This is a genomic window from Okeania sp. KiyG1 (genome assembly GCF_014132355.1).
In the GTDB taxonomy this organism is placed as follows: Bacteria; Cyanobacteriota; Cyanobacteriia; order Cyanobacteriales; family Microcoleaceae; genus Okeania.
The window spans coordinates 1-57,671 of the sequence record NZ_BLZO01000088.1 but is presented as its reverse complement, the minus strand read 5'-3'; the positions used below and the strand labels follow the sequence as shown (position 1 = coordinate 57,671).

The 57,671-nt window shown below is 33.9% G+C and carries 33 protein-coding genes and 1 pseudogene (1 of these 34 running past the window's edge); 22 read left to right on the top strand and 12 right to left on the bottom strand.

The genetic code is table 11. From position 1 onward, the window contains the following. The 16 genes from SAGCYANO_RS19950 to SAGCYANO_RS19870 form a co-directional block, all read left to right on the top strand. Positions 1-595, top strand: partial view of an ABC transporter permease gene (locus SAGCYANO_RS19950; RefSeq protein ID WP_202221660.1) — the 3' portion only. Its footprint begins 257 nt before the window's first position; the window shows 595 of its 852 coding nt (coding positions 258-852); its start codon lies beyond the left edge, outside the window; its stop codon occupies positions 593-595. A gap of 681 nt (positions 596-1,276) precedes the next feature. Then, positions 1,277-2,656: an ABC transporter ATP-binding protein gene (locus tag SAGCYANO_RS19945; RefSeq protein ID WP_202221659.1), complete on the top strand. Its 1,380-nt coding sequence runs from the start codon at positions 1,277-1,279 to the stop codon at positions 2,654-2,656. 1,525 nt (positions 2,657-4,181) lie between these two features. Next, positions 4,182-5,099, top strand: coding sequence for a class I SAM-dependent methyltransferase (locus tag SAGCYANO_RS19940; protein ID WP_202221658.1), 918 nt, complete (start codon positions 4,182-4,184; stop codon positions 5,097-5,099). 459 nt (positions 5,100-5,558) lie between these two features. Continuing rightward, positions 5,559-5,756 carry a hypothetical protein gene (locus SAGCYANO_RS19935; protein WP_202221657.1) on the top strand — a complete coding sequence of 66 codons (198 nt, stop codon included), beginning with the start codon at positions 5,559-5,561 and terminating at the stop codon, positions 5,754-5,756. 335 nt (positions 5,757-6,091) lie between these two features. Further along, complete coding sequence (locus tag SAGCYANO_RS19930) at positions 6,092-7,696, top strand: class I SAM-dependent methyltransferase (RefSeq protein WP_202221656.1); 1,605 nt, start codon at positions 6,092-6,094, stop codon at positions 7,694-7,696. Between the two features lie 643 nt (positions 7,697-8,339). Beyond that, positions 8,340-8,498 carry a hypothetical protein gene (locus tag SAGCYANO_RS19925; RefSeq protein ID WP_202221655.1) on the top strand — a complete coding sequence of 53 codons (159 nt, stop codon included), beginning with the start codon at positions 8,340-8,342 and terminating at the stop codon, positions 8,496-8,498. A gap of 370 nt (positions 8,499-8,868) precedes the next feature. Beyond that, a complete protein-coding gene (locus SAGCYANO_RS50510) occupies positions 8,869-17,964 on the top strand; it encodes a glycosyltransferase (protein ID WP_375339962.1) in 9,096 nt (3,031 codons plus the stop codon). Positions 17,965-18,363: 399 nt separating this feature from the next. Then, a complete protein-coding gene (locus SAGCYANO_RS19905) occupies positions 18,364-18,519 on the top strand; it encodes a hypothetical protein (RefSeq protein ID WP_202221654.1) in 156 nt (51 codons plus the stop codon). A 280-nt stretch (positions 18,520-18,799) separates the two neighbouring features. Further along, positions 18,800-19,039: an Rpn family recombination-promoting nuclease/putative transposase gene (locus SAGCYANO_RS50505; RefSeq protein ID WP_375339963.1), complete on the top strand. Its 240-nt coding sequence runs from the start codon at positions 18,800-18,802 to the stop codon at positions 19,037-19,039. Between the two features lie 75 nt (positions 19,040-19,114). Next, positions 19,115-19,258: a hypothetical protein gene (locus SAGCYANO_RS50500; RefSeq protein ID WP_375339961.1), complete on the top strand. Its 144-nt coding sequence runs from the start codon at positions 19,115-19,117 to the stop codon at positions 19,256-19,258. Between the two features lie 521 nt (positions 19,259-19,779). Further along, positions 19,780-20,142, top strand: a complete 363-nt coding sequence (locus tag SAGCYANO_RS19895; protein WP_202221653.1) for a hypothetical protein — start codon at positions 19,780-19,782, stop codon at positions 20,140-20,142. Positions 20,143-20,237: 95 nt separating this feature from the next. Further along, on the top strand, positions 20,238-20,924 hold the full coding sequence (locus SAGCYANO_RS19890) for a class I SAM-dependent methyltransferase (protein WP_202221652.1): 687 nt from the start codon (positions 20,238-20,240) through the stop codon (positions 20,922-20,924). Positions 20,925-22,157: 1,233 nt separating this feature from the next. Further along, complete coding sequence (locus SAGCYANO_RS19885) at positions 22,158-23,204, top strand: bifunctional 2-polyprenyl-6-hydroxyphenol methylase/3-demethylubiquinol 3-O-methyltransferase UbiG (protein ID WP_202221651.1); 1,047 nt, start codon at positions 22,158-22,160, stop codon at positions 23,202-23,204. A gap of 41 nt (positions 23,205-23,245) precedes the next feature. Then, the gene (locus SAGCYANO_RS19880; RefSeq protein WP_202221650.1) at positions 23,246-24,580 is read left to right on the top strand and encodes a sulfotransferase; all 1,335 of its coding nucleotides are present in this window, start codon (positions 23,246-23,248) and stop codon (positions 24,578-24,580) included. Between the two features lie 316 nt (positions 24,581-24,896). After that, positions 24,897-25,373 carry a sulfotransferase domain-containing protein gene (locus SAGCYANO_RS19875; RefSeq protein ID WP_202221649.1) on the top strand — a complete coding sequence of 159 codons (477 nt, stop codon included), beginning with the start codon at positions 24,897-24,899 and terminating at the stop codon, positions 25,371-25,373. A 201-nt stretch (positions 25,374-25,574) separates the two neighbouring features. Then, positions 25,575-26,162 carry a sulfotransferase domain-containing protein gene (locus tag SAGCYANO_RS19870; protein WP_202221648.1) on the top strand — a complete coding sequence of 196 codons (588 nt, stop codon included), beginning with the start codon at positions 25,575-25,577 and terminating at the stop codon, positions 26,160-26,162. 260 nt (positions 26,163-26,422) lie between these two features. On the opposite strand, the gene SAGCYANO_RS19865 is transcribed toward SAGCYANO_RS19870, so the two are convergent. Next, positions 26,423-27,076 (bottom strand): PEP-CTERM sorting domain-containing protein, encoded by a 654-nt coding sequence (locus SAGCYANO_RS19865; RefSeq protein ID WP_202221647.1) that lies wholly within the window; start codon positions 27,074-27,076, stop codon positions 26,423-26,425. Between the two features lie 570 nt (positions 27,077-27,646). On the opposite strand from SAGCYANO_RS19865, the gene SAGCYANO_RS19860 reads away from it, so the two are divergent. The 3 genes from SAGCYANO_RS19860 (at position 27,647) to SAGCYANO_RS19850 (ending at position 32,829) form a co-directional block, all read left to right on the top strand. Further along, on the top strand, positions 27,647-28,345 hold the full coding sequence (locus SAGCYANO_RS19860; protein ID WP_202221646.1) for a bifunctional 2-polyprenyl-6-hydroxyphenol methylase/3-demethylubiquinol 3-O-methyltransferase UbiG: 699 nt from the start codon (positions 27,647-27,649) through the stop codon (positions 28,343-28,345). Between the two features lie 804 nt (positions 28,346-29,149). Next, on the top strand, positions 29,150-30,424 hold the full coding sequence (locus SAGCYANO_RS19855; RefSeq protein WP_202221645.1) for a glycosyltransferase family 4 protein: 1,275 nt from the start codon (positions 29,150-29,152) through the stop codon (positions 30,422-30,424). A gap of 413 nt (positions 30,425-30,837) precedes the next feature. After that, the gene (locus tag SAGCYANO_RS19850) at positions 30,838-32,829 is read left to right on the top strand and encodes a calcium-binding protein (RefSeq protein ID WP_202221644.1); all 1,992 of its coding nucleotides are present in this window, start codon (positions 30,838-30,840) and stop codon (positions 32,827-32,829) included. A 51-nt stretch (positions 32,830-32,880) separates the two neighbouring features. Here the strand turns inward: SAGCYANO_RS19850 and SAGCYANO_RS19845 are convergent, their stop codons facing one another. Continuing rightward, a complete protein-coding gene (locus SAGCYANO_RS19845) occupies positions 32,881-33,834 on the bottom strand; it encodes a calcium-binding protein (protein ID WP_202221643.1) in 954 nt (317 codons plus the stop codon). 2,024 nt (positions 33,835-35,858) lie between these two features. Next, on the bottom strand, positions 35,859-37,556 hold the full coding sequence (locus SAGCYANO_RS19840; RefSeq protein ID WP_202221642.1) for a methyltransferase domain-containing protein: 1,698 nt from the start codon (positions 37,554-37,556) through the stop codon (positions 35,859-35,861). A 3,933-nt stretch (positions 37,557-41,489) separates the two neighbouring features. On the opposite strand from SAGCYANO_RS19840, the gene SAGCYANO_RS19835 reads away from it, so the two are divergent. After that, complete coding sequence (locus SAGCYANO_RS19835) at positions 41,490-45,755, top strand: class I SAM-dependent methyltransferase (protein ID WP_237396399.1); 4,266 nt, start codon at positions 41,490-41,492, stop codon at positions 45,753-45,755. Next, the gene (locus tag SAGCYANO_RS19830) at positions 45,715-47,691 is read left to right on the top strand and encodes a glycosyltransferase (RefSeq protein ID WP_255502622.1); all 1,977 of its coding nucleotides are present in this window, start codon (positions 45,715-45,717) and stop codon (positions 47,689-47,691) included. Before SAGCYANO_RS19835 ends, SAGCYANO_RS19830 begins: the two co-directional genes overlap by 41 nt. Before the next feature lie 1,840 nt (positions 47,692-49,531). Here the strand turns inward: SAGCYANO_RS19830 and SAGCYANO_RS19825 are convergent. From SAGCYANO_RS19825 to SAGCYANO_RS19810, 7 genes are all read right to left on the bottom strand, one after another. After that, complete coding sequence (locus SAGCYANO_RS19825) at positions 49,532-50,098, bottom strand: hypothetical protein (RefSeq protein WP_202221640.1); 567 nt, start codon at positions 50,096-50,098, stop codon at positions 49,532-49,534. A 523-nt stretch (positions 50,099-50,621) separates the two neighbouring features. After that, positions 50,622-50,930, bottom strand: a complete 309-nt coding sequence (locus SAGCYANO_RS19820; protein WP_202221639.1) for a hypothetical protein — start codon at positions 50,928-50,930, stop codon at positions 50,622-50,624. Between the two features lie 261 nt (positions 50,931-51,191). Next, a complete protein-coding gene (locus SAGCYANO_RS47825; RefSeq protein WP_255502620.1) occupies positions 51,192-51,314 on the bottom strand; it encodes a hypothetical protein in 123 nt (40 codons plus the stop codon). Positions 51,315-51,575: 261 nt separating this feature from the next. After that, entirely contained in the window at positions 51,576-51,698 is a 123-nt protein-coding gene (locus SAGCYANO_RS47820; protein WP_255502621.1) for a hypothetical protein, read from the bottom strand. Positions 51,699-51,960: 262 nt separating this feature from the next. Further along, positions 51,961-52,083: a hypothetical protein gene (locus tag SAGCYANO_RS47815; RefSeq protein ID WP_255502620.1), complete on the bottom strand. Its 123-nt coding sequence runs from the start codon at positions 52,081-52,083 to the stop codon at positions 51,961-51,963. 559 nt (positions 52,084-52,642) lie between these two features. Then, positions 52,643-52,987 carry a hypothetical protein gene (locus SAGCYANO_RS19815; protein ID WP_202221638.1) on the bottom strand — a complete coding sequence of 115 codons (345 nt, stop codon included), beginning with the start codon at positions 52,985-52,987 and terminating at the stop codon, positions 52,643-52,645. A 1,101-nt stretch (positions 52,988-54,088) separates the two neighbouring features. Continuing rightward, entirely contained in the window at positions 54,089-54,349 is a 261-nt protein-coding gene (locus SAGCYANO_RS19810) for a hypothetical protein (RefSeq protein WP_202221637.1), read from the bottom strand. Between the two features lie 636 nt (positions 54,350-54,985). Here SAGCYANO_RS19810 and ltrA point away from each other — a divergent pair. After that, positions 54,986-56,999 (top strand): annotated as a pseudogene (gene ltrA / locus SAGCYANO_RS19805) (group II intron reverse transcriptase/maturase). Here the strand turns inward: ltrA and SAGCYANO_RS19800 are convergent. Beyond that, a complete protein-coding gene (locus SAGCYANO_RS19800) occupies positions 56,991-57,344 on the bottom strand; it encodes a dynamin family protein (protein WP_202221636.1) in 354 nt (117 codons plus the stop codon). The pseudogene ltrA and the gene SAGCYANO_RS19800 overlap by 9 nt on opposite strands. A gap of 102 nt (positions 57,345-57,446) precedes the next feature. Next, on the bottom strand, positions 57,447-57,671 hold a 225-nt coding region (locus SAGCYANO_RS45055; RefSeq protein ID WP_237396398.1), incomplete at its 5' end, for a transposase.

Sequence of the window (57,671 nt, the reverse complement as noted above, 5' to 3'; positions counted from 1 at the left end):
ATTTGGATTATGGTTATTTGCTGGGTTGATTCCTTGGCTGGCTTTTACTAATGGATTAACTCAAGCTTCTGGATGTGTGATTGGGCAGCCCAACTTAGTCAAAAAAGTAGTATTTCCCCTTAGTTTATTACCCTTAGTTCCGGTTTTTTCAACTTTTATAGAAAGTACATTTGGATTAATAGTTTTAACAGGAATGGTATGTATATCATCTGGGGTACTCCATCAAACATTATGGCTATTACCGATAGTATTTTTACCGCAGCTTTTATTGACGGCAGGTTTAGGTTATTTCACCGCAGGATTAACAGTATTTTTACGGGATATTCCTCAGACTTTAGGAGTAATTTTAAATCTTTGGTTTTACGTTACACCAATAGTATATCCGGCATCTGTAATTCCTGAAAATTGGCGAATATGGGTATTTTGGTGTAATCCTTTAACAGCGATCGCTGAAGTATATCGAGACCTGGTTTTAGTAGGAGAAATTAAACACTGGGGAGAATTAGGAATTGCTGCTTTTATGTCTGTATTAATATTTTATTTTGGCTTGTGGGTGTACATAAAATTACGTCCGGCTTTTGCAGATGTTTTATAAATAAAAATACCTTCTTATATCAAATAGATAGTATAGTAATGGTCACAAATACTTACTTTTTCAATAATCAAAGCTCTCTGAAAATTTTGCCTTGTGGTTTTACATAAAATTACGTCCTGCTTTTGCAGATGTTTTATAAATAAAAATACTTTCTTTTATCAAATAGATAGTATAGTAATGGTCACAAATACTTACTTTTTCAATAATCAAAGCTCTCTGAAAATCGAATAATTAAGTTTGAAAGTCTCTGATTTAAATAGGCAATAAATCAAAAAAATCCTGTTTGTCAATACTCTGAATTTGGTAGTCGTGTATAGTAATGGTATATAGAAAAAAGGAATACCAGGAATAGGAGCAAGATTCTCCGACTGTTCTTGTAACAAACATTGTCGGATAATGCAAGACAATTACAATGCACAAACACCCTTAATTTTAAGGATAGTTCAATAATTGATAATTAATAATTACCTCTCCCTAAAAGGAAGAGGATTGAATAAAAGGAAAATTTTTTCTTGTTTCTCCTTGAAAGGAGAAGCTTTAAACCTTAATTATTAGGTAATAATTAATAATTAATTATTAATTGTTAACTACCAGTCTTACCTGTTATATAAAAGATGAAAAAGTGTTTCCTGACGGAAATGCTGAAATTCTAATAGCTAGTTAATATTTCCCAGAAAATTCATGGCTGAAACTGTAATTTCACTGCAAAATGTTTCTAAATGCTTTAAACGATATGCGCATCCGGTAGACCGTTTAAAAGAAATTCTATTCCCAGGAAAAAGTCGTGCTGATGAATTTTGGGCAGTGCAAAATATAAGTATAGAAATAGAAAGAGGGCATACTTTAGGAATTGTCGGGCGGAATGGTTCGGGGAAAAGTACTCTTCTACAAATAATTGTTGGTACTCTTACACCAACAACTGGAACGGTAAAAGTTCAAGGTAGAGTTTCTGCACTTTTGGAGCTTGGGAGTGGATTTAATCCAGAGTTTACAGGTAGGCAAAACGTTTTTTTTAATGGTCAATTATTAGGATTAAAACCATCAGAAATAGAAGAAAAATTTGATAAAATTGCTGATTTTGCCGACATTGGAGATTTTATTGACGAGCCTGTAAAAACTTATTCTAGTGGAATGTTTATTAGGTTGGGATTTGCTGTGGCGACAAGTGTTGACCCAGATATTTTAGTAGTTGATGAGGCACTTTCGGTGGGAGATGAAGCATTTCAGAGAAAGTGTTTTGCTCGTATTCAAGACATTCAAGAAAGGGGAGGAACAATTTTATTTGTATCTCATGCTGCTTCGACAGTTGTACAACTTTGTGATTCAGCAATTTTGATGGATCATGGTGACATGTTGCTTTATCATGCTCCTAAATATGTGGTATCTAAATATCAGAAATTAATTTATGCTTTTCCTGATAAAATTCCATCAATTAGGGAAGAAATTCGTCAGATTCCTAATTTAACAGTTAAGGATTTCTTGGATGATGAAGAAACAGATGAAAAATCATCTCAATCAGAACAAAGTAGTGAAAATAAAATTTCAGAATCAACAGAATATGAAGAAATTTATGACCCGGAAATGATACCTTCAAATACGATACATTATCCTAATAAAGGGTCGGAAATTATTGACCCTCATATTATTACTTTGGATGGTAAGAGGGTAAATCATTTAATTAATCGTCGAGAATATTACTATACTTATACAGTAAAATTTATTAACTCTACATCTAAAGTTAGGTTTGGAATGTTGATTAAAACTCTGAGTGGATTTGACTTAGGTGGAGCATCGTTACATGGTTATACTAAATCATTAGAATATGTAGAAGCACAGCAGAAGGTTATAGTGAAATTTAAGTTTAAATGTTTGCTAAATCCTGGGGTATATTTTTTAAATGCTGGAGTTGTTGGTATGGCAGGTGACCATCTAACTTATTTATCCCGTTGCATTGATATTGCTATGTTTAGAGTGCAACATTGTAGTGATTCATGTGGTACGGGAGTAGTTGACTTTTTAATAGAACCTAGTTTAAGTATTAGAAATATGACATTTATATAGCAATTACCATGGTGGTGAAGTACAAAATTCGTTTGTTTTTGGCAACAGGCAATAGGCAATAGTCAATAAGCAATAGTGAAGTAAAGATAAAAGTGTACCTCACGCTTATTGAGAAATGCTATATAACTTTGAAGAAAAGGAGTTAGGTAGAGTTTATGTCTATAAGTAAGTAGACAAAATTATTTGTATATAAATTTGTCGTTTATCCTTTGATAGATATATGACATAGCAATCAAAAATACACAATTAATTCTGTCTAGGTACTTAGAGCAACCCACAGGAGTTTGGAGTTACCAGAAATACAAGTATATTAATGCTAATAGTTGTGGGAAAAATTTTACCGAATAATTAAGGTTTAAAGTCTCTCCTTTAAAGTAGAAACAAGCGGTCGAGGGATGGATGGGTTTCCTAGTCATATCCAATCGACCAAGAGAGAAAAAATTTTCATAATTAGTCAAGCCTCTTCTTTTCAAGGATAGGTAATTATTAATTATTAATTGTTAAATTTAGCTATTTAAGGAGAAAGAAATAAAATTAATTTTAAAGTAGATATAAATACTTTTAATTACAGCCGTAAATTATAGCAGTTTCCTTAACATAAAATTCAGATATTTTGGCTTAAAGGTAAAAGGCAGAGGTTTTGTAGTCTACCTTTTACTTATGTATAACGGAAGAAAGGAGAAAGAAGGAAAAGTTTTACTTTGTCTGAGTTTTAATTTTTTGAACTGTTTTAACCTTTCCTTCGACTGCTATAAAATTAATGCAGTAAAATAAGGTTCAGTTAATAATTTTTTTGGCAAATATCTAATGTAAAAAGCTAATTTTAACCCTCTCTATCAGATGAATTTTTGTCTGCTCTGAAGCGGATTGAATTACAGTAAAATTATTAAAAACTTTTATTTTTCTTTTGCAGATTTAATACTCCACCGTCATTTCAGTTATCAGTTAACAGTAGCTTCTACTGTTTGTGCAGCATTACCTAGGAAAGCAGAAGGCTTAAAATACAGAATTTTCTTTTTTATCCTCTATACAAGAGGAAGCTTGAAATCTAATTTTTTGGTCAAAGGGAGTGCTTAAAATTGTTTGAGGTTTGTAGAAACGAAGTAGTCCCTCGTTGACTATTCCCATACAATTTTCACTTTTGATTTTTGCCTTCTTCAATAAAAACTTTTATTTGTACTTCTCTTAAAATCTAATATCAAGCATGAAAAAAAATGTTACGAATAGTAAGAGGAATAAAAAGACAAATGCAGAATATGTTCTTTGACAAAAAAAATGATTTTTGACCTGAAAAATGGTATTGAAGCTATTAATTCTGACTCCTGACTCCTGACGCCTGACTCCTAACTCCTAAGAAATATCCTAGCTATTTGTAGCAAATATTGATCAATTTGGTATAACACCTATTTAAAAATATGAATCCTAAAAAAATGAAGTAGATAATCAGTTAATTATAGATACATTTATTCAAGACCAAACTAGAAAACCTGAAAAAGTAAAAGTAAATATTCATCCACAGGATGAAATGTATCTCTATGCTTTGAAAAATACTGAAGGAAAGATTTATGAAGCACTACTACGATATTTTTCTAATGGCAAAAGAATATTAGATGCAGTTAAACAAATTGTAGAATGGCATTTTGATGGCTTTGAAAATATCTCTTCTTTTCTAGATTTTGCTAGTGGTTATGGGCGTTTTAGTAGATTTTTAGTTCAGGAAATACCAGCTCATAAAATTTGGATTTCTGATATTTATTCTCAAGCAGTAGAGTTTCAAAAAAAATTGCTTGGAGTAGAGGGTATAGTTTCAACTAATCATCCTGAAGATTATCAACTCAATGAAAAATTTGACTGCATTTTTGCCTGTTCATTTTTTAGTCACACTCCTAAAAAAACTTTCAGTGGTTGGTTAGAAAAGTTATATAGTTTGTTGAGAGAAAACGGCATATTAATTTTCAGTACTCATGATTTATCTTTAATGACTATAGAGACAGAAATAGATGCAGAAGAAATTTACTTTACTCCAGAAAGTGAAAGTCTTTTTCTCAAAACTGAAGATTATGGAGTTACTTATGTGGGAGAAAAATGGGTAGGTAAAATTATTCACCAAGCAACTAAGGGAAAAGCAAAATGGCATCGGATTAAAAAAGGTCTTTGTGGATATCACGATCTATATATTCTTTGGAATAAAGAAGGAAGAAGGAAGAAGGAAGAAGGAAGAAGTTATAAAATCAAAAGTCAAAATTCAAAAGTTATAAAGGAAGAAGTTTTTATCAATTCAAAAGTCAAAAGTCAAAATTCAGAAGTTGGAAAGGAAGAAGTTGGAAAGGAGAAGCTATCAATTCAAAAGTCAAAAGTCAAAATTCAGAAGTTGGAAAGGAAGAAGTTGGAAAGGGAGAAGCTATCAATTCAAAAGTCAAAAGTCAAAAGTCAAAAGTTATAAATGAAGAAGTTGGAAAGGGAGAAGCTATCAATTCAAAAGTCAAAAGTCAAAATTCAGAAGTTATAAATGAAGAAGTTGGAAAGGAGAAGCTATCAATTCAAAAGTCAAAAGTCAAAAGTCAAAAGTTATAAATGAAGAAGTTGGAAAGGGAGAAGCTATCAATTCAAAAGTCAAAAGTCAAAATTCAAAAGTTATAAATGAAGAAGTTGGAAAGGGAGAAGCTATCAATTCAAAAGTCAAAAGTCAAAAGTCAAAAGTTATAAATGAAGAAGTTGGAAAGGAGAAGCTATAAATTCAAAAGTCAAAAGTCAAAAGTCAAAAGTTATAAATGAAGAAGTTGGAAAGGAGAAGCTATAAATTCAAAAGTCAAAAGTCAAAAGTCAAAAGTTATAAATGAAGAAGTTGGAAAGGGAGAAGCTATCAATTCAAAAGTCAAAAGTCAAAAGTCAAAAGTTATAAATGAAGAAGTTGGAAAGGGAGAAGCTATCAATTCAAAAGTCAAAAGTCAAAATTCAGAAGTTGGAAAGGAAGAAGTTGGAAAGGGAGAAGCTATCAATTCAAAAGTCAAAAGTCAAAATTCAGAAGTTGGAAAGGGAGAAGTTGGAAAGGGAGAAGCTATCAATTCAAAAGTCAAAAGTCAAAAGTCAAAAGTTATAAATGAAGAAGTTGGAAAGGGAGAAGCTATCAATTCAAAAGTCAAAAGTCAAAAGTCAAAAGTTATAAATGAAGAAGTTGGAAAGGGAGAAGCTATCAATTCAAAAGTCAAAAGTCAAAAGTCAAAAGTTATAAATGAAGAAGTTGGAAAGGGAGAAATTGAGGAACAAATAGATAAATTATTAAACTTTTATTGTCATCCTGATGGTGGTTGTAGAAGTATTGAAGTTACATCCACAGGAGACATTTATATAGAAGGATGGGCAGCAGATATTAATCCTGAAGAAAAAGTAGAAGAAGTAGCTGTTTTAGCAAATGGAATAAAAGTAAAAAGCTGTTTGCCAAAATACGAAAGTCAAACCCAAAAATATCAATGGTCATGCACCATTAACAGTGAATATTTATCCCCAAATGGCACGATATTGGTCAAAATTATTAATAATTTCCATTTAGAGCGAGTCGTTAATATTTTTCCAGTTAATTCCATTGTCTTATTACCACCAAACCATCTGTTACTTAGAATTAGTGGCAACTCCAGTGTGAAAGCTTTTCTTAGTTCATTTGATGACCTCAAATATACAGTAAAAAATTATCTGCAAAAAGCAGGATTTAATTTTCATCAATTTGAGAATATTCTAGATTTTGGCTGTGGAGTAGGGCGTTATTTAATGGCATTTAAACCAGAACTTTTCCCCAATCAAAAACTATTTGGTTGTGACGTTTTTCCTGAATGTGCTAAATGGTGTCAAGAAAATCTCAAATTTGCCACAGTTAAACATAACGATATTCAACCTCCATTACCTTTTGAAAATAATCAATTTGACCTAGTTAATGCTGTCTCAGTATTCACACACCTACGTTTAGATTTACAACATCTTTGGGCCTGGGATATTTATCGGGTATTACGTCCTGGTGGAATATTATTTATGACACTTCACGGACCTCAATTTTTTCCGATAGTTTATGATATTTTTCGCACTGGAAATACTCATCAAGCTGAAATGTACAGTATTGGAGAAGAGGGATTATTTTTGTATCTAGACCATCAAGGAGAAACGGACGGTCAAGGTCAACATACTGTTGCAGCATTACATACACCAGCAGCTTATCAGGAAATATTTTCTATGTTCAAACATATTAAAAGATTTCCTCAAAGTAATATGGCAAATGGGCAAGATTTATATATTTTACAAAAGCCAATTTCTGGTGGTTTAGTTGCTCAACCTTTAAGAAGGAAGAAGGAAGAAGGAAGAAGGAAGAAGGAAGAAGTTTTTATAAAGTCAGAAGTCAGAAGTCAGAAGTCTTTAAGTAGGAAGGAAGAAGGAATAAGGAAGAAGGAAGAAGTTTTTATAAAGTCAGAAGTCAGAAGTCAGAAGTTAGAAGTTAAGAATTTTGGGAAGAAGGAAGAAGTTGGAAATGCAAAGGAAGAAGTAATAGGAAAAAGGATAGAAGTGGAAAAAATACTCATATCTGATAATGAAGAAACTAAAAATTTGTCGGATAAAATATTGTCTGATAGCCAAACAAATAGGCAAGTAAAAACAGAAGTTGAGGAACTACCTTTATTTGATGGTGGAGAAACTTGGAAATTTGCTGAGAAAATTTTACCGGGTAGTCATAAGTGTCAGACTGAAATTAAATTTCAAATTGAAGGTCAAAAAAGATTTCGAGTTTATCCACAAATAGAACCTATTGCTGCTTATTCAATAGAATGTGAAATTGAGATTATTAAAAGTGAGGATGGAAAAATATTAGTACAAAAAACTATTCCTTTTAATCACAATCATATATTTGGCAAAACTAATTATGCGGTAGTAGAGATAGAAATTCCTCGGTATTTTGGGGAAGTGGTTGTCAGATTAACTACTGTAATTACAGACAGAATATCTCTAGCACTAGAGCAGGAGGTAATGGTATCTTGGAATTTTGCAAATTTTGCTTAATATCAGGAGAAAAATTAGATGAAATTATATGGGGTAGTACAGGTAAAAATTCTTCAGTATTTTGGGGAATTAGTTGTGAGATAAAATGCTGTAATGACAGACATAATATCTCTAGTATCAGAACATATAGTAGGGGTTAACGACCGTTAACCCAGTATCTTGAAATTTTGCAAATTTTGCTTAATATCAGGAGAAAAATTCAATCAAATTATATGCAGTAGTAGAAATTTATCTGATACGTTTTTTCTTCTTCTGTGTTCCCTGTTCCCTGTTCCCTAAAAGTTTCCAATATCTCATAACTTAAATCATATTTCTATAGTTGTCAGATTAACTGCTGTAATTGCTGATTAATTATTAATTAGGGTTTGCTGAAAAAGTCTTTTAGTAGGGGTAGGAGACAGGAGAAATGGGAATGAGCGAGGAGGTAGGAGTCAGAATTGTCCCTTTATTTTTCTGCCCAAATCTTGACCAAAATCCTAAATTTTTGAACCATTGCCACTTAAAAACTCGCACTTTTTGATACTTAAAAAGGCTAAAACCTTTATCTATAAATACTTTTAGATTTAATCAGCAAGCCCTAATTATTAATTATTTAGTATCTTGAAATTTTGCAAATTTTGCTGAACATCAGGATAAAAATTAGATGGAGTTATATGAGGTAGTAGAAGTAGAAATTCCTCAGTATTCTGGAGAAGTATTTGTCAAATTAAATGCTGTAATTACAGACAGAATATCCCTAGTGCACGATGGCGGAAATAACTGGTTACAAAATCCTAAAAAATTACAAATCAAAAATTATTGACTTTTAAATGCTAGACTTTTAACTTCCGATTTCTTTCGGTGTCAAATGTGTAATACCAATTCCCATGCATTATTGCTACACTTGGGCAGTACTTCAGTTGTCAATTGTTAGGTACAAGCAAAAAAGTAATTTTGCTAATTTTAGCTTGCGTTAATGTTAATTATTCTTATGTTTGCTTCTCCCCCACTCCTCCACTCCCCTACTCCCCTGCTCAACAAAATGTAGAAAAGTTTTTGAGAAATTGTATAAGTCCTGATAACTTTGAATTCTCTTTGGAGACTAATTCGGACTTTGGTGCGATAATAACTTAATAACTCATAGCTGATAGCTGATAGCTGACTGCTGAATGCTTACAAAGGAGAAAAATTAGATGAAATCAACAGTTTTTATTATTACGGGAATGCACCGTTCGGGAACTTCATTAACAGCTTCTTTATTTCAGAGTGTAGGGGTAAATATTGGAGAGAAATTAGTGGGGCCGGAATATGGAAATGTTAGGGGGCATTTTGAAGATATCGAATTTGTGGAACTGCAAAAAGGAATATTAGGTTCCCAAGGTTTGGATGATTTAGGAAGTAATGTTGAAATTACAGAAATTCCCGTCAAAAAACAATATTTAAAAGCGGCTAAACGATTAATTAAAAACCGTCAAGAAACTCAAGAATTGTGGGGATGGAAAGACCCGAGAACTACTTTATTTTTAAACTTTTGGTTAGATTTATTACCAGATGCTAAGTTTATTTTTGTCTATCGTTCGCCGTGGGAAGTAGCAGACTCTCTTTATCGACGAGCTACGGATGAAAAATTATCGGAACAGCCAGAAATACCTGTGAAAATGTGGCTAAATTTTAATGAAAGAATTTTAGATTTTTATCGAAGTTTTTCTGGGCAATGTTTAATAGCAAGGGTTGATAGTATTGGCAAAAATCCTGAAGGTTTTATTCAAGCAGTTAACGATAAATTTGAAATAGATTTACCAACACCTCCCCCAGGAAATTTTGAAGAATCCTTATTAGTAAAGGATATTATTAAAACCAGTAGACCTAATCTCATAGAAAAATATTTCCCAGAAACGTTAGAGGTTTATCAACAACTAGAAAATATTGGTTTAGGTGGTGATTCAGGAGCAGAATTAATCGCAAATATTCAGTATGATTGCCAATTCTGGGAATTTCAGGATTGGTTGAATATTCGAGGTTTAGAAAAACAAATTAATCTGTTAGAAACGGATGTTGAAAAAAGGCAAGAATTTTTTCGAGAAGCACAGCAAAAGGTGGATAGTCTAGAAAAAGAGTTGGGTGAAACTCAGCAACAACTTGATAGTAGAGAAATTAAGCTGAAAGAATCTGCTAAAAAATTAGAAGCATTAGAAACAGAAATAGGAGAAACCCAAGCACTACTCGATGGCAAAGCAACAAAATTACAAGAATCTCAAACGAAAGTTGCTACATTAGAGAGAAAACTAGGACAGACTCAAGCTCAATTTGAAGGTGCCAAGATTAAACTAGATGATTCTCAAAAGAAAGTCATTAGATTAGAAATAGATCTAGGACAAACTCAAGCACAACTCGATAACTCAGCAACAAGATTTCAAGAAGCTTTAGCCAAAATATTAAGTCTAGAAACAGAACTAGGCAAAACTTTAGTTCAACTGGATGGTACTCAGATAAAACTAACTGAATCTCAGAAAAAGTTATTAGAGCTGGAAACAGAATTAGGGCAAAGTTTAGTTGAACTAGATAGAAACAAAATTAGGTTACAAGAATCTCATCAAAAAATAGGAATATTAGAAACAGAATTAGGTCAAACTCAACAACAACTAGACGGTAATCTAGTTAAATTACAAGCATCTCAAACCAAACTTCAACAGTTAGAGACAGAATTCGGGCAAACTCAACAAAAATTAGATGGCACTCAAGTAAAGTTAGTCGAGTCTCAAACCAAAATTCAACTGTTAGAAACAGAATTTGGGCAAACTCAACAAAAATTAGATGCTACTCAAATCAAATTAGGAGAATCTCAGAACAAAATTCAACTGTTAGAAACAGAATTTGGGCAAACTCAACAAAAATTAGATGCTACTCAAATCAAATTAGGAGAGTCTCAAACCAAAATTCAACTGTTAGAAACAGAATTTGGGCAAACTCAACAAAAATTAGATGGCACTCAAATAAAATTAACCGAGTCTCAGAACAAAATAGGAATATTAGAAACAGATTTAGGGCAAACTCAAACTACCCTCGAACAAACTCAAGCTGAATTGGGAAAAACTCAAACTACCCTCGAACAAACTCAAGCTGAATTGGGAAAAACTCAGACAATCTTGGGGGAAACTCAGACAATTTTGGGGGAAACTCAGACAATTTTGGGACAAACCGAATTTAATCTAGGGCAAACCCAAGCTCAACTCATAACCCAGCACTACGAAAATGAAACACTCAAGGCAGAAATTTCGGCGATGAAATCTTCTAAGTTCTGGAAGTTGCGAGAAAAATGGTCTGGGTTAAAACGGAAATTGAGTGGGTTGCAAATGCGCCTCATTTTCTCTATCGACTCTCCGGGCGATTGGCCAATCGCCCCTACGAATTTTGCTAATTCTCAAATAGAAATAGTAGGTTGGTGTTTTCGCAATACTGGTCTGGACATTGAAGCTATTCGTGCGAGAGTGGGAGAAGATTTTTTTGCAGGGAATTACCATATCGAACGACTAGATGTTGCCCAAAAGTTTCCAGATATTTCTGCTGCGAAAAATTCTGGTTTCCAAATCCCCCTACAACTATCCCCAGGAAATTATCAATTAATTCTGGAAGCTCAAGATAAAAAAGGAAAGTGGCATAAATTTGCCTCCTATCCAATATCGGTATCTACTGTGGAGGCAAATTTTGATGCTCCTACAAATTGGCAACTACGGGAGGGGGTAATTTTATTTGCTGGTTGGTGTTGCCATCCAGAACAGAAAATTACAAAGTTAGTTCTCAAATGTGGGGATATTTCGGTGGACTGTGCTTATGGTTTGCGTCGAAAGGATGTGGGTGAGGTTTTTCCAGACTTAGTCGGAAGTTCAGATAGTGGGTTTGAGGCAACGGTGGAACTTCCACCCGGAAAATGGGAGGTTAGTTTAGAAGCACATTTGGAAAATGGGGAAATAGTCGGTTTCCCTTGTTCGGAAGTTTTAAAACTAAGACGTTATAGTTTCTGGGAAAAAGCTAAGGATAAATTGGAGAAATTATCTAAGTTTGCTAAAGCTATTGGGAAACGGACTGCGGAAAGGAAGCAAAGGTTGGGTCGCATCATCCCCCTACCTTCAGAGTTACCTGGTATTGCCAGACAAATATTACAGATATATCGACAGCAACAATGGCAAGAAGGAGAATTATTAGCGCCTCCAGGATTTGTGATGCCAGAAACTGTGGATGTTTATGATGCTTGGTTGGCGGTGAATAATTGGGGCGATCGCTCGGTTCAATATTTAATTTCTCGGTTAGAGAGTTGCCAGGTAATTTTACCTAAAATTTCTGTGGTTATGCCAGTTTATAACCCACCCGTGGAATTTTTAGACAAGGCAATCGCCAGTGTACTAAACCAAGTGTACCAAAATTGGGAATTTTGTATAGCGGATGATTGTAGTAATTCAAATATTCGGGAATTTCTGACGGAAATAGCTGAGACGGACTCCCGGATTAAGTTAATATTTCGTTCTGAGAATGGAAATATTAGTGCTGCGACGAATTCTGCTGCTGAACTTGCGACGGGAGATTTTATTCTCTTTTTAGATAATGATGATGAACTTACTCCGGATGCTTTGGGAGAAGTGGCTTTATATTTAAGTCAAAATCCAGAGACGGACTTTCTCTATTCGGACGATGACAAAATTAATGTGGAAGGGAAAAGATTCGACCCTCAATTTAAGCCGGAATATTCTCCAGAGTTGTTACTTTCTTATATGTATATGGGTCATTTGTGTGTAGTTAGAAGGGAGATTTTTGAGAGGGTTGGAGGTTTAAGAATTGGTTTTGAAGGTTCTCAAGATTATGATTTTGCTTTAAGAGCAACGGAAATTTCTCGTGAAGTTGGGCATTTACCTTTGGTGTTATATCATTGGCGAACTTCTCCGGGTTCGACTGCTATTTCTGGTGGGGAAAAACCGAAAAGTTTTCTAGCAGGTCAAACAGCAGTTCAAGAAAGTTTAAAACGTCGTGGTGTGAAGGGAGATGTTTATCAACCAGATTGGGCAATGCGAGAAAATTTAGGAATTTTTCAGGCTATTTTTCCGGACGAAGGTGGGTTGGTGAGTATTATTATTCCGACTAAAAATCAAGTGAAGTTATTGAAGGGTTGTATTGAGTCTTTGAAAAAGACAACTTATCAGAATTATCAAGTATTTCTGATTGATAATGAAAGTGATGAGTCTGAGACTTTAGAATATTTGGCAAGTCTGAAAGGTTCATTTTCTGGTTCGGCAAATATATCGGTTCTTTCTATTCCTAATAGTGGGGGTAAGTTTAATTTTGCTGCAATTAATAATCGAGCTGTAGAACAGGTTGATAGTGAATATATTCTATTTTTAAATAATGATACGGAGGTTATTTCTCCTCATTGGTTAAGTCAAATGATTGGTTATGCACAATTCCCTAATGTTGGTGCGGTAGGAGCTAAATTAATTTATCCCGATAAAAGGATTCAACACGCAGGTGTAATTCATGGTTTACATCATGGTTTAGCAGGTCATGCTTTTAAATTATTACACAGTGAAAATAGGGGTTATCTTTCTCAAGCTTCTGTATCAAGAAATTATTCTGCGGTAACTGCTGCTTGTATGTTAACTTCTCGGCAATTATTTTTAGATTTGGGTGGTTTTGATGAGTCAAATTTTGCCGTTGCTTATAATGATGCTGATTATGGTTATCGACTTTTGGAAAAAGGTTATCGTTCAGTTTATTGTCCTGATGCTGAATTAATTCATAAGGAAGGAACCAGTCGTGGTTATTCTGATAATCCCCAGGAAGAAGCAAATTATCGTCAGAAATATTCTCAGATGGTAGATAGGTTTTATAGTCCTCATTTTTCTCTAGAAAGTGAATTATTTGAAATTCAACCAAAACGATGTTTTATTAAAAGTCAAAAGTCAAAAGTAAAAAGTAAAAATTTAGAAAGTGAACAGCTTTCAAGTCAAAATTCAAAAGTCAAAAGTCAAAAATTAGGAGCTAGGAATCAGGAGTCAGAGGTTAGGAGTCAGGAGTTAGAATCTCATAATTCTCAGCAAGAATTGCAAATAAATAATCCGGCAAAAGTTGGAAATTTCCCAAATAAACCACCAATAAATAATCCGAAACTAGAGGCAAATTCTCCAAATCAATCAGAAATAAATAGTCAGGCAAAATTTGATGATTCTCAGCAAGAATCACAAATAAATAATCCGGCACTAGAGGCAAATTCTCCAAATCAACCGCCAATAAATAGTCAGGCAAAAGTTGATGAGTCTCAGCAAGAATCACAAATAAATAATCCGGCACTAGAGGCAAATTCTCCAAATCAACCAGAAATAAATAATCCGGCAAAAGTTGGAAATTTCCCAAATCAACCACCAATAAATAATCCGAAACTAGAGGCAAATTCTCCAAATCAATCAGAAATAAATAGTCAGGCAAAAGTTAATGATTCTCAGCAAAAATCACAGATAAATAATCCGGCAAAAGTTGGAAATTTCCCAAATCAACCACAAATAAATAGTCCGACAAAAGTTGATGATTCTCAGCAAGAATCACAAATAAATAATCCAGCGCTAGAGGCAAATTCTCCAAATCAACCACAAATAAATAGTCAGGCAAAAGTTGATGAGTCTCAGCCAGAATCACAAATAAATAATCCGAAACTAGAGGCAAATTCTCCAAATCAACCAGAAATAAATAGTCAGGCAAAAGTTGATGAGTCTCAGTCAGAATCACAAATAAATAATCCAGCAAAAGTGGGAAGTTATCCAAATCAACCACCAATAAATAGTCAGTCAAAAGTGGATGAGTCTCAGCCAGAATCACAAATAAATAATCCGGCAAAAGTGGGAAATTTCCCAAATCAACCACAAATAAATAGTCAGGCAAAAGTTGATGATTCTCAGCAAAAATCACAGATAAATAATCCGGCAAAAGTTGGAAATTTCCCAAATCAACCACAAATAAATAGTCCGACAAAAGTTGATGATTCTCAGCAAGAATCACAAATAAATAATCCAGCGCTAGAGGCAAATTCTCCAAATCAACCACAAATAAATAATCCGGCAAAAGTTGATGATTCTCAGCAAGAATCACAAATAAATAATCCGGCAAAAGTTGGAAATTTCCCAAATCAACCACAAATAAATAGTCCGACAAAAGTTGATGATTCTCAGCAAGAATCACAAATAAATAATCCAGCACTAGAAGCAAATTCTCCAAATCAACCACAAATAAATAATCGGGCAAAAGTTGATGATTCTCAGCAAGAATCACAAATAAATAATCCAGCGCTAGAGGCAAATTCTCCAAATCAACCACAAATAAATAGTCCGACAAAAGTTGATGATTCTCAGCAAGAATCACAAATAAATAATCCAGCGCTAGAGGCAAATTCTCCAAATCAACCACAAATAAATAGTCAGGCAAAAGTTAATGATTCTCAGCAAAAATCACAGATAAATAATCCGGCAAAAGTTGGAAATTTCCCAAATCAACCACAAATAAATAGTCCGACAAAAGTTGATGATTCTCAGCAAGAATCACAAATAAATAATCCAGCACTAGAAGCAAATTCTCCAAATCAACCACAAATAAATAATCGGGCAAAAGTTGATGATTCTCAGCAAGAATCACAAATAAATAATCCAGCGCTAGAGGCAAATTCTCCAAATCAACCACAAATAAATAGTCCGACAAAAGTTGATGATTCTCAGCAAGAATCACAAATAAATAATCCAGCGCTAGAGGCAAATTCTCCAAATCAACCACAAATAAATAGTCAGGCAAAAGTTAATGATTCTCAGCAAAAATCACAGATAAATAATCCGGCAAAAGTTGGAAATTTCCCAAATCAACCACAAATAAATAGTCCGACAAAAGTTGATGATTCTCAGCAAGAATCACAAATAAATAATCCAGCACTAGAAGCAAATTCTCCAAATCAACCACAAATAAATAATCGGGCAAAAGTTGATGATTCTCAGCAAGAATCACAAATAAATAATCCAGCGCTAGAGGCAAATTCTCCAAATCAACCACAAATAAATAGTCCGACAAAAGTTGATGATTCTCAGCAAGAATCACAAATAAATAATCCAGCGCTAGAGGCAAATTCTCCAAATCAACCACAAATAAATAGTCAGGCAAAAGTTAATGATTCTCAGCAAAAATCACAGATAAATAATCCGGCAAAAGTTGGAAATTTCCCAAATCAACCACAAATAAATAGTCCGACAAAAGTTGATGATTCTCAGCAAGAATCACAAATAAATAATCCAGCGCTAGAGGCAAATTCTCCAAATCAACCACAAATAAATAGTCAGGCAAAAGTTAATGATTCTCAGCAAAAATCACAGATAAATAATCCGGCAAAAGTTGGAAATTTCCCAAATCAACCACAAATAAATAGTCCGACAAAAGTTGATGATTCTCAGCAAGAATCACAAATAAATAATCCAGCGCTAGAGGCAAATTCTCCAAATCAACCACAAATAAATAATCCGGCAAAAGTTGATGATTCTCAGCAAGAATCACAAATAAATAATCCGGCACTAGAAGCAAATTATCCAAATCAACCACAAATAAATAATCGGGCAAAAGTTAATGAGTCTCAGCAAAAATCACAAATAAATAATCCGGTAAAAGTTGGAAGTTCTCAAAATCAACCAGAAATAAATAATCGGGCAAAAGTTAATGAGTCTCAGCAAGAATCACAAATAAATAATCCAGCACTAGAAGCAAATTATCCAAATCAACCAGAAATAAATAATCCGGCAAAATTTGATGAGTCTCAGCAAAAATCACAAATAAATAATCTGGCACTAGAGGCAAATTCTCAAAATCAACCACAAATAAATAATCCGGCAAAAGTTGGAAATTTCCCAAATCAACCACCAATAAATAGCCAGGCAAAAGTTGATGAGTCTCAGCAAGAACCAGAAATAAATAATCCGGCACTAGAGGCAAATTCTCCAAATCAACCACAAATAAATGAACTGGTTAATTATAGTGAGGAAAACTTACTCGCTGAAATGAAAGACATTTTTCCCAGAATTAAATTATTGATGTGTAGTAATTCCCTAGATTTGACAGGTGCGCCACTTCATCAATTAGAAATTGTCCTAAAATTGGCAGATGATGGAATTATTGAACCAATAATCTTTTCGGTCAATGATGGAGAATTGAGAGAAATTTATCAACAGCATAATATTCAGGTAATTGTTCTAGATAATCCACTAGAACATATTTATCAAAGAGATATCTATGATGAAGCTTTAGCTAGTTTTGCCAAAGAAATAAAAGCACTAAATATTGATGTTATGTATGTCAATACTTTAGAAAACTTTTTCATGGTAGATGTCGCTCAAATGTTAAATATTCCCAGTGTCTGGAATGTACATGAAAGTCAACCTTGGCAAACTTATTTTAATCGGTTTGGTACACAGATAGCTGCTAGAGCATTAGAATGTTTCCGCTATCCCTATCGAGTAATTTTTGTGGCAGACGCTACTCGAAATAGATACTTACCTTTGAATAGTCATCACAATTTTACTGTCGTACATAATGGCTTAGATTTGCAGTTATTAAAATCTGCATCTCAGAAATGGTCAAAACAATCCGCAAGGTCAACTTTAGAAGTAAAAAATGATGAAATTGTCATTCTATTATTAGGTACTGTTTGTGAAAGGAAAGGTCAACAGGATTTAGTAAAAGCCTTATCATTTATCCCTGAAACAGAAAGCCAAAAAATCAAATGTTTTATAGTAGGCGATCGCCCAAATCTTTACAGTTTAAAATTACACGAACTTTTGACTGAATTACCAGAAGAAATTCAACAGCGAGTAGAAATAGTAAAAGAAACTCCTGAAACAGCAAAATATTATCAAGCAGCAGATATATTTGTTTGTACTTCCCGCGTCGAGAGTTTTCCCAGAGTAATATTAGAAGCAATGGCTTATAATTTACCCATAATTACTACTCCAGTATTTGGCATTGTTGAACAAATAAAACCAAATATCAATGGTTTATTCTATACTCCCGATAACCCAGAAGAATTAGCAAATGTTTTGACATCTTTGTTGACGGATGAAGCATTGCGTCATCGACTCGCAGGTAATTCCAAATATGTACTAGAGTCATTAAATACCTTTGCAGAAATGACAGAAACTTATGGTCAAATATTTCGCGAAGCATACTTTTCTTTAGACAAATTAGCACACAGGGATTATGGCAAAGATGTACGGATTAAGGGGTAGAAGACAGGAGACAGGAGACAGGAGACAGGAAAAATGGAAATTTAGAGGAGGTAGGAGTAAGAATTGTAAGAATGATTTTTCTGCCCAACTATGCGCCTAAAATATTAACTTTTTAAGGGCTAGGATACAGGAGACAGGAAACAGGAGAAATGGAAATTTAGAGGAGGTAGGAGTAAGAATTGTAAGAATGATTTTTCTGCCCAACTATGCGCCTAAAATATTAACTTTTTGAGCGTTTTAGATGTGATACCAGTAACTTTTTTCGACCACAAAAAGACTAAATTATTTATATGTCAATGCTTTTAGATTAGATCGGTAATCCCTAAATATGTACAGGTAAAACCAAATATTAATGGTTTATTCTATACTCCCGATCGCCCAGAAAAATTAGCAAATGTTTTGACATCTTTATTGACAGATGAAGCATTGCGTCATCGACTCGCAGGTAATTCTAAATATGTACTGGAGTCATTAAATACTTTTGCCGAAATGACAGAAACTTATAGTCAAATATTTCGCGAAGCATACTTTTCTTTAGACAAATTCAACTCTTAACTGGCTTAGTATAGCAGAAGGAAGAAAAAAGAAGTAATAAGGGAAAAGGTGTTTGGTTATTTAGGAAATTAGTTAGTTATCTACCATATAAGGAAGAAGGAAAAATCTGGCATTGTCTGAGTTTTAGGCTTTTGATATGCCCTAACTTTTCCTTCGACTTATATCATATCCGGATAATAGTTTGATAAAAAAACTTTCTCCCTTTGAACCAATATTTCCTTCTACTTTCTGCCTTCCTTTTAGCAAACTTACTTTGGGATTATAAAAATGATGTTTATTAATCCCAAATATAGATTTTGCCTTCAAGAAAATATTTGGTTCTGAACAAAGTAAAGATATTCTGATTAGTTTTTTAAACAGCATCCTTTATGACAGTCATCCTACTATCAAAGACCTACAAATTCTCAATCCCTATCTCGTACCTAAAATTCGAGGATTAAAAGATACTTATTTAGATGTTAAAGCCAAGGTTACTGGAAACAAAACTGTAATTATTGAAATGCAAGTTTTGAACTTATAAGGATTTGAAAAGCGGATTTTATATAATGCAGCTAAAGCTTATTCTACTCAGTTAGATTCAGGAGAAGATTACACTTTGCTAAATCCTGTTATTGGCTTAATTATTACAGATTTTGAAATGTTTTCTGGATTAGATAAAATTATTTCTCGCTTTTTGCTCAAAGAAAAAGATTATTTAATAGACTATCCTATTTATGACATTGAATTAGTCTTTGTATAATTGCCCAAATTTACTAAATAAATCTCATAATTAACAACAATTACTGATAAATGGCTGTATTTTATCAAGAGTGTAAAAAAATTTGATTATGTGCCAGAAAACATGAGGGAAGTGCCATAAATTAAAAAAGCATTTGAAGTTGCTAATCAAGCTGGTTTTAATAGAGAAAAATTTGAAAATTTTGAGGCACGGTAAACTTATATTGCCGACAAAAAAAATGCTATAAAAAGAGCCATTCGACAAGGAATTGAGCAAGGTATCCAACAAGGTAATCGAGAAGCTAAAATCGAAATTGCTAAACGATTACTAGAATTTTTAGATGCAGAAACTGTTAGTCAAAATACAGGTCTGAGTCTAGAATAAGTTCAAAACTTGAGAAACCAATGAGTAAGCATTTCCTACGGGTAGGAAAACCCTTTTGTATTCCCCTATTGCCTGTTGCCTGTTGCCTGTTGCCTTGCGCGTAGCGCTATAAAGTATGAACAATTGGTATTCAAATCGGCAAATTCTGAAAATAAATAATGTTTAATCTAGATTTTCCTAAAAGCACAGAAATAGATTACTTAACTAAATTTTCTGGTTGGTACATTTCTGAAAATAATCTCAATATTCAACTAAGTCTGTATCTAAATGGAAAACCTTATGCATCTCTTTTACATGGTGGATATCGACCAGATGTAGCTACTGCTTTTCCAGAAAAAAAATATGCTGGTCATAGTGGTTTTGGGGGCGAGCTTTTACTGCCCAAAAATATTAAACCAGAGACAGATATAAAAATAGAAATATTTGCCGATGGAAGAGAAAAATATTATTATTTCAAAATAAATTTAAGATTATTGGAAATATTCCTAACCAACCTCAACAGCAGAAAACTTTCAACCTAGAAAAATTATTAATTTGCCCTCAATGTGGAAACATAGCTGCACCATGTAATAAACAAAATTGCCCTGTATGGATAAGAAGAAATACTCCTCATATTTTGCAACCAGGAGATTTACCATTTATTAAACTCACAGAAACAGAAACTACCCATCCTTACTCAGAAGGAATTTTAACAGTATTAAATAAAATTGGAGAAAATGGAATAGTTTTAGATTTTGGCGCAGGTAACACTCAAAAAGAATATCTAAAGCCAAATATTTGTTACTTAGATGTGCAGCAATATCAATATACAGATGTCGTCTGCTCTACATTAAAATTACCATTTTCAGATAACTGTTTTGATGGCATAATTAGTCATGCAGTTTTTGAACATTTACCTAATCCATTTTTTACCGCAAAAGAACTTTATCGCATCTTAAAACCAGGAGGTTTAATATTTATTGAGACTGCATTTTTACAACCACTTCACGCTGACCCCAGCCATTATTTTAATATGACAATTCATGGTTTACGGCAAATTTTGTCAGACTTTGAAGAAATCAATAGTGGTATTTTTCCCCATCATTATCCATCCTATAGTATGATGATGTTGATTCAAACTGTCTGGCCTTATATTCAACAAAAAGAATGGCAAGAACGTTTAGAAGATTGGCACGCTTTTTTAGTACAAGAAGGTGATAATTTAGATATGGTATTAGGGGAAAAAGGGAGAGAAATTTTAGCAGCAGGAGTATTTTTTGAGGGTAAGAAACCTACAAAAAAATGTATTGTTGAAAATTCCTAAATATAGAGACTTCTAAAAATTGTGAACTTAGATATGAGGTTTCTCAAGTTACGGAATAATTAATAATTAATAATTAAATAATTCGCGCCTTGAAGCCTCCCCTTTTAAGGGGAAAAAAGCTGTCTAGGGATGGCGTTTGCTACTGCAAAGCTTTCTGTTCCGGAATGCTACCGCAAACGCTAACAGCGGAGCGGCTCTGATAAGAGTGGGTCTCGGAGCTGTCCGACCATCGACTAAGAGAAGAAATAATATTTCCTTATATTTAATTCCGTAACGGTTAAAACCCGAGGTAATTATCAATTATCCATTATCAATTAATGAATAAGATACAGTTTTTTTCTTATTTTCTACTCCCTATTCCCTAAAACAAAGAAATTTTTTACCGAAAAATTATGGTCTAAAGCCTCCCCTTTTAAGTTATCTCTTACCCATAAGTCTGAAACCCTTGGGGGGAAAAGGGGAGCAGGGAGCAGGGGAGAAAGGAGAAAGAATCATAGTAGCTAAATAAAACTACTGAAGTTGTCAAAAAATGTACTTTTTCATACATTTTGTCTCCCGAAAAAGCCGAACCAATACTCATCCATGACTTTTCTATTTTGTCAAGTTTTATATTAAGAAAGATGTGGGTAATGGATAGCCTTTTAAGGGAATAAAAAAAGAAAATATTTCAAATTTAAAGCCTCCTTATTGTAGAGGTACTGATAACTAAAATGACCTCACGCTTCTTGGGAATTGCTATATGAAAATTTGATTGTTCTTTCAATGTATAATATCAACTTTAAAAAAGAATATTACGAATAATAAGCATTAGCCAAAAGATTTTATACCGGATCTCTATTTGATGAAAAAGATAAATTTTTTTTGGGGATAAACGAAATTTCAACTATTTATACTAACTACTGACTGCTAGCAACAGTTGTGGGTATTTGTAGCAAAAATTTATCAAAATAATTGGGTCGCACAACCCCGTCTTTTAAGGTGAAATATTTTTGGAGAGTTACTCAAAATCCCTGTTACAAAAATAACTTCTGACTTCTGAATTATGACTTCTGACTTCATTAACGCCCTTGATATTACTTGTTCCCTAAAAGCTTCGATATAGCAAAGAACGAGTTAGTTAGGACATAGACTGATGATGAAGCAAAGAAGGGGAAAGATTTTTCCTACTGTTCCCTATTACCTGTTCTCTGTTCCCTGCTATATAATATTTCACAATTAAAATAAAATTTTTATATGTCAGAAAATAATTTCAATAATCAGCATCAGAGTCAAGCCCAAAAATATTGGCAAACAAATCCAAAAGCAGCTTTAGTAAATAGTAATCAGTGGGTATCTAATTTGATTATTGAAAAAGCTATTAATAAAAGAATCTCTGGTGGAGAAACAGAAAAATATTGGCTAGCTTGGTTGATAGAAGATTTTTTTGCTGGCAGAAAATTTGATAGTTTATTATCTATTGGTTGTGGCGTTGGTAATCATGAAATACTAATGACAAAGTTAGGTTTGGCTAAGAATATTGATGCCTTTGATTTTTCTGAATCTGCATTAGAAATTGCTAGAAGAGAAGCAGAAAAAGCTGGAGTTAAGATTAATTTTTACCAAGATAATTTTAATACTTTTACTCTTAACAAAAAATATGACCTAATAACGTGCTTTGGTTCTTTGCATCATGTGAAAGAATTCGAACACTGTTTATCAACAATCAAAAATCACTTAAAACCTCAAGGTTATGTAATCTTAAATGAGTATATTGGTGATTGCTTCAATATTTATGAACAACAACAATTAGATATTATTAATCGTATATATAATTGCTTTGATGATACTCTAAAATCTGTCAAAGTCTCAAAATATAAAAGCCCAAGTATTGAAGAAGTATTTACAGTAGACCCATCTGAAGCAGTACGTTCAAAATTGATATTGGCATTTATCAAATACTACTTTCATATAGAAGTTTTGAATCACTATGGCGGTGGATTAATTAACGAACTATATCAACTACTAGATAGTAATCAATTTATTACTGAAGACCCCAAAGGAGAAACAATAATCAGATTATTGCTGGAATTTGAGAAAATCTTAATGGAAATTCCAGGAGGCTTAAAAAGTGATTTTTGCTTATGTATTCTCCGACATAAAACCTTAAAAAAACAATCCCAAAAACCTGATTTTTTGATAATTGGAGCGCAGCAATGTGGTGTAAATTATTTACATAAATATATTTTTAAACATCCTAAAGTAGCAGGAGTTAAACAACCACCATTACATTTTTTGATCTAAATTTTCATCAAGGAATAAACTGGTATAAAAATCAATTTGTAGTGGAAGAAGAAAGTGATTTAATTACAGGAGAATCAAGCTCTTACTATTTATTTCATCCTCTTGTTCCCCAAAGAGTTTACAATTTCTATCCTAATATAAAGTTGATTGTAATACTAAGAAATCCTATAGATAGAGCAATCAACCACTACTACCATGAAGTAAAATTAGGTTATGAATCTTTAAGTTTATCAGAAGCGATCGCTGCAGAATCTAACCGTTTAGAAGGAGAAGTAGAGAAAATTATAGAAACAGAAACATATTACAGTTTTAACCATCAACACTACACATATTTATCTCGCGGTAAATACGTCGAGCAACTACAAAATTGGATGAAATTTTTCCCAAAAGAACAATTTTTAATTCTGCAAAGTGAAGACTTGTTTAATCATCCTCAAGAAACTATGAACAAAGTATTTAAGTTTCTCGATTTGAAGCCAGAATTAATAGATGATTATATAGATGGCAAGGAAGAACAAACACCTGAAATTAACTCTGAAACATACCAGCAATTAACAGAATACTTTCAACCCTATAACCAGAAACTAAATGAATATATTGGCATCAAATTCCACAAAAAAATCGACCATCCAATCAACTATCAAAAGCCACATTTTCTCATAATTGGCGCTCAGAAATGTGGCACTAATTCCTTATATAACTATTTAGTACAACATCCTTTAGTTGCAGCATCCTTACAACATGAAATTCATTACTTTGACTTAAATTTTGACCAGGATTTAAAATGGTATAAATCGCAATTTCCCGAATTAGAGCCAGGAATAATTACAGGAGAATCAAGTCCTTACTATTTATTTCATCCTCTCGTACCCCAACGAGTTTTTGATATATATCCTCAGATGAAATTAATTATTTTGTTGAGAAACCCAGCAGAAAGAGCAATTTCTCACTATTATCACGAAGTTAGATTAGGAACTGAAACATTAACCTTGAAAGAAGCGATCGCTTCTGAACAAACTCGTCTAAAAGGAGAAGTTGAAAAAATCATTCAAACAGAAACATATTACAGTTTTAACCATCAACATTATACATATCTAGCAAGAGGCAAATATATTGAACAACTGCAAAATTGGATGAATATTTTTCCCAAGGAACAATTTCTCATCCTCAAAAGTGAAGACTTATTTAGTCACCCTCAAGAAACCATGAACAAAGTCTTTAAATTCTTAGAACTACCTGCACATTTTTCAGAAGAATATCTTCAATATAATTCTGGCAATTACTCAAAACCTAGTACAGAAATATATCAGGAATTAATAGAATATTTCCAACCCTATAATCAAAAATTAGCTGAATATATGAAAATTAATTTGTAAGCATTCAAATTTTGAAATATAGTCTCGCTAAAAGCTTTGAAAAATCTGTATCGTACTATTTTCCTAAAGCAACATTTAAGACTTGAAACGCCACTACCTAATACCATTTCTCCATGAAGTTGCGCTAAATATAAATAAAGATGATAATCTTCAGTTTAATAAGGTCTGAACAATAATTATTAAGCGCATTGTTACAGAGAAATGGTATCAATCTCAATTTCCCGAATTAGAGCTAGGAATAATTACTGGAGAATCAAGTCCTTACTATTTATTTCATCCCCTAGTAGCTCAAAGGATTTTTGATAAATATCCTCAGATGAAACTAATAGTTATTTTGATAAATCTAGCAGAAAGAGCAATTTCTCACTATTATCACGAAGTTAGATTAGGAACTGAAACATTAACCTTGAAAGAAGCGATCGCTTCTGAACAAACTCGTCTAAAAGGAGAAGTTGAAAAAATCATTCAAACAGGAACATATTACAGTTTTAACCATCAACATTATACATATCTAGCAAGAGGCAAATATATTGAACAACTGCAAAATTGGATGAATATTTTTCCCAAGGAACAATTTCTCATCCTCAAAAGTGAAGACTTATTTAGTCACCCTCAAGAAACTATGAACAAAGTATTTCAATTTTTAGAACTACCTGCACATTTCTCAGAAGAATATCTTCAATATAATTCTGGCAATTACTCACAACCTAGTACAGAAATATATCAGGAATTAGTAGAATATTTCCAACCCTATAATCAAAAATTAGCTGAATATATGAGAATTAATTTGTAAGCATTCAATTTTGGAAATATAGCCACATTAAAAGCTTTGAAAAATCTGTATCGTACTATTTTACTCAAGCAACATTTAAGACTTGAAACGCCACTACCTGATACCATTTCTCCATGAAGTTGCGCTAAATATAAATAAAGATGATAATCTTCAGTTTAATAAGGTCTGAACAATAATTATTAAGCGCATTGTTACAGAGAAATGGTATCTCAATTTTCAGAATTAGAGCCAGGAATAATGACTGGAGAATCACGTTATTACTATTTATTTCATCCCCTAGTAGCTCAAAGAGTTTTTGATAGATATCCTCAGATGAAACTAATAGTTATTTTGATAAACCCAGCAGAAAGAGCAATTTCTCACTATTATCACGAAGTTAGATTAGGAACTGAAGAATTAACTTTGAAAGAAGCGATCGCTTCTGAACAAACTCGTCTAAAAGGAGAAGTTGAAAAAATCATTCAAACAGGAACATATTACAGTTTTAACCATCAACATTATACATATCTAGCAAGAGGCAAATATATTGAACAACTGCAAAATTGGATGAGTATTTTTCCCAAAGAACAATTTCTTATCCTCAAAAGTGAAGACTTATTTAGCCACCCTCAAGAAACTATGAACAAAGTATTTCAATTCTTAGAACTACCTGCACATTTTTCAGCAGAATATATTCCATATAATTCTGGTAATTACTCACAACCTAGTGCAGAAATATATCAGGAATTAATAGAATATTTCCAACCCTATAATCAAAAATTAGCTGAATATATAAAAATTAATTTGTAAGCATTCAAATTTTGAAAGATAGTCTCGCTAAAAGCTTTGAAAAATCTGTATCATACTATTTTCCTAAAGCAACATTTAAGGCTGGACACGCCACTACCTAATACCATTTCTCCATGAAGTTGCGCTTAATATAAAAATGAGAATAGTCAGTTTAATAAAGTCTGAGCAATAATTATTAAGCACATTGTTACAGAGAAATGGTATAAGTTACCAAAGTAGTTTGTGGAAATAATTAGTTTCCCCAGAGATTAATTCGATAATTATTTTTCTGGAGCTCTCTTGATGGAAGCTGTACCTAATAAACCTGCTACTACTAAACCTAAGAGTGAAGATGGTTCAGGTATAGGTTCTGCTATAAGCTCTGCGCTACCACTGATTGAATCAACTCGGAATCCAGAACTGATTCCAAAGTCAAATGCGATAAAGTCTAAGGTATTTAATCCGGAAACAAATCCGTCATTAATACTGAAAGAATCTAGATTCCTAAAGCCAGAACTCGTCTGTCCAGTCGATATTCCGTTAATTAGGATATCAAGCCCTTCATTGTCCACAGCCCATTCACCTGAAATTGAGGCGGTGTTAGGATCGAATCCAGTTAGGTCGAAAGTAGTCCTAAAAGTACGAGTAACATTGGTGGGTTGACCAGTTGCCGTTTCCCAAATCCAGCGAGAATTTGAATTGTTAGGAAACCAAACCGAAGGAACATTAGCCTGATTCACAACGATACCAGAACTTGTCGTTTCTAAAATATTATAGTTAGGATCGGCAACACCATCTCCAAGAATCGTACCAGAACTATCAACTCCAGTAGGAAATAGGTCAGGAATAGGAATATTCTCCGCATTAGATGGAACAGCCGACAAAGCAATTCCTGCACTTAGTCCGGCTATGGATAAATAATTAACTAATTTCATGTTTTTGATTTTTGATTTTTTCAAAAATATCTAGAAGAAGGGTAAAGGAGGCAGAATATGCTACCTATAAATAATAATATATTAGCAGACAACCATAAAATACTGCAATAAAAATATCATTAAAATAATAAATATTACATATTAAATATTTAACTAGACTAATCTTCTTTCTAACCAAAAACTAAATGAATATATTGGCATAAAGTTAAAAATATCCAAAAAAGTCATAAACAAAGTTGATTGTGAATATCTAGAGAAAATCGCTTTTTTTAAACCATTACAAAACAGTATATTTAACATTTTATTTAGTCGATTTATTAATATAACAATCATAAATAATTTGTAGAAAATCTAAGGATATATAAAAACTATGGAAATTTTATCCCTGTTCCCTATTCTCTAAATTAAAAGATATTTTTCGCAACTAAAATTTGATTGCTATATTTATAGTAAGGAACGAGTTGCTTAGGACATTGATTAATGATGACTTTAGACAGAGAAATTATTTTCCCACTGTTGCCTGTTCCCTATTCTCTGCTATAACTAAAAACTCATAAATAAACAACAAAAATGACTATTGATTACGAAAATGCTTGGGAAGAATATGCAAAAAAATGGCAAGAAAATCATCCCGAATTAACTAATATAGGTGACGAATGGATAGGCAAAGCAGCAGGAGCAGCCAACTCATTAGCAGAATATGAAAAATTAATCGAACAAAAATTTATAGCACCATATATCAATCAAAAACATACAGTACTAGAAATAGGTATTGGTGGAGGACGTACCGCAGAATTGTTACTTAAATATTGCCAAAAATTAATATGTGCAGATATTTCCAATTCTATGTTAAATGCTACTAAAAATAGACTTGGCGAAACCAGAGTAAAATATCTCAAACTTGATGGAATAACATTAAATAGAATTGACTCAAAAACAGCAGATGTTTGTTTTTGTTACGACACAATGGTACATTTAGAACCCAGAGATATTTTTAATTACTTAACTCAAATTCCGCGAATATTACGAGGACAAAAGCTTTGCATATTTCACCACACAAATACCCTCAGCGATTTAGGTTGGCAAAGATTTCTCAAAGATTGGGATAAAAATCTTATGGGAAAACGAAACGGAACCGCTCACTCAGTAATGACTAATGCAATAATGGAGAAATTTCTATCCCATCTCAAATATAAAATTATTCATCAAGATACTGATTCAGTTCCTAGAGATTGTATTTGGATATGTCAGGCACCAGACATTATTTAGGGGTTGCGGAAAAAGTCTTTTTAAGGAGTAGGGGAGTAGGGGAGTAGGGGAGTAGGGGAGTGGGGGAGTAGTTAGGAAGAACCGAGAATAGAATTTAATTAGGAGGTAGTCGAATATATTTGTCAGAGTGATTTTTCTGGAATTATTCTGCCTTTTATGCTAACTTTTTGAGAGTTTTAGACCTAATAAAAGGCACTTTTCCCCACCATAAAAAGGCTTTAGCTAATATCAGTCAATGCTTAAAAATTTAATCAGTAAATTCTATTTAAACGTAAGCATTCAGCCATCAGCTATTAGCTATCAGCTATTAATTTTGGGAAAGGTAAAAGCAACCTTTGAAATTGAGAAAGAATAAAAAATTACTGCCAAAGTCCCCTGACTAAACCCTAGAAGTAATTATTAATTAAGGCTTGCTGAATAAATCTAAAAGTATTAACATATATAAGGTTTGATAATTTTTTAGTTGAAAAAGTTCAACTTTTTAAGTCATAATGGTTCAAAAAATTAGCATTTTAGGCGCATAGTTGTGCAGAAAAATCAAGGGACAATTCTTCCTCCTAACCTACTCGCTCATTCCCATTTATCCCCTCCACGGTCGGGGTTAGGGGTGGGTTGTCTCCTGTCTCCTGTCTCCTACCCTCACCCATAAGACTTTTTCAGCAAACCCTAATTACTAATTGCTGAAGAGCGTAGTTCCTCCGGAGGAGGCTAGCTGACTGCTAATAGCTGTTGGCGCAGCATTCCCCAGGAAATGCTTACATTTAAACATTAAAAAATAATCATAAATAATACAAATTAGAACTTATGAAATATCTATTTCTACACCCAAACTTTCCTGCCCAATATCGTCATATTATTACCGCCTTAGGAGCAAATCCTAACAATCAAGTTGTATTTGGCACAAAAAACGAACGGCCAGAGTGGAAAATACCAGGAGTTCACAAAGCATTATTCAAACCAAGTCGCGAACCCCGTCCAGAAACCCATCACTACGTCCGTCCCCTAGAAAGTGCAGTAATTTATGGACAAGCCGTATTTAGAACCGCAGAACAACTCAAAGCACAGGGATTTGTGCCAGATATCATTTGTGGCCACTCTGGCTGGGGACCCACCTTATTTGTCAAAGAAGCATTTCCTAACACCCCACTTCTTTGCTACTTTGAATGGTTCTATCATTCTTATGGTTCTGATGCTGACTTCGACCCCGCAGAACCCTTGACAGTAGATGATATGGCCAGAATAAGAGTAAAAAATGCTCCCATACTAATAGACTTGTACACCTGTGATTGGGGTTTATCCCCCACATATTGGCAGCGGTCGCAATTTCCCACAGAACTCCAAAGCAAACTATCAGTACTCCACGATGGAGTAGATGCAGACTATTTCAAACCAAACCCAGGGGCAAAATTAGTACTACCTAACTTAGACCTGTCCGGTGTTGATGAACTTGTTACCTATGTAGCGCGAGGAATGGAACCCTATCGGGGATTCCCAGAATTTATAGAAGCGATCGCCTATCTCCAAGAAAGGAGACCCAACTGCCATGTAGTAATAGTCGGTTCTGAAAGAGTTTGCTACGGTAAATCCTTACCCAATGGTAAAACTTACAAACAAGAAATGTTAGAAAAAATACCCTTGGACTTATCACGAGTTCACTTCGTTGGGTCATTGCCCTATGGTCTATACTTAAAAGTTATTCAAGCATCTGATGTTCATGTCTACCTGACCAGACCCTTTGTTCTGTCATGGTCTATGATTGAGTCTCTATCCACTGGTTGTTTAATTGTAGGCTCAGATACACCTCCTGTGAGGGAAGTTATTGAGGATGGTGAAAATGGCCTATTAGTAGACTTCTTCTCCCCCAAACAGATAGCTGACCGCATCGATGAAGTGTTGGATCACCCAACTCGCATGGCAGAAATCCGTGTCAAAGCCCGCCAAACAGTTTTAGAGCGATATGCTCTTTCCAACTTATTAGTAAAACATTTAGAACTAATTCATCAAGTTGCTAACCGTAGCTTACAACTAAAAGATATAGGTATGGAAAAAAAGCAACCTCTAACCTCATATAAACTATAGTGCCGCTACGCGGAAGTTAAAAGTCAAAAGTATTGATGTTTTAGGATTTTGTAACTGGTCAGTTATTTCCGCCATCCTGCACTAGATACATTAAAAATCAACCATACTATATGGGAACCTAAAATCAACTATCTACGTCCTCCGATAATGTTAAGACTATAATCAATCATTAAAAAATATGCTGCCTTACTATAAATACTAGATTGTACTTAAAAGTCAATAATGGTAAACCCAGAGGCAGATGGTAGGCCAAATTTTGGCTGATAATTTTTGTAGTTAAAAGGCTAGACTTATTCCAGATAAACAGGTTAAACTACAGCCGAATATAAAATTACTGGTATTTGTTGGTAGTTTAGCCAAACAAAACAATTGTCCATATATTAGATATAATCGATGTAGAGGAGTGAAACGGTATGGTAACATTAACTGATGAAGATAACGTGTTCGATCAGGAAGTTTCTGGGAATATAGTACCTGATACAATTAATGGTATTGCTGGAGACGACAGTATAGCTACTTCTACCTTGGGTGGCAGTCTAGTTAGAGGTGGAGATGGAAACGATACACTGATAGCCAGAGGTCCTTCTGGTATTAACAGCTCTGGTCAAGCAGATACTCTCGAAGGTGGGAGAGGGAATGACTCCCTGGAATTCCGAGCTGTTGCTGGTTTTGGATTTGGAGATGGTGACAATGATACCTTAGTCGCTCTTTCCCGTACTAGCCTTTATGGAGGTCAGGGAGATGACTTTCTCCGTGGTCTGATTGGAGAGAACTGGTTCTCTGCCAATCAAGGCAATGATATCCTACTTATACGCGCAAGAGATAGTCTTTATGGTGGCAGGGACAATGACACTATTAGTGTTTTTACTCCGGAAGTAGTAGAGGCACTTGATTTTGACACCTTACCTAGATTTACAGGTGACACAGGTCAAGGCCAAAACTTTATTTCTGCAAACCGACAAGAAGACTTAGTTGTTGCTTTTGGCGATCGCGATACTATCTACGGCGGTAAAGATAATGACACGTTATATTCTTTGGGTAACCAAGTCCGTTTAAGTGGAGATAATGGCAATGATGTAATAATTCAGCTAAATCAGGAAACTGTAGGAACTCCTACTAATAGCACAGATATAGCTTTAACTTCAATAGAAAGGTCTACTCTACTAGGTGGTGGAGGTAATGACTCTATTCAAGGTGCAGTAGGGCCATTTGGTGATGGTAGAAATTCCTTAGATGGTGGAGCTGGCAACGATACTCTCAGAGGCCAAGCTTCAAGAGATACCTTGGTTGGTGGTGGAGGTAATGACTTCATTACTACTGGTTTGCTTGAAGAAAACGAAGATAAATTTAGTACTAATGGTATAGCACTTAACACTCCCGGTTTTGCTGGTCAAAACAGATTAGATGGTGGTGCGGGTAACGATACTCTAATATCAGGCTTTTTATCAGATACTATGATTGGTGGTCAGGGAAATGATTGTCTCAGTGGTATCTTTAGTCGTGTGGATGGGGGCGAGGGTAACGATACGATTGATGCTACAAGTATCAGTACCAATGCTTCGGGTGGTGCTAGTATTGAAGTTACTCTGATTGGAAGTTCAGGTAATGATATCCTTTTGGGTAGTACTCAGGCTGATGTCACAAACTTCTTTAATGGTGGTACAGGTAATGACTTTATTCAGTTTGGTGGAACAAACGACCAGTTAATTGGAAATACACAAGGTAACGATACAATCATAGCATTTCAGGGTGGAGGTACAGCACCATTCTTAATAGAAGATACTCAAGGTAGTAATACTTTAAGTGGAGCTAATGGAGCAGACACCTTAATTACTGGAGCGGGTGATGATTCTATTGTGGGTGGTACTGCAGAGGACTCAGAGGGAGATAGTATTAGTGCTGGAGCAGGGGATGATGTAATATTTGGCCGTGGAGGAAGAGATACTATTGTTGGTGGTGCAGGTGACGACTATATTGCACCTGGCCTTGGTACAGGGGATTCCTTAATTGGTGGTCAAGGTAACGATAGCTTTGCTTATTTTACCGTTGGGGAAGATGCTCAAAGGAGTGTTATCGTAGATTTCGATCCTTCTGATGACCGGATACTTCTAGACTTGAATGGATTTGGTTTGGAAAATTCCAGCAAAAACTCAGTTATTAGTAGTAATGATTTTGTTCTTCTCGATCCAGGTGATAACTATCAAGATAGTGATGCTCGGGGTACAACTGCTGTAATTATCTATGAACCAGCTCCTTTAAATGGAGATGGAGAAGAGATAGATTCAGGTATATTGAGGTACGACCCCAATGGTACGGAAGCAAATAATGAAGATAATCCTATTGTTACTATTGCTCGTCTCAACGGTAATCCAAATTTACTACAAAGCGACATCTTTATTATCTAATCTTAGAGATTAAACAAAAAAATGAGGTTGTGATTTATTTTTAACCACGCCTCATTTTTTTTCTGGATTATTTTCTGTTTTGACTTCTTTTTCTTCTTGATTTTTAGTTTTACTCTCAGTTTTGTCTTGAGTAGAAACCTGTTTCTGAAGCAATGGTATTTGATTATCAATTAAACTCAAAAATGTAGTACCAAAATGTTGAATTTCTAGAAAACTAGCATCAGCAGCAGCAGGTTTATAAATTTTAAAAGTCCGCATAATTCCTAATGTAGCAGCGCTTTCTAACGGACCAATAAAGCTAGTATCTCGGTCTAAAAAATAAGGTTTACTAGCCCATTCTTTCATTTGTTCGGCATTTAAAAAATAACAACCAGAGTGGGGATTAAGAGTTCTATGAAAGGCAATTACCTTTTCCATGATTTTTCCCTTAAGCTGATATTGCTCTCGAATATTTTGAAATTTAGCTGTTATTTCTGGTTTTAAATCTCCATCTATATAAGCTTTGGGAACAGCTCCTAAGGGAGAAATTTCATAACGATTTGGTTGAAGTAAATTACCATTTCCTGTGTGGTGATTAAACCAGTTTAATTTCACAAATAGCCATGGGTCGTGCAATATTAAATCATCTTCTAAGTAACAATAATAATCATATTTCCCAAGACATGATTTCATTACTTCCTGACATTCAAAACCTAGTAACATAGGTTCTACGTTAGTGCTATGATGCATCAGAAAATCTGAGGACAAAGGAATTTGAGATAATAAATGAAAACCTTTAGTAGTACAAACAATAATATCAATATCATGGCTATGGCTTTGATTGGCAGGAATTGCTTGATATCTACTAATATCAATTATGTACTGAGATTTGGCATATAAGGCACGCAATGCAGTTAAACAGGTTGTTAAGGCTATGCGCCGTGTTTGCGGGTCTTTTCGTAAAGAACCATGTTTTCCGCTACCTTCAGGGTTAAAGAAATGAGCAATGGTAAATAATATTCGCATTTTTGGAATAGGGAATAGAGAATAGGAAATAGCAAACTGTAAAAGAGTTTTAGGATAAATGTCCTAACAAATTTTTGTAGCGCTATAGATTAAGAAATAGGGAGTAGGGAGTAGGAAAATCTACTAATACTAACTTTTTTGGCAGCTCAACTACTTATTCAAAAATCATACGTCACTTCAATTATAATTTATCGGGACTTTGATATTTTTAGGCTAAAAATGGTTTCAAACTCAACATTAGCAAGAAAAATACGTTGCCCTGGCTAAAAATGGCTCAAAGTTAGATATATCAATAAATAGACTATTTTGACGTTAAGGAATGACACAGCAAGAGTTTAACACTATTTTTAAGACATTTTTGCTAAAGTCCCCAATAAAATATGCTAGTTTTTCATGTGACAATTGCTGTATTTAATTCTATAATAAATTCTATATTATAAGTAGATTTAGTTTGCTTCTCTGTAGGAGTATCAATGGGTTTAATATCATATCCACTTATATCATTTGTGTAAACCCAATCGTGAATATATACAGGAAATTTAAGTTTTTCGGATCTTCTAGTTTTTAACTATCATCTTTTAGCAGCTCTGGATTCAAAATTCCGGGTTTCTATAAATAGGGAATAGGGAATAGGGAATAGGGAATAGGGAATAGGGAGTAGAAAAATATACTAATACTAACTTTTTGGCAGCTCAACTACTTATTCAAAAATCATACGTCACTTCAATTATAATTTATCGGGACTTTGATATTTTTAGGCTAAAAATGGTTTCAAACTCAACATTAGCAAGAAAAATACGTTGCCCTGGCTAAAAATGGCTCAAAGTTAGATATATCAATAAATAGACTATTTTGACGTTAAGGAATGACACAGCAAGAGTTTAACACTATTTTTAAGACATTTTTTGCTAAAGTCCCCAATAAAATATGCTAGTTTTTCATGTGACAATTGCTGTATTTAATTCTATAATAAATTCTATATTATAAGTAGATTTAGTTTGCTTATCTGTAGAAGTATCAATGGCTTTAATATCATATCCACTTATATCGTTTGTGTAAACCCAAGGGTGAATATATACAGGAAATTTAAGTTTTTCGGCTCTTCTAGTTTTTAACTATCATCTTTTAGCAGCTCTGGATTCAAAATTCCGGGTTTCTATAAATAGGGAATAGGGAATAGGGAATAGGGAATAGGGAATAGAAAAATATACTAATACTAACTTTTTTGGCAGCTCAACTACTTATTCAAAAATCATACGTCACTTCAATTATAATTTATCGGGACTTTGATATTTTTTAGGCTAAAAATGGTTTCAAACTCAACATTAGCAAGAAAAATACGTTGCCCTGGCTAAAAATGGCTCAAAGTTAGATATATCAATAAATAGACTATTTTGACGTTAAGGAATGACACAGCAAGAGTTTAACACTATTTTTAAGACATTTTTTGCTAAAGTCCCCAATAAAATATGCTAGTTTTTTCATGTGACAATTGCTGTATTTAATTCTATAATAAATTCTATATTATAAGTAGATTTAGTTTGCTTATCTGTAGAAGTATCAATGGCTTTAATATCATATCCACTTATATCGTTTGTGTAAACCCAAGGGTGAATATATACAGGAAATTTAAGTTTTTCGGCTCTTCTAGTTTTTAACTATCATCTTTTACCAGCTCTGGATTAAAAATCCCGGCTTCTATAAACCTGATAGTTTAGGAGGGGTTAAAATTCCCTTCTCAACGTCATTTCAGTTATTAGTTATCAGTTATCAGTACCTCTGCAATAAGGAGGCTTAAAATCTGAAATATTCTCTTCTCTTGGTCGATTAGATATGGCGAGGAGACCTCGCCATCTCTCGACCGCTTTTTTATCCCCTTAAAAGGGAAGGCTTTAAACCAGAATTTTTCGGTAAAAAAAAATGTTTCGGTGCGCTACATGTTTGCGCAGCATTCCGCAGGAAAACGCGAAGCGGAACGGAGTTCTATCCTACTGATTGCTGAGTGCTGAGTGCTGACCGCTTATTTAATCATCAAATAATTCTGGAACACGACTTTTTAACTCTTTATTTAAACGCGGTAATTCATCTCGCATTTGCAGATACCAATCACGGCGCTGACGATAATTTTGACAAAGTAAACGATTATTTTTTACCCAATCATAAGCGTTAATTGCTATTCTTTTTCTGAGATTTTCATCAGTTATTAGTTGTCTAAATTTTCTGGCAAAATCTGAAACAGAATGATAAATTAAACCAGTTTTACCATCAATAATTGAATATTGATAAACTATTGGACTAGCAAGCACAGCTACTCCATAACCTGCACATTCAACAAATTTTAAGTCAGATTTCATTTGATTAATTTGGTTGTCATTTAAAGGTAATAAACTAAGGTCACAACTACCAAGAATCTCTAGATACTTATCATAATTACAAAATGGATAAAATTCTTTATTGGCTGTATTTAAACTTTCAAAAAATAACTTATCGTGGATGACTTTGAACCTAATTTTATCTTGATAATCTGACAATACTTGATTGATTATTGGCATAATTTCTTTCCAGTCTGCTTCCCTGTTGACAGCTCCGAAAAATATGGTAAGATATTTATTATGGGAAAGTGTGCGCTCATATAGGGGTACTATTCTAGCCAGTTGATTGTGAAAAACTACAACGTTGGGGTTATATTGGCGTAAAAAATTAGCTAGGGATGGGGTAGAAGTTTGTACACAGTGACAGCCACGATAGCTAAGATAATTATTTTCAGCATATTCAGGACGACGTAACGGATTATCATCAATTTCAGCCACAATCAAATAATCCTTTTCCAGCAAAGACTTAAGTTTATGAAAGTCAGACGGATAATTTAAAATTGTGCGTTGCCAGATAAACACCTTTTCTTCTTGAGGCAACCCTATATTTAAGTCAGCAGTTTTCGCAGCAGAAAAAGTTCTCACCCCAGGAATAGTAGCGCTAAAGCGGTCGGGTTCCAAAACTCTGACAGTACCACAAACTTTCGGGTCCATAATTATCGTTTGAATTAATAATCTCCGGGGAGGAATAGGGGATTTGGTAGCGCGTGCAATGAAATATTCAGCAGCGGTCTGAGTAGCAAACTTTTTTGAGTCCAAACCCAAAGCATAAACCAGACCTTCAGTTACTTGGAGAAACTGTTGAAACTCCTCTCCTTTTTCACCACGAGTTTGTATTTCATATACTTGTAAACCTGCATTAGCGAAACATGACTTGAGACTTTCCAGAGTAAACCAATGACGAATTATTTCCGAATTTTCCCAACCACCCTTAAGCAAATTAAAAATTCTGCGCCAATGCTGTACATTTTGTACAATAGCCAAAACTTGACCATTATTTTTTAACCAACTTTGATGATATTTCAAAACTGCAGTCGGGTGAGCGATCGCCATTAAATCTAAACCATAAATCAGACAGTCTACTGTTTCTGGTTGGATATTTAGAGTAGAAATATTTTGTTGTAAATTTCCTACTACAATTTTATCTACTTGTAAGACAGAATTTTTAGCAAAGTCTGGATTAGATTCAATGGCAATATAATAACAGTGAGGATTAATCTGTTTATATTGAGAAGCTATTGTGCCATTACCACAGCCAAATTCGATAATAAGTTTAGCATCAGCGGGTATAAATTTTAGAAGTTCTTGGTGAATGGAATTTTCTGAAGAATTAAATCTAGTCTGAGTCATTTTCTTTAATTTAAGCTGCTCAAAATAATACCATTTCTTAAAAACTTTTCAATAAGAAGGAAGAAGGAAGAAGGAAGAAGGAAGAAGGAGAAAAATCTGGCATTGTCTGAGTTTCTAGCTTTTGATATATCAAATACAGTAATGGGGACTGCTATATATTTTATATTTTATCTATGACTCCTACTGAGACAAAAAGTAAGTCACCCTCCGAAATTTATCTACAGAAAATCAACTTCTCAAAAACTTTTCAATAATCAGGAAGAAGGAAGAAGGAAGAAGGAGAAAAATCTGGCATTGTCTGAGTTTCTAGCTTTTGATATATCAAATACAGTAATGGGGACTGCTATATATTTTATATTTTATCTATGACTCCTACTGAGACAAAAAAGTAAGTCACCCTCCGAAATTTATCTACAGAAAATCAACTTCTCAAAAACTTTTCAATAATCAGGAAGAAGGAAGAAGGAAGAAGGAGAAAAATCTGGCATTGTCTGAGTTTCTAGCTTTTGATATATCAAATACAGTAATGGGGACTGCTATATATTTTATATTTTATCTATGACTCCTACTGAGACAAAAAGTAAGTCACCCTCCGAAATTTATCTACAGAAAATCAACTTCTCAAAAACTTTTCAATAATCAGGAAGAAGGAATAAGGAAGAAGGAGAAAAATCTGGCATTGTCTGAGTTTTTAGCTTTTGATATATCAAATACAGTAATGGGGACTGCTATATATTTTATATTTTATCTATGACTCCTACTGAGACAAAAAAGTAAGTCACCCTCCGAAATTTATCTACAGAAAATCAACAACAAAGCCCAACCATCTACCATAATCTATATAAGAGTATATTTTTGAATTTTTCGAGATTTTTCTAAAGTCAAAAATAGGGATAGTCATTTCAGTTATCAGTTATCAGTTATCAGTTATCAGTTATCAGTTGTCACAGATATTGTTATGAGAGTGCAAGTCAGATATATATATTTAACCCATGATTTTCACCGAGGGATAAAAAATTAATTACTCTCCGACGTTTAAATTCTGAGAGAACTCAACTTTTAACCAGAAAAAATTTGAGTGGGAATAAGATATCTTCAACTTCACCGAAGAAAATTAATCACAAATTCCAAGCACTCTCTATACATGTATATATGTAGAGCAGTATATTTGCAAATTTGGTGATATTTTGATTTTTTCTACAGTCAAGAGTCAGATGACAGATATATTTAAACCCTAGCTCTCACCAAGAGAAAAAAATCAATTACCCTCCGAAAGTAATCTAGAGAAAATCAACAATTCACAGCCATTACAATTCTGAGAGAACTCAACTTTTAACCAGAAAAAATTTGAGTGGGAATAAGATATCTTCAACTTCACCGAAGAAAATTAATCACAAATTCCAAGCACTCTCTATACATGTATATATGTAGAGCAGTATATTTGTAAATTTGGCGATATTTTGATTTTTTCTACAGTCAAGAGTCAGATGACAGATATATTTAAACCCTAGCTCTCACCAAGAGAAAAATCAATTACCCTCCGAAAGTAATCTAGAGAAAATCAACAATTCACAGCCATTACAATTCTGAGAGAACTCAACTTTTAACCAGAAAAAATTTGAGTGGGAATAAGATATCTTCAACTTCACCGAAGAAAATTAATCACAAATTCCAAGCACTCTCTATACATGTATATATGTAGAGCAGTATATTTGTAAATTTGGCGATATTTTGATTTTTTCTACAGTCAAGAGTCAGATGACAGATATATTTAAACCCTAGCTCTCACCAAGAGAAAAAAATCAATTACCCTCCGAAAGTAATCTAGAGAAAATCAACAATTCACAGCCATTACAATTCTGAGATAACTCAACTTTTAACCAGAAAAAATTTGAGTGGGAATAAGATATCTTCAACTTCACCGAAGAAAATTAATCACAAATTCCAAGCACTCTCTATAAATCTATGATATGTAGAGCAGTATATTTGTAAATTTGGCGATATTTTGATTTTTTCTACAGTCAAAAGTCAGATGAGACATCTATTAAAACCCTAGCTCTCGCCAAGAGAAAAAAATCAATTACCCTCCGAAAGTAATCTAGAGAAAATCAACAATTCACAGCCATTCAAATTCTGAGAGAACTCAACTTTTAACCAGAAAAAATTTGAGTGGGAATGAGATATTTTCAGCTCTACCGAAGAAAATTAATAACAAAGTCCAAGCACTCTCTATACATCTATATACATCTATATATACAGATCAGTATATTTTGGAATTTTGCAAGATTTTTCTAAAGTCAAAAACAGGGATAGTCACAGATATTGTTAGGAGAGTACCAGTCAGATATATACATTTAACCCATGACTCTCACCGAGAAATAAAAAAATCAATTACCCTCCGAAAGTAATCTAGAGAAAATCAACAACTCACAGTCATTCAAATTCTGAGAGAACCCAACTTTTAACCAGAAAAATGTGAGTAGGAATGAGATACTTTCAACACCACTAAAGAAAATTAACTACCAAATCTAAGTACTCTCTATACATCTATATATTATATATTGGAAAATTTGGCGATATTTTGATTTTTTCTACAGTCAAGAGTCAGATGACAGATATATTTAAACCCTAACTCTCACCAAGGAGCAAAAAAATCAATTACCCTCCGAAAGTAATCTAGAGAAAATCAACAACTCACAGTCATTCAAATTCTGAGAGAACCCAACTTTTAACCCGAAAAATGTGAGTAGGAATGAGATACTTTCAACACCACTAAAGAAAATTAACTACCAAATCTAAGTAATCTCTATACATCTATATATATATTGGAAAATTTGGCGATATTTTGATTTTTTCTACAGTCAAGAGTCAGACGACAGATATATTTAAACCCTAACTCTCACCAAGGAGCAAAAAAAAATCAATTATCCTCCGAAAGTAATCTAGATAAAATCAACAACTCACAGTCATTCAAATTCTGAGAGAACCCAACTTTTAACCCGAAAAATGTGAGTAGGAATGAGATACTTTCAACACCACTAAAGAAAATTAACTACCAAATCTAAGTAATCTCTATACATCTATATATGTAGAGCAGTATATTTGTAAATTTGGCGATATTTTGATTTTTTCTACAGTCAAAAGTCAGGTGAGGTATATATTTAAACTCTGACTCTCACAGAGAAAAAAAATAAGTTACCCTCCGAAAGTAATCTAGAGAAAATCAACAATTCACAGCCATTCAAATTCTGAGAGAACTCAACTTTTAACCAGAAAAATTTGAGTGGGAATGAGATATTTTCAGCTCTACCGAAGAAAATTAATAACAAAGTCCAAGCACTCTCTATACATCTATATATACAGAGCAGTATATTTTGGAATTTTGCAAGATTTTTCTAAAGTCAAAAACAGGGATAGTCACAGATATTGTTAGGAGAGTACCAGTCAGATATATGCATTTAACCCATGACTCTCACCGAGAAATAAAAAAATCAATTACCCTCCGAAAGTAATCTAGAGAAAATCAACAACTCACAGTCATTCAAATTCTGAGAGAACCCAACTTTTAACCAGAAAAAATTGAGTGGGAATGAAATATTTTCAGTTCTACTAGAGAAAATTAACAACAACACCCAACCACCTCCCATATATCTATATATAGAGTAGTAGATTTGGAAATTTGGCGAGATTTTTCTTTTTTCTACAGTCAAAAGTTAGGTGACATATATATTTAAACCCTAACTCTCACAGAGACAAAAAAATCAATTACCCTCGGAAAATAATGTGGATATACTTAGTTGCTCTCATACAAGTAAAATGATGAGAACTTCTTCTATATAACTCCTCTTTTACTGAGACAGATAGATAAGCGATCGCTTATTTATATATAGATAGTCAAATCTGTTAGACTTAACCAATATAAATATTAAGACAATGAACAAACCTAGATACAAACAGATGATGAAATGCAAAATATGTGAGTCTATTTCTTTAAAATTTGCTGAAGCTCATATCCTCAACAAAAAATATAAAATCGATTACTTTCAATGTCAAAACTGCAACTTTATCCAAACAGAATATCCTTACTGGTTAAGTGAAGCTTATTCTCAAGCGATCGCCTCTAGTGATGAGGGTTTAATCTTTAGAAATTTGATGTTATCTCAAATTACAAAGAATATTATTGATCGACTGTTTGACTCAGAGAAAAAATTCCTCGACTTCGGTGGAGGATATGGTTTATTTGTGAGATTGATGCGCGATATTAAATACAAGTTTTATTGGCAAGACAAATACTGTGAAAATCTATTTGCCCAAAACTTTAAAGCTACTCCAAACCAAAAATATGAGTTAGTTACTGCTTTTGAGTTACTAGAACATTTAGTTAATCCTATTTCTGATATTCGAGAAATTTTAAATTACTCCCAAAATATTCTTTTCAGCACAGAAATATTACCGTCAAACAATCCTAAACCTAATCAGTGGTGGTACTACGCTACGGATGAAGGTCAGCACATATCTATATATACAGTTAAATCTCTCCAAATTATTGCTCAGAAATTTCACCTCAATTTTTATACTAACTACTCATCACTCCATTTATTAACGGAGAAAAAAATCTCTCCAGCTTTTTGTGAAGCACTCTTAAAATATGATGCGGAAAATCTCCGAAAAATTCTTAGACAAAATCGGGATTATCTCAAAACATTCGAGATAATTTTAGGCAAGGAAGAAGGAGGAGGCAAGAAGGAAGAAGTAAATTATTTCAACACCCCAAAATCTACGCGAAAATCTGAACAACTTTCAGATAAAGGTCAATTTTTACACAAGGGAAAAGCAGCAGGTATAAATCAAGAAGAAATTTCTCTCAACCTCCCAACATCTACCCAAAAATATCAACTACTTTCAGATGAAACTGCATTTTTTCAGCCACAAGAAGGAGAAGGGATAAATCAAGAACTAAATCCTCTCAACATCCCAACATCTACTCAAAAATATCAACTACTTTCAGATGAAACTGAATTTTTTCAGTCACAAGAAGGAGGAGGGATAAATCAAGAATTAAATCCTCTCAACATCCCAACATCTACTCAAAAATCTCAAGAACTTTCAGATAAAGGTCAATTTTTACACCAGGGAAAAGCAGCAGGTATAAATCAAGAACTAAATTCTCTTAATCTCCCAAAATCTACCCCAAAATCTCAAGCATTTTCAGATGAAACTGCATTTTTTCAGCTACAAGAAGGAGGAGGGATAAATCAAGAACTAAATTCTCTCAATTTCCCAAAATCTACTCCAAAATCTCAAGCATTTTCAGATGAAACTCAATTTTTTCAGCCACAAGAAGGAGGAGGAATAAATCAAGAACTAAATTCTCTCAATTTCCCAAAATCTACCCCAAAATTTCAAGCACTTTCAGATGAAACTGCATTTTTTCAGCCACAAGAAGGAGGAGGAATAAATCAAGAACTAAATTCTCTCAATTTCCCAACATCTACCCCAAAATTTCAAGCACTTTCAGATGAAACTGCATTTTTTCAGCCACAAGAAGGAGGAGGGATAAATCAAGAACTAAATTCTCTCAATTTCCCAACATCTACCCAAACATCTCAACAACTCTCAGATGAAACTCAATTTTTACAGCCACAAGAAGGAGGAGGGATAAATCAAGGAGTAAATTCTTCTAATATCCCAACATCTACTCCAAAATCTCAAGCATTTTCAGATGAAACTCAATTTTTTCAGCCACAAGAAGGAGGAGGGATAAATCAAGAACTAAATCTTCTCAACATCCCAACATCTACTCAAAAATCTCAAGAACTTTCAGATAAAGGTCAATTTTTTCAGTCACAAGAAGGAGGAGGGATAAATCAAGAATTAAATCCTCTCAACATCCCAACATCTACTCAAAAATCTCAAGAACTTTCAGATAAAGGTCAATTTTTTCAGTCACAAGAAGGAGGAGGGATAAATCAAGAATTAAATCCTCTCAACATCCCAACATCTACTCAAAAATCTCAAGAACTTTCAGATAAAGGTCAATTTTTACACCAGGGAAAAGCAGGAGGGATAAATCAAGAACTAAATTCTCTCAATTTCCCAAAATCTACCCCAAAATCTCAAGCATTTTCAGATGAAACTGCATTTTTTCAGCTACAAGAAGGAGGAGGGATAAATCAAGAACTAAATTCTCTCAATTTCCCAACATCTACTCCAAAATCTCAAGCATTTTCAGATGAAACTCAATTTTTTCAGCCACAAGAAGGAGGAGGAATAAATCAAGAACTAAATTCTCTCAATTTCCCAACATCTACCCCAAAATCTCAAGCACTTTCAGATGAAACTGCATTTTTTCAGCCACAAGAAGGAGGAGGAATAAATCAAGAACTAAATTCTCTCAATTTCCCAACATCTACCCCAAAATCTCAAGCACTTTCAGATGAAACTGCATTTTTTCAGCCACAAGAAGGAGGAGGGATAAATCAAGAACTAAATTCTCTCAACATCCCAACATCTACTCAAAAATCTCAAGAACTTTCAGATAAAGGTCAATTTTTACACCAGGGAAAAGCAGCAGGTATAAATCAAGAACTAAATTCTCTTAATCTCCCAAAATCTACCCCAAAATCTCAAGCATTTTCAGATGAAACTGCATTTTTTCAGCCACAAGAAGGAGGAGGAATAAATCAAGAACTAAATTCTCTCAATTTCCCAAAATCTACCCCAAAATTTCAAGCACTTTCAGATGAAACTGCATTTTTTCAGCCACAAGAAGGAGAAGGGATAAATCAAGAACTAAATCTTCTCAACATCCCAACATCTACTCAAAAATCTCAAGAACTTTCAGATAAAGGTCAATTTTTTCAGCCACAAGAAGGAGGAGGGATAAATCAAGAACTAAATCTTCTCAACATCCCAACATCTACTCCAAAATCTCAACAACTCTCAGATGAAACTCAATTTTTACAGCAACAAAAACTAGGAGGGATAAATCAAGGAGTAAATTCTTCTAATATCCCAAAATCTACTCCAAAATCTCAACAACTCTCAGATGAAACTGAATTTTTTCAGCCACAAGAAGGAGGAGGGATAAATCAAGGAGTAAATTCTTCTAATATCCCAAAATCTACTCCAAAATCTCAACAACTCTCAGATGAAACTCAATTTTTTCAGCCACAAGAAGGAGGAGGGATAAATCAAGAAGTAAATTCTTTCAACATCCCAACATCTACCCAAAAATCCGAACAACTCTCAGACAAAACTGAATTCTTGCACCAGGGAAAAGGAGAAAAGATAAATCAAGAAGAAATTTCTATCAATCTCTCAATATCTACCCAAAAATCTGAACAACTCTCAGACAAAACTGAATTTTTACACCAGGGAAAAGGAGAAAGGATAAATCAAGAAGTAAATTCTCTTAACATCCCAAAATCTACTCAAAAATCTCAACAACTCTCAGACAAAACTAAATTTTTTCAACAACAAGAAACAGCAGTGATAAGGAAAGAAGAAATGTCTCCAAAACCAGAAAAATTTACAGATATCAACGAACTTTTATCAACTCCAACAACTCCTCAAAAATTGGGAATTAATATTGCAGGTTTTGTCAAAGGAGAATTAGGAATAGGAGAAGGAGTAAGAGCAACACTTCGAGCAGTAGAAACCACAAACATTCCCTTTGTTATCAACAACATTATCAGCACTCCCCATAGAAACTCCGACCAAACCTACCAAAATTTTACCCAAGAAAATCCACATCCAATCAACCTATTTCAAGTCAACGCCAATGAAGTCAAAACCTTTCTCAAAAAACCAACTCTCAAACAATATTTCACCAATAAATATAACATCGGTTTTTGGGCGTGGGAACTTCCGAAATTTCCTCCAGAATGGATAACAGCATTTACGCCATTTCACGAGATTTGGACTTACAGTAATTATTGTGCCGAATCTATCTCAATGGTGTCATCTATTCCTGTAATAAAAATGATGCCCAGCATTTCTCTACCAATTCCAAAAATTAGTAGAAAAGAACTAGGTTTACCAACAGAAAAATTTATCTTTCTATTTATCTTTGACTTTTTAGTCGTCTCGAACGAAAAAATCCACTCGCCACCATCGCTGCATTTAAAAAGCATTCGGAAACTCAAACCCAGATGTTTTGTTCCTGATAAAATCATCCAATTCTCAAAAATTTCCTAGAGATAAATCACGGCTAATAAATAGTATCGGAGACTTCCCAAATATTAAACATATAGATGGATATTTATCCAAAGAAAAAATCAATGCCTTGCTTTACCATTGCAATTGTTATGTATCTCTACATCGCGCCGAAGGCTTTGGTTTAACAATGGCAGAAGCAATGTTTTATGGCAAACCAGTTATTGCCACAGGCTATTCATCAAATACTGAATTTATGAATGTGGGAAATAGCTTTTTAGTCGAATATGAAAAAGTAGCGATCGCTGATAATTACGGACCATATAAACAAGGAGATATTTGGGCAAATCCTAACATCGAACATTGCGCCAATTTGATGAAATATGTGTTTAATAATTCTGACCAAGCTCAAAAAATTGGATTAAAAGCTGCTGAAGATATTAAGTCATTACTCAGCCCAGAAACTATGGGTAAAAAAATCAAGACTCGCCTCGAATATATTGCTCAAGTCACGGAAAACTTTACTAATATTCCAGCCACAAAATTATTTCAGTCTTCTCCAAGTAAGAAATTTCCACTTGTTAGTATTTGTATCCCTACTTACAACGGAGAAAATTTTATCAGAGCTGCAATTAATAGTGCCCTTTCCCAAACTTACTCCAACCTAGAAATTATAATTTCTGATGATAATTCCACCGACAAAACCCTGGAAATAGCAAAATCATTAAAATCGGAAAATCCACAAATAGAATTTCGGATTATTTGCCATCAAAATTATGGCTTAGTGGGAAATTTAAACTTCTGTATTTCCCAAGCCAGAGGTAAATATATTAAATTCTTGTTCCAGGATGACTTGCTCGAAAAAAGCTGTATTGAAGAACTTGTCAAAATAGCAGAAAAAGATTCAGAAATAGGTTTAGTATTTTCTCGCCGTCGCGTAATTTTAGAACCTGGTGCAGAAAATAATTCTACTTGTGTAGCTGCTTATCGTGGTACTCAAGATTTACACAAAGATTGGTCAAATTTGAAAACTATTCAGTCAGGAAAATATTTATTATTAGACCCTAATTTAATGAAATATCGCCTGAATAAAATTGGGGAACCAACAACAGTATTAATTCCTAAAACTGTCTTTGAAAAAATCGGACTTTTTGACTCTAGTTTGACTCAAGTATTAGATATAGATATGTGGTTGAGGATTATGGGAAATTATAAAATTGGATTTGTGGATAAGCCTTTATCTCAACTTCGTATTCATCCCCGCCAACAAACTCAAATTAATCTTACTTCTGGGAAAAATCCTCAAGATTATCAAAGGTTTTATCAGAAAATATTGGAGAATCCTGTTTATAGTTTTTTAGCTCCAGAAGTGAAGGAAACTGCTAGAAAAAAATTAGGTTTTTTGCTCAAGCAAGAATTTTCTCAACTGCCAAATTTGGTGGAACAATATCGTCGCTTTCCTGCTAATGAGTCGGTTTTAAATAATCTCCGTAAATTACGTCGTCAACTCGCTGAAAAGTTGTTAGGTTTATCAAATGAACAGTTGAAATATTTTTATCAAGCTGAAATAGGTCAAATTTATAAACTTCTGCTCAATAGTGGGATAAAAAATGAAGTTTTAACTGCTTCTGAAAAAGAGTTTGTTGTTAATCTACAGAACAATTTTTCCGCAAAAAATCTCTGGCAACATATTTTAGTATTTCTGCTTTATCGCTTTGCTTTTCAGTTACCAATAAATTACCGTCAAGCTGTTTTGCCAAAATGGATTTTTACTGATTTTCTGAATTTTATATTTGCTAGACCTCTAAATTTTCAGGAAGTTGGAGAATTGGAAAAGTATTGTGAGTATGTCAAAGATTTAATTGTGTATTTGAAAGGGAATGTTGTTAGTAATAGTAGCTCCGCAGTTAGACAAAGTATTGCTGCTTTTCTTGCCGACGATCTTGATTTAAATGTTTTGTCTTGTTGTGATTTTTAACTTCCGAATATAGCAATCAGGAATCAGATGTGAGAATTGAGGTTTCCTTTAAAGCATAGAATATAGCAGTTTTCTGATTCTTATGTATTCGTTTCTTCCCTCCATACCTATTCCCTATTCCCTCCATACCTAGAACAAAAGTCTCCAATATCTCACAACTAAAATCATATTGCTATATTTGGCAAAATGTTTTGGAAGTGAGGGAATTTTTTTAGAGTTTAATGGGTATCAACTTGATTATTCCTTTCCCGCAAAAACATAAGCATTAAGCTAGCTCACAGTCAGTTTTTAGCTGTTTCATCAATAATGAAGATACATTGCTAAGGTCAAGGTTAGTTTTTTTCCAATACTTTGAATTCTCTTTAAATCTCTCAATACTAATTCCTGCTATAAAGGCAATGAATTAATAGCTGATAACTGATAGCTGAATGCTTATATAAAAACAGGCGATCGCTGTAGCGATACGGAGCATTATCGCTCTAAAATTCATCTGGGAATATTACTCTATAAATTCAGTCTTCAACAAGATACTTTTATCGAATAATTAAGGTTTAAAACCTCTCCTTTAAAGGAGAAACAAGCAAAAATTTTCCTTTGAGTCAATCCTCTTCTTTTCAAGGAAAGGTAATTATTAATTATTAATTATTAATTGTTAATTATTAATTGTTAATTGTTATTTCAATCCTCGAAAATTTAGATAGACATAACTTTGAAATAGTGTTATATTATTTTTCAATAACAAATGATATTCTGGGCTATTTATGTCAAAAATAGATATACAGCGGATTCCACCTTGGTGAAGTACACCCGTCGCGGACAAGATACCCGCACTGGGAACATTTAATTGTTAATATCTGTACTTCATATAACTGGAATCTGTTGTATGTATATTTATCTTTCTAGAAAACCTTTGAAAAATCCCTAGTGGTGTACAAGTAGTGATTTTTGCAGTTAAGCTCCTTATCAGTGAAAGGTAAGCATTTCGGTCCGAATGCGGAGCTAACAGTGGTCAGCTATTAGCTATCAGCTATTGATGATTAGAGGAAGTAATATCAAATCCGCTCGGGTTAGGTATAAAAAATTTTTCATCCGAGCGCGCAAATGTACAAATCTTTCCCGCATTCTCTTCCCTCCTGACTCCTGACTCCTGATGACTGACTCCTGACTCCTGATGACTGACTCCTAGATTAACTATCTAATTATACCGATGCTACCGGATATAAATTTGGATAGAGTTAAAACTTACTATCAAATTACGCAACTTTTAAGCTTATAAAGAATTATTCATTATTTACTGAATGCGAGTGCATCCCGCAGGAAAGTGCTGACTGCTAAGAGCTAAATGCTTAAGGTAAAAGGAGCTTATTTATGAAGATAGCTAAATCTACAGGACTACCAAAAAATCCATCTAAATCTGTAAATAATATCTGTGTTTAAGAGCTGATTTATAAAGTAAATATTAAGAGGCTGAATTTCCCGCTATACTTAGGTTTGGCAAATTATCGTCCTGTAGACCTCAAATTCCTGAAAGCTAGGTGATGTAGGACTTTTAACTAAGTTTATAAATCAGCTCTAAGACCAATTTTAAAAAAGAATGTTACGAATAGTAAGAGGGATAAAAAAACTTTACAGGAGATGTCCCTTTGACAAAAAAGATAATTTACGCCCTAAAAAATGGTATGAAAGCCATTCCCATACGACTCCTGACACCTGACTCCTGACTCCTAAGAAATACCCTAGCTATTTGTAGCAAACATTTATCAATTTGGTATAAGACGACCAAAAAATTAAATTACCAAATCAATCTCTCATGACTGATTCTGATTATAGTCAAGCTCGGTCATCTGCTATACAACTTTTCTTCAGCTTTAGCTGCAATTTCTCTTAATTTTTCACCAGTAAAATTCAAATCTTGTTGAAGATTATCAATTAATTGATTAAGCTGATTTTCTCTTTCTTTAGTTTCTATATTCTTGAGAATAGGCAAGATAATTATAGAAGCTAAAGCAGTGGTTAAAACTTCTTGTTTCAACACTAACGAAATGAATCCTAATTGTACTAGCAAGTGGAGAAACCCAAAAATTATTAGAATTACACATATCCCTATTCCTCCCATAACAGATAAGATGATTGAAGGATTATTAAAAGATATACAACTGCTTGAGTGTAATGTATCTAAGGTAGTGCGAAACTGCTCATAAAGAGAAGGCTTTTCGCGGTTTAATTTTCGTAACCAAGCACCATTAAAATGATTACTGTTTGACCATTTTTCTACTTCATTTTTAATCACAGTATTAACAAAAGCAGAATTTAAACTACCATTACTTTTAACTTGGCGACGAATATTAGTTTCCAAAATATCCATAAAAGTTTGCCACTGAGAAGTAAATTCTGATTCCCAATTCATTTTAATACCTCCGCTTTTATTTAAATAATTATCTGTTTGAGGATACATATAAAGCAAGCATTCAACCGTCAGCTAATTTAGGGTTTGCTGAAAAAGTATTATGGTTGAGGGTAGAATTCATAATTCATAATTTAGAGGAGTTAGGAGGAAGAAGTATCCCTTTATTTTTCTATCCTTATCTACTCAAAACCCTGATTTTTTTAGCTCCCTATATCAAAAACCTTAGATATTTTTCAACTCTAAAAAGGCTCAAATATTTACATATAATACCAATTTGATAAATGTTTGCTACAAATAGTTAGGCTATTTCTTAGGAGTCAGTCCTCAGGAGTCAGGAGTCAGAATTAATTGCTTAAATACCAGTTTTTAGGTCGTAAATTCTCTTTTTCGTCAAAGAGACATTTCCTGCAAAATCTTTTTATCGCACTTATTATTCGTAACATTCTTTTTCAAATTGGTATAAAAGCTTTGCAAGTTAATTAGCAAGCTCTAATTTATTTATTTATTCTATTTGAAAAATGAATTAGTATTGAGAGATTGAGCAAGAATTAAAAGTTACATTAAAAGCAAAAATATCAGCTAATCTTGGCAACCTATATTCATTTTTGTTGTTGGCGATCGCAACATTCCGTAAGATAAAGTTTACCGCTAATAACTGAATGCCGATTATATAATAAATAACATCTATTCTGTGCAGTTTTTTTTGTTCGTCACTACTGATTAAAATGTTCTTTCTTTTAGCAGACATTTCTTGAATTTCTTCAGGAGTAAAATGTTTGCCAGAAGTAACTACACTAACTTGATTAAAAATTTTGATTAACTCTTCTCCCACTCAATCTAAAACCCCACTTTAATCTCCATAAAAGTTTACCACTTCATTCGCAAAATCTGATTTCCAAATCATTTTCATACCTCCACTTTTCTTTGAATAACGAGCTGTTTGAGGAGAAAGATTCCCAAATCAAACCCATTGTGTGCAGCTTTTTTTTTCTGATTGATTAGCCATGAAAATCTTCTTTTATTTCAATAAATATCTGTTTTAGCAGACAAATTAATCAAATCAAATCCATTGTGTACAGCTTCTTTTTCCTTACTAATTAGCCATGAAAATGTTCTTTCTTTTAGCAGACATTTCTTGAATTTCTTCAGGAGTAAAATGTTTGCCAGAAGTAACTACACTAACTTGATTAAAAATTTTGATTAACTCTTCTCCCACTCAATCTAAAACCCCACTTTAATCTCCATAAAAGTTTACCACTTCATTAGCAAAATCTGATTTCCAAATCATTTTCATACCTCCACTTTTCTTTGAATAACGAGCTGTTTGAGGAGAAAGATTCCCAAATCAAACCCATTGTGTGCAGCTTTTTTTTCCTGATTGATTAGCCATGAAAATCTTCTTTTATTTCAATAAATATCTGTTTTAGCAGACAAATTAATCAAATCAAATCCATTGTGTACAGCTTATTTTTCCTTACTAATTAGCCATAAAAATGTTCTTTCTTTGAACATACATTTCTTGAATGTATTCAGGAGTAAAATGTTTGCCAGAAGTAACTACACTAACTTGATTAAAAATTTTGATTAACTCTTCTCCCACTCAATCTAAAACCCCACTTTAATCTCCATAAAAGTTTACCACTTCATTAGCAAAATCTGATTTCCAAATCATTTTCATACCTCCACTTTTCTTTGAATAACGAGCTGTTTGAGGAGAAAGATTCCCAAATCAAACCCATTGTGTGCAGCTTTTTTTTTTCTGATTGATTAGCCATGAAAATCTTCTTTTATTTCAATAAATATCTGTTTTAGCAGACAAATTAATCAAATCAAATCCATTGTGTACAGCTTCTTTTTCCTTACTAATTAGCCATGAAAATGTTCTTTCTTTTAGCAGACATTTCTTGAATTTCTTCAGGAGTAAAATGTTTGCCAGAAGTAACTACACTAACTTGATTAAAAATTTTGATTAACTCTTCTCCCACTCAATCTAAAACCCCACTTTAATCTCCATAAAAGTTTACCACTTCATTAGCAAAATCTGATTTCCAAATCATTTTCATACCTCCACTTTTCTTTGAATAACGAGCTGTTTGAGGAGAAAGATTCCCAAATCAAACCCATTGTGTGCAGCTTTTTTTTCCTGATTGATTAGCCATGAAAATCTTCTTTTATTTCAATAAATATCTGTTTTAGCAGACAAATTAATCAAATCAAATCCATTGTGTACAGCTTATTTTTCCTTACTAATTAGCCATAAAAATGTTCTTTCTTTGAACATACATTTCTTGAATGTATTCAGGAGTAAGATGTTTGCCAGAAGTAACCATACTAACTTCATTAAAAAGTTTGATTAACTCTTCTCCCACTAAATCTAAACGAGACTTTTCTATATTTATACTATTGCTTCCTTCTTGCTTGAGCTTGATAATTTACTCTTGTTGTTCGTGAATCCCATCTATTTGCTCTTGTAGATTATTTGTCAGTTTTGAAGCCAATTTTTCAAACTCTTCCTCAATAGCTTGATAAAATTCATTCCGTTTTTCAAACACTACTTCCCGCATACTTTCCGGAATTTTTTCCCCAAGTTTTTAGTATTTCTCTTTTAAAAGCATCTTTTTGAAGTTTGATAAAAACCCCTTCAGCAAATAAGGCAATGAACAATATTGCTAGAGGATTATAAATAGCCAACACATCAACCACAACAATTAATAGAACTATTTCCTGAAGACGTCTGCCAAGAAAACTTAACCAGTCTCCCTTACCCATCAGAGCACCTGTAACTTGACTAACATCAAGAGTGAGTCCACCCAGTATAGCTTGAATAATTTTCTGAGCTTTTTTCTTTTCCGGAATAAAAGCTTCTTCTGCTTTTCCAAAGGTAAACAATCTTTTAATTTTATCGATTTTAAGTTGAAAATCAGATAATTGATTATCTAGTTTTTTTGCATTTCATGTATGTCTTCCTCAATTAAAATTGGGATTCGTGTTTCCCACTGTTTCAGCTTAAATTCTATGTACGGTGTACAAGCTTCTTTAATATGATTTCTGATTTTTGTTTTAGATTTTTCCCGAAACGTACTTAAAAGAATATCTTTGATGTTAGAAAGTGGTTTAATATCTATTAATTTGCGGGAGTCTTGTTGCCAAGTTTCTTTAATTTATTGAGTATATCCTATTAAATCATCCAGAAGTTTTTCCTTAATCTTGTCACGGTAAAAAAGATAGTTTGTTCAATATCTCTTTTATCCTTTTCTAATTCCAATAGTTGTTCCTCTGCTTGCTTGCGTCGCTCTTCTAACTCGTTAAGAGGTTGGTCTAAAGTCAGCTTTTCTTGATTAATTTGTTCGCGAGAATTAGAAACAATTAAACTTAATAATTCTACAGTCGAGTCAAAAGTAGCTGTAACTTTTTCCGGACTTGCTAAAAACTTTTCTAATTCTTCCTCTAGCTCAAGAACTCCAGATGAATTTAAAACAGCTTTATCTGCTATACCTGTGCGTACCTCTAGCGCTCCTAAAGCATTAACAAAGAAAACTCGACGGTCGTAAAAATCTCTATCAAAATCACCTTCTCGATCGATATAATAATCTTCAAAGAAATTTTTGTTCTTCTTTTACCTTATCAACCGTTTCTTGTCCTTGTTCTTTAGCTCGGTCAATAAAACTAACAACAATAAAAACATTATTGACCGGACCTGGTTGAAAATAGCATTCAAAAAAATCTTTTTCATCTTCACCTAAAAGCTTATCAGCTCTCAGAACAAATATGATAGCTTGTGACTGTTTAAAAAATTACCGAATAATTAAGGTTTAAAGCCTCTCCTATAAAGGATAAACAAGAAAAATTTTTCCTTTGAGTCAATCCTCTCCTTGAAAAGAAGAGGTAATTGTTAATTGTTAATTATTAATTATTAATTGTTGAAGTGCCATTTTTGTTCGAGCTGCATCTTCTTTTAACCCTGGTGAATCTATTAATATTACCGAAAAATTAAGGTATAAAGCCTCTCCATTCATGGAGAAAAAAGAAAAAAATTCTTTGATCCAATCCTCTTAATTTATAAGAAGAGGTAATTCTAAATTCTAAATTATAAATTCTAAATTCTAAATTCTTGAACCCATTATTACAGAGACGATTATGACGTTCTATTTGAGCATATTCAATCTTACTAAATCTCTCAACATAACCTGCCTGAGCTATATTTTCCTCATCCTCATCTCTAAGTTTAAAATACTCGTTGAAGTCTTTCATGCTGAAAATATCAGGATAATCTTGACCAGACTTATATATAGCTGTGCGACTCGTTGGCCACTAAACCAGGAAACTGGGTATAAATGGCCGTTCCAAGTCAATCTACATGAGGACACCCTCGACTTGTGAATAACTCTTATTACCTTGGTGGTGAAATTCCATCCGCCCTGTTGTTGGGTTGAAAGCATAGACCACGGAGTAGAGACTGAACATCAATCTCCGAAGCTGGTTTAAAAGCGGGACAATACCAGTTACCAGGAACGATACCGCAAGCAAAGGTTGACAAGTGGACGAACAGAAAGGTAATGAAACTCTCGTGAAATCAAACCATCCCAAAGGTAGCTATGGGATGTAGGACATAATCAGAGGGTCTATGGATATAAATATTACTGACGTTTATATCAGCAACCATGCTGAACCCTCCGGGAGATTTTACCCCACTAAATCAGTCGTAATAAAGGAATAAGGGAACGAGGAAACCTCTCTAAGACACCTAAGAATATAGGTCGAGAACTTAGGAAGCCATTCAAGGTCAATCTACGCAAAGGACGTAGGTCTTAGGGAGAGTAGGATTGGGTAAAAAGCAATAATGCAGACTTATCCACTGTTAGGCGTAATGTAAAGTAACAACTAGCTATGAATAAAGCTAAAACACTAAAAAGAAAACTAGGAAACCCTAAACCATTTCTTGAGTGCGTCTTACATTCTGAGGAGACCTCAGAATTACGCACTCGCTTTTTAAGCGTGGCATGGGATACAAGCGATACACCTAATCAAGCTAGTGTCAATCCTAATCTTAAATGGAAAGATATTAACTGGAAAAAGGTGGAAAAGTATGTATTTAAGTTGCAAAAGTTAATTTACAGAGCATCCATGAGTGGCGAAATCCGCAAGATGCGCAAATACCAAAGACTTCTGAAAAAAAGCTATTACGCTAGGTTGCTAGCTTTCCGGCGCGTGACACAGGATAACCAGGGACGAAAAACTGCTGGAGTAGATGGTATTAAAAATCTACCTCCCATGCAGCGACTTAACTTAGTTGACTTATTAAGGTCTCGTTATCTAAAAGCAAGTCCCACCCGTAGAGTCTGGATACCAAAACCAGGAAAGGATGAAAAACGCCCGTTAGGCATACCTACTATGTATGATAGAGCGTTACAAGCACTGGTTAAATTGGGTATGGAACCAGAGTGGGAGGCACGTTTTGAACCTAATAGCTATGGTTTTAGGCCAGGACGGTCAACACAAGATGCTATTGGAGCTATTTATGCCAGCATCCACCTAAAGCCAAAATATGTGCTAGATGCTGATATATCCAAGTGCTTTGACCAAATTAACCATGATAAGCTACTAGGAAAAATTGGAAAATCTCCTTACAGACGATTAATTAAACAATGGTTAAAGTCTGGAGTGTTTGACAATAATCAATTCCTAAAATCTGTGGAAGGTACACCACAGGGAGGGGTTATATCACCTCTACTAGCAAATATCGCCTTACACGGTATGGAAGAAAGGCTGATGGAATTTGTCGAAAAACTTCCGTTTAGATACCCATCTGGGAAGATAATGGGAAAAAGAGACAGAAGAAACAGTCTCAACCTAATACGCTATGAGTCTCGACTTTGTCATCCTACACGAAGACATTAAAGTAGTGTTAAAAGCTAAAGCCGTAATACAGGAATGGTTAAACCAGGTAGGATTAGAACTAAAACTAGAATTGACCAAAATTGTCCACACCTTGGAAGAGTATGAAGGTAACAAACCCGGATTCGACTTTCTAGGATTTAATGTTAGACAATATGAGGCCAAGTCAACCAAACAAGGATTTAAAACGCTGATTAAACCATCTCCCAAGAGTATAAAAACCCACTACCGGGAACTGGCGGTTATATGTGATAAATACAAAACCGCTCCTACGCAAGTCTTAATAACTAAGCTAAATCCGGTAATTATAGGATGGGCTAAATACTTCTCCACTCAAGTTAGTAAAGAGGTATTCAGTAAAATAGATAGCCTCTTATGGAAAAGACTGTGGAGATGGGCAAGTAGAAGGCATCCAAATAAGTCGGCTAAATGGGTAAGGCAAAAGTATTTTCCCTCGATTGGGACAAGAAATTGGGTTCTTAACGATGGCGAATATATACTAAACCTACACTCGGATGTACCTATTGTAAGGCACATTAAGGTGAAAGGTAATAAATCCCCTTATGACGGTGACTGGACTTATTGGAGTAGCAGAATCGGTAAACACCCAGGGGTGAGGAAAGAAGTCACAACGCTGTTAAAACGGCAAAAGAATAAATGCGCATCTTGTGGACTAACCTTTAGGCCAAATGACCTAATTGAAGTTGACCATATAATTCCAAGGTCTAAAGGTGGTGACAACACATACAAAAATAAGCAACTGTTGCACCGACATTGCCACGATACTAAAACTGCCCTAGATAAAAAGACATACACACAACCGAAGTTACAGGACTTACCTGAAGGTTATTTATGGGTTGATGATATGTTGATATTAAGACAGGGATGTACCCATGAAAAGGGGCGTTTAAGAGAGGAGCCGTGTGAGGTGAAAGTCTCACGCACGGTTCTGAAGACGAGCAGGCTCTATAAAGGAGTAATCTGGAAATGGGCTTGCTTAGTTTAACACCTCATCACTATTCCCATACACTATTTTTGTAATAATTGCGGTACAAGGAAGAAAATCTGATGGCAATACTTCTTCCCCTAACATGGCATTCAGCAGAGTACTTTTACCATTCTTAAACTCACCAAGAACAAGCACATTAAAAATTCCTTGTTCAATTTCATTAGCCCTTTGAACTAAAATATTCGCATCTCCAGAACAACCCAAACCCGGTATTATAGTTACACCAGTTTCTAAAGTTATAGACTGTTCATTTCTTTCTCCAATTAGAACAGAAATATCTCTTAAAGCAGAAGTAATTTTGTCACTTTTTTCCCTAGCTAAATTAAATGCACTATTGTTCATTTTAGCCTCCTAGATATTAGCGATTTGACATACTCCCGGCATCAAATCACAGATTATGATCGGGATTCTCATCATTGATGATTCTACGCTCACAGAGACAACTTAAATTAGCCTACTAATCCAGAGGTCGGACTCTCCCGTAGCTTTTGGGTCTCCCCAGATTCCGTTAGCGCAGCTCCCTCTGTAAGAGGCGTGCCCCTCGGTACTGTTGACTATTGCTCCCAACATTTCTAACCCTTTAGCTAAAATGTTCCTTGCTGCATTGTGGTCTCTATCAGCAATATAGCCACAATGGGGACATCTGTGGGTTCTAACTGATAATGACTT

What these genes read in the sequence shown, in the direction of transcription:
- SAGCYANO_RS19855 (WP_202221645.1), top strand. Translation starts at nt 29,150, where the DNA reads ATGAAATATCTATTTCTACACCCAAACTTTCCTGCCCAATATCGTCAT.
- SAGCYANO_RS19845 (WP_202221643.1), bottom strand. Translation starts at nt 33,834, where the DNA reads ATGCGAATATTATTTACCATTGCTCATTTCTTTAACCCTGAAGGTAGC.
- SAGCYANO_RS19895 (WP_202221653.1), top strand. Translation starts at nt 19,780, where the DNA reads ATGTTTAATCTAGATTTTCCTAAAAGCACAGAAATAGATTACTTAACT.
- SAGCYANO_RS19945 (WP_202221659.1), top strand. Translation starts at nt 1,277, where the DNA reads ATGGCTGAAACTGTAATTTCACTGCAAAATGTTTCTAAATGCTTTAAA.
- SAGCYANO_RS19885 (WP_202221651.1), top strand. Translation starts at nt 22,158, where the DNA reads ATGTCAGAAAATAATTTCAATAATCAGCATCAGAGTCAAGCCCAAAAA.
- SAGCYANO_RS50510 (WP_375339962.1), top strand. Translation starts at nt 8,869, where the DNA reads ATGAAATCAACAGTTTTTATTATTACGGGAATGCACCGTTCGGGAACT.
- SAGCYANO_RS19870 (WP_202221648.1), top strand. Translation starts at nt 25,575, where the DNA reads ATGGTATCTCAATTTTCAGAATTAGAGCCAGGAATAATGACTGGAGAA.
- SAGCYANO_RS19850 (WP_202221644.1), top strand. Translation starts at nt 30,838, where the DNA reads ATGGTAACATTAACTGATGAAGATAACGTGTTCGATCAGGAAGTTTCT.
- SAGCYANO_RS19860 (WP_202221646.1), top strand. Translation starts at nt 27,647, where the DNA reads ATGACTATTGATTACGAAAATGCTTGGGAAGAATATGCAAAAAAATGG.
- SAGCYANO_RS19835 (WP_237396399.1), top strand. Translation starts at nt 41,490, where the DNA reads ATGAACAAACCTAGATACAAACAGATGATGAAATGCAAAATATGTGAG.
- SAGCYANO_RS19810 (WP_202221637.1), bottom strand. Translation starts at nt 54,349, where the DNA reads ATGAAAGACTTCAACGAGTATTTTAAACTTAGAGATGAGGATGAGGAA.
- SAGCYANO_RS19875 (WP_202221649.1), top strand. Translation starts at nt 24,897, where the DNA reads ATGAAACTAATAGTTATTTTGATAAATCTAGCAGAAAGAGCAATTTCT.
- SAGCYANO_RS19800 (WP_202221636.1), bottom strand. Translation starts at nt 57,344, where the DNA reads ATGAACAATAGTGCATTTAATTTAGCTAGGGAAAAAAGTGACAAAATT.
- SAGCYANO_RS19840 (WP_202221642.1), bottom strand. Translation starts at nt 37,556, where the DNA reads ATGACTCAGACTAGATTTAATTCTTCAGAAAATTCCATTCACCAAGAA.
- SAGCYANO_RS19825 (WP_202221640.1), bottom strand. Translation starts at nt 50,098, where the DNA reads ATGAATTGGGAATCAGAATTTACTTCTCAGTGGCAAACTTTTATGGAT.
- SAGCYANO_RS19865 (WP_202221647.1), bottom strand. Translation starts at nt 27,076, where the DNA reads ATGAAATTAGTTAATTATTTATCCATAGCCGGACTAAGTGCAGGAATT.
- SAGCYANO_RS19925 (WP_202221655.1), top strand. Translation starts at nt 8,340, where the DNA reads ATGGAGTTATATGAGGTAGTAGAAGTAGAAATTCCTCAGTATTCTGGA.
- SAGCYANO_RS19935 (WP_202221657.1), top strand. Translation starts at nt 5,559, where the DNA reads ATGAAGAAGTTGGAAAGGGAGAAGCTATCAATTCAAAAGTCAAAAGTC.
- SAGCYANO_RS19940 (WP_202221658.1), top strand. Translation starts at nt 4,182, where the DNA reads ATGTATCTCTATGCTTTGAAAAATACTGAAGGAAAGATTTATGAAGCA.